Origin of the sequence: Amphritea sp. (genome assembly GCF_048266285.1) — a bacterium.
Classification (GTDB): Bacteria; Pseudomonadota; Gammaproteobacteria; order Pseudomonadales; family Balneatricaceae; genus Amphritea.
This window is the reverse complement of the sequence record NZ_JBLWZV010000014.1, coordinates 1-57,671: the sequence shown is the minus strand read 5'-3', so window position 1 is coordinate 57,671 and position 57,671 is coordinate 1. Positions and strand designations below refer to the sequence as shown.

At 49.4% G+C, this 57,671-nt stretch carries 51 protein-coding genes and 1 riboswitch (1 of these 52 running past the window's edge); of the genes, 24 read left to right on the top strand and 27 right to left on the bottom strand.

Translation table 11 applies throughout. The features are described 5' to 3' along the window. Positions 1-1,317, bottom strand: the 5' portion of a protein-coding gene (locus tag ACN0T0_RS14355; RefSeq protein ID WP_417227231.1) for an NAD(P)H-dependent oxidoreductase subunit E. 525 nt of this gene lie to the left of the window's left edge; 1,317 of the gene's 1,842 nt are visible here — the first part of the coding sequence; its start codon is at positions 1,315-1,317; its stop codon lies off the left edge, out of view. A 422-nt stretch (positions 1,318-1,739) separates the two neighbouring features. Here ACN0T0_RS14355 and ACN0T0_RS14350 point away from each other — a divergent pair, with 422 nt between their 5' ends. After that, positions 1,740-3,215: a hypothetical protein gene (locus ACN0T0_RS14350; RefSeq protein WP_417227229.1), complete on the top strand. Its 1,476-nt coding sequence runs from the start codon at positions 1,740-1,742 to the stop codon at positions 3,213-3,215. 212 nt (positions 3,216-3,427) lie between these two features. Next, positions 3,428-4,525: a DUF6765 family protein gene (locus ACN0T0_RS14345; protein WP_417227227.1), complete on the top strand. Its 1,098-nt coding sequence runs from the start codon at positions 3,428-3,430 to the stop codon at positions 4,523-4,525. A 58-nt stretch (positions 4,526-4,583) separates the two neighbouring features. Here ACN0T0_RS14345 and ACN0T0_RS14340 read toward each other — a convergent pair whose 3' ends face one another. From ACN0T0_RS14340 to ACN0T0_RS14325, 4 genes are all read right to left on the bottom strand, one after another. Beyond that, positions 4,584-5,483, bottom strand: a complete 900-nt coding sequence (locus ACN0T0_RS14340) for a D-hexose-6-phosphate mutarotase (RefSeq protein WP_417227225.1) — start codon at positions 5,481-5,483, stop codon at positions 4,584-4,586. Positions 5,484-5,741: 258 nt separating this feature from the next. Then, complete coding sequence (locus tag ACN0T0_RS14335) at positions 5,742-6,677, bottom strand: DMT family transporter (protein WP_417227224.1); 936 nt, start codon at positions 6,675-6,677, stop codon at positions 5,742-5,744. Between the two features lie 126 nt (positions 6,678-6,803). Continuing rightward, a riboswitch (FMN riboswitch) is annotated at positions 6,804-6,970 on the bottom strand. A 147-nt stretch (positions 6,971-7,117) separates the two neighbouring features. Further along, positions 7,118-8,671, bottom strand: a complete 1,554-nt coding sequence (locus ACN0T0_RS14330; protein ID WP_417227222.1) for an alanine/glycine:cation symporter family protein — start codon at positions 8,669-8,671, stop codon at positions 7,118-7,120. Between the two features lie 9 nt (positions 8,672-8,680). Then, on the bottom strand, positions 8,681-9,118 hold the full coding sequence (locus tag ACN0T0_RS14325) for a universal stress protein (protein WP_417227220.1): 438 nt from the start codon (positions 9,116-9,118) through the stop codon (positions 8,681-8,683). A gap of 286 nt (positions 9,119-9,404) precedes the next feature. Here ACN0T0_RS14325 and ACN0T0_RS14320 point away from each other — a divergent pair, with 286 nt between their 5' ends. Next, the gene (locus tag ACN0T0_RS14320) at positions 9,405-10,298 is read left to right on the top strand and encodes a patatin-like phospholipase family protein (RefSeq protein WP_417227218.1); all 894 of its coding nucleotides are present in this window, start codon (positions 9,405-9,407) and stop codon (positions 10,296-10,298) included. A 38-nt stretch (positions 10,299-10,336) separates the two neighbouring features. Here the strand turns inward: ACN0T0_RS14320 and ACN0T0_RS14315 are convergent, their stop codons facing one another. Continuing rightward, positions 10,337-10,513 carry a hypothetical protein gene (locus ACN0T0_RS14315; RefSeq protein WP_417227216.1) on the bottom strand — a complete coding sequence of 59 codons (177 nt, stop codon included), beginning with the start codon at positions 10,511-10,513 and terminating at the stop codon, positions 10,337-10,339. Between the two features lie 294 nt (positions 10,514-10,807). Here ACN0T0_RS14315 and ACN0T0_RS14310 point away from each other — a divergent pair, with 294 nt between their 5' ends. Then, positions 10,808-11,557 (top strand): helix-turn-helix transcriptional regulator, encoded by a 750-nt coding sequence (locus ACN0T0_RS14310; protein ID WP_417227214.1) that lies wholly within the window; start codon positions 10,808-10,810, stop codon positions 11,555-11,557. Between the two features lie 106 nt (positions 11,558-11,663). On the opposite strand, the gene ACN0T0_RS14305 is transcribed toward ACN0T0_RS14310, so the two are convergent. After that, positions 11,664-11,942, bottom strand: coding sequence for a hypothetical protein (locus ACN0T0_RS14305; protein ID WP_417227213.1), 279 nt, complete (start codon positions 11,940-11,942; stop codon positions 11,664-11,666). A 272-nt stretch (positions 11,943-12,214) separates the two neighbouring features. Between ACN0T0_RS14305 and ACN0T0_RS14300 the strand changes: the two genes are divergently transcribed. Continuing rightward, complete coding sequence (locus ACN0T0_RS14300) at positions 12,215-12,589, top strand: DUF3461 family protein (RefSeq protein WP_417227211.1); 375 nt, start codon at positions 12,215-12,217, stop codon at positions 12,587-12,589. A gap of 191 nt (positions 12,590-12,780) precedes the next feature. Here ACN0T0_RS14300 and ACN0T0_RS14295 read toward each other — a convergent pair whose 3' ends face one another. Beyond that, positions 12,781-14,145, bottom strand: a complete 1,365-nt coding sequence (locus ACN0T0_RS14295) for an NAD-dependent succinate-semialdehyde dehydrogenase (RefSeq protein WP_417227210.1) — start codon at positions 14,143-14,145, stop codon at positions 12,781-12,783. Between the two features lie 129 nt (positions 14,146-14,274). After that, a complete protein-coding gene (locus ACN0T0_RS14290) occupies positions 14,275-14,523 on the bottom strand; it encodes a hypothetical protein (RefSeq protein ID WP_417227209.1) in 249 nt (82 codons plus the stop codon). 109 nt (positions 14,524-14,632) lie between these two features. Between ACN0T0_RS14290 and ACN0T0_RS14285 the strand changes: the two genes are divergently transcribed. The 3 genes from ACN0T0_RS14285 (at position 14,633) to ACN0T0_RS14275 (ending at position 18,261) form a co-directional block, all read left to right on the top strand. After that, positions 14,633-15,379 (top strand): TSUP family transporter, encoded by a 747-nt coding sequence (locus tag ACN0T0_RS14285; protein ID WP_417227207.1) that lies wholly within the window; start codon positions 14,633-14,635, stop codon positions 15,377-15,379. A 123-nt stretch (positions 15,380-15,502) separates the two neighbouring features. Further along, positions 15,503-16,495: an AAA family ATPase gene (locus tag ACN0T0_RS14280; protein WP_417227205.1), complete on the top strand. Its 993-nt coding sequence runs from the start codon at positions 15,503-15,505 to the stop codon at positions 16,493-16,495. 2 nt (positions 16,496-16,497) lie between these two features. Then, entirely contained in the window at positions 16,498-18,261 is a 1,764-nt protein-coding gene (locus ACN0T0_RS14275; protein ID WP_417227203.1) for a cobaltochelatase CobT-related protein, read from the top strand. Between the two features lie 252 nt (positions 18,262-18,513). Here ACN0T0_RS14275 and ACN0T0_RS14270 read toward each other — a convergent pair whose 3' ends face one another. After that, positions 18,514-18,996, bottom strand: a complete 483-nt coding sequence (locus ACN0T0_RS14270) for a Crp/Fnr family transcriptional regulator (RefSeq protein ID WP_417227201.1) — start codon at positions 18,994-18,996, stop codon at positions 18,514-18,516. Positions 18,997-19,403: 407 nt separating this feature from the next. Here ACN0T0_RS14270 and ACN0T0_RS14265 point away from each other — a divergent pair, with 407 nt between their 5' ends. Continuing rightward, complete coding sequence (locus ACN0T0_RS14265) at positions 19,404-19,799, top strand: DUF3461 family protein (RefSeq protein WP_417227200.1); 396 nt, start codon at positions 19,404-19,406, stop codon at positions 19,797-19,799. Positions 19,800-19,862: 63 nt separating this feature from the next. On the opposite strand, the gene ACN0T0_RS14260 is transcribed toward ACN0T0_RS14265, so the two are convergent. The 4 genes from ACN0T0_RS14260 to ACN0T0_RS14245 all read right to left on the bottom strand — a co-directional run bounded on the left by ACN0T0_RS14260 (position 19,863) and on the right by ACN0T0_RS14245 (position 23,800). Then, the gene (locus ACN0T0_RS14260; protein WP_417227198.1) at positions 19,863-20,342 is read right to left on the bottom strand and encodes a universal stress protein; all 480 of its coding nucleotides are present in this window, start codon (positions 20,340-20,342) and stop codon (positions 19,863-19,865) included. 175 nt (positions 20,343-20,517) lie between these two features. Beyond that, positions 20,518-21,792: a TRAP transporter large permease gene (locus tag ACN0T0_RS14255; protein WP_417227196.1), complete on the bottom strand. Its 1,275-nt coding sequence runs from the start codon at positions 21,790-21,792 to the stop codon at positions 20,518-20,520. Positions 21,793-21,803: 11 nt separating this feature from the next. Then, complete coding sequence (locus ACN0T0_RS14250) at positions 21,804-22,328, bottom strand: TRAP transporter small permease (protein ID WP_417227194.1); 525 nt, start codon at positions 22,326-22,328, stop codon at positions 21,804-21,806. A 227-nt stretch (positions 22,329-22,555) separates the two neighbouring features. Beyond that, positions 22,556-23,800: a TRAP transporter substrate-binding protein gene (locus tag ACN0T0_RS14245; protein WP_417227192.1), complete on the bottom strand. Its 1,245-nt coding sequence runs from the start codon at positions 23,798-23,800 to the stop codon at positions 22,556-22,558. Positions 23,801-24,294: 494 nt separating this feature from the next. Between ACN0T0_RS14245 and ACN0T0_RS14240 the strand changes: the two genes are divergently transcribed. After that, the gene (locus ACN0T0_RS14240; RefSeq protein ID WP_417227190.1) at positions 24,295-25,110 is read left to right on the top strand and encodes an IclR family transcriptional regulator; all 816 of its coding nucleotides are present in this window, start codon (positions 24,295-24,297) and stop codon (positions 25,108-25,110) included. Between the two features lie 79 nt (positions 25,111-25,189). Here ACN0T0_RS14240 and ACN0T0_RS14235 read toward each other — a convergent pair whose 3' ends face one another. Then, positions 25,190-26,800, bottom strand: a complete 1,611-nt coding sequence (locus ACN0T0_RS14235) for a GMC family oxidoreductase (RefSeq protein ID WP_417227188.1) — start codon at positions 26,798-26,800, stop codon at positions 25,190-25,192. A gap of 332 nt (positions 26,801-27,132) precedes the next feature. Between ACN0T0_RS14235 and ACN0T0_RS14230 the strand changes: the two genes are divergently transcribed. Further along, the gene (locus tag ACN0T0_RS14230) at positions 27,133-28,632 is read left to right on the top strand and encodes a PLP-dependent aminotransferase family protein (protein WP_417227186.1); all 1,500 of its coding nucleotides are present in this window, start codon (positions 27,133-27,135) and stop codon (positions 28,630-28,632) included. A 127-nt stretch (positions 28,633-28,759) separates the two neighbouring features. Further along, positions 28,760-29,503, top strand: coding sequence for a TSUP family transporter (locus tag ACN0T0_RS14225; RefSeq protein WP_417227184.1), 744 nt, complete (start codon positions 28,760-28,762; stop codon positions 29,501-29,503). Positions 29,504-29,593: 90 nt separating this feature from the next. On the opposite strand, the gene ACN0T0_RS14220 is transcribed toward ACN0T0_RS14225, so the two are convergent. The 6 genes from ACN0T0_RS14220 to ACN0T0_RS14195 form a co-directional block, all read right to left on the bottom strand. Then, a complete protein-coding gene (locus tag ACN0T0_RS14220; protein WP_417227182.1) occupies positions 29,594-30,433 on the bottom strand; it encodes a tetrahydrofolate dehydrogenase/cyclohydrolase catalytic domain-containing protein in 840 nt (279 codons plus the stop codon). 198 nt (positions 30,434-30,631) lie between these two features. Beyond that, positions 30,632-33,082, bottom strand: a complete 2,451-nt coding sequence (locus tag ACN0T0_RS14215) for a GcvT family protein (RefSeq protein WP_417227180.1) — start codon at positions 33,080-33,082, stop codon at positions 30,632-30,634. A 108-nt stretch (positions 33,083-33,190) separates the two neighbouring features. Next, positions 33,191-34,048, bottom strand: coding sequence for a formyltetrahydrofolate deformylase (gene purU, locus ACN0T0_RS14210; RefSeq protein ID WP_417227178.1), 858 nt, complete (start codon positions 34,046-34,048; stop codon positions 33,191-33,193). A gap of 60 nt (positions 34,049-34,108) precedes the next feature. Further along, on the bottom strand, positions 34,109-35,059 hold the full coding sequence (locus ACN0T0_RS14205; protein WP_417227176.1) for an electron transfer flavoprotein subunit alpha/FixB family protein: 951 nt from the start codon (positions 35,057-35,059) through the stop codon (positions 34,109-34,111). After that, on the bottom strand, positions 35,059-35,808 hold the full coding sequence (locus ACN0T0_RS14200; RefSeq protein WP_417227174.1) for an electron transfer flavoprotein subunit beta/FixA family protein: 750 nt from the start codon (positions 35,806-35,808) through the stop codon (positions 35,059-35,061). Before ACN0T0_RS14200 ends, ACN0T0_RS14205 begins: the two co-directional genes overlap by 1 nt. A 271-nt stretch (positions 35,809-36,079) precedes the next feature. Next, positions 36,080-37,726 (bottom strand): electron transfer flavoprotein-ubiquinone oxidoreductase, encoded by a 1,647-nt coding sequence (locus tag ACN0T0_RS14195; protein WP_417227172.1) that lies wholly within the window; start codon positions 37,724-37,726, stop codon positions 36,080-36,082. 411 nt (positions 37,727-38,137) lie between these two features. Here ACN0T0_RS14195 and ACN0T0_RS14190 point away from each other — a divergent pair, with 411 nt between their 5' ends. From ACN0T0_RS14190 to ACN0T0_RS14160, 7 genes are all read left to right on the top strand, one after another. Further along, positions 38,138-39,271 (top strand): aminotransferase class V-fold PLP-dependent enzyme, encoded by a 1,134-nt coding sequence (locus ACN0T0_RS14190; RefSeq protein WP_417227170.1) that lies wholly within the window; start codon positions 38,138-38,140, stop codon positions 39,269-39,271. Positions 39,272-39,308: 37 nt separating this feature from the next. Next, positions 39,309-39,737 carry a GlcG/HbpS family heme-binding protein gene (locus tag ACN0T0_RS14185; protein ID WP_417227168.1) on the top strand — a complete coding sequence of 143 codons (429 nt, stop codon included), beginning with the start codon at positions 39,309-39,311 and terminating at the stop codon, positions 39,735-39,737. A gap of 120 nt (positions 39,738-39,857) precedes the next feature. Then, positions 39,858-41,120: a serine hydroxymethyltransferase gene (gene glyA, locus ACN0T0_RS14180; RefSeq protein WP_417227166.1), complete on the top strand. Its 1,263-nt coding sequence runs from the start codon at positions 39,858-39,860 to the stop codon at positions 41,118-41,120. A gap of 106 nt (positions 41,121-41,226) precedes the next feature. Next, complete coding sequence (locus ACN0T0_RS14175) at positions 41,227-42,609, top strand: L-serine ammonia-lyase (RefSeq protein WP_417227164.1); 1,383 nt, start codon at positions 41,227-41,229, stop codon at positions 42,607-42,609. Between the two features lie 494 nt (positions 42,610-43,103). After that, positions 43,104-44,105 (top strand): ABC transporter substrate-binding protein, encoded by a 1,002-nt coding sequence (locus tag ACN0T0_RS14170; RefSeq protein WP_417227162.1) that lies wholly within the window; start codon positions 43,104-43,106, stop codon positions 44,103-44,105. 85 nt (positions 44,106-44,190) lie between these two features. Then, positions 44,191-45,000: a taurine ABC transporter ATP-binding protein gene (locus tag ACN0T0_RS14165; RefSeq protein ID WP_417227160.1), complete on the top strand. Its 810-nt coding sequence runs from the start codon at positions 44,191-44,193 to the stop codon at positions 44,998-45,000. 2 nt (positions 45,001-45,002) lie between these two features. Beyond that, a complete protein-coding gene (locus ACN0T0_RS14160) occupies positions 45,003-45,860 on the top strand; it encodes an ABC transporter permease subunit (RefSeq protein ID WP_417227158.1) in 858 nt (285 codons plus the stop codon). Positions 45,861-46,094: 234 nt separating this feature from the next. Here ACN0T0_RS14160 and ACN0T0_RS14155 read toward each other — a convergent pair whose 3' ends face one another. Both ACN0T0_RS14155 and ACN0T0_RS14150 read right to left on the bottom strand, forming a co-directional pair. Further along, a complete protein-coding gene (locus ACN0T0_RS14155) occupies positions 46,095-47,003 on the bottom strand; it encodes a LysR substrate-binding domain-containing protein (RefSeq protein ID WP_417227156.1) in 909 nt (302 codons plus the stop codon). After that, positions 47,000-47,905 (bottom strand): LysR substrate-binding domain-containing protein, encoded by a 906-nt coding sequence (locus ACN0T0_RS14150; protein ID WP_417227154.1) that lies wholly within the window; start codon positions 47,903-47,905, stop codon positions 47,000-47,002. The genes ACN0T0_RS14155 and ACN0T0_RS14150 overlap by 4 nt, the downstream gene beginning before the upstream one ends. Before the next feature lie 149 nt (positions 47,906-48,054). Between ACN0T0_RS14150 and ACN0T0_RS14145 the strand changes: the two genes are divergently transcribed. Beyond that, on the top strand, positions 48,055-50,484 hold the full coding sequence (locus tag ACN0T0_RS14145; protein ID WP_417227152.1) for a GcvT family protein: 2,430 nt from the start codon (positions 48,055-48,057) through the stop codon (positions 50,482-50,484). Between the two features lie 183 nt (positions 50,485-50,667). Here ACN0T0_RS14145 and ACN0T0_RS14140 read toward each other — a convergent pair whose 3' ends face one another. Further along, positions 50,668-51,258: a helix-turn-helix domain-containing protein gene (locus ACN0T0_RS14140; RefSeq protein WP_417227150.1), complete on the bottom strand. Its 591-nt coding sequence runs from the start codon at positions 51,256-51,258 to the stop codon at positions 50,668-50,670. 490 nt (positions 51,259-51,748) lie between these two features. Between ACN0T0_RS14140 and ACN0T0_RS14135 the strand changes: the two genes are divergently transcribed. From ACN0T0_RS14135 to ACN0T0_RS14120, 4 genes are all read left to right on the top strand, one after another. Then, the gene (locus ACN0T0_RS14135) at positions 51,749-52,753 is read left to right on the top strand and encodes a TRAP transporter substrate-binding protein (protein WP_417227148.1); all 1,005 of its coding nucleotides are present in this window, start codon (positions 51,749-51,751) and stop codon (positions 52,751-52,753) included. An 85-nt stretch (positions 52,754-52,838) separates the two neighbouring features. After that, positions 52,839-53,417: a TRAP transporter small permease gene (locus ACN0T0_RS14130; RefSeq protein ID WP_417227146.1), complete on the top strand. Its 579-nt coding sequence runs from the start codon at positions 52,839-52,841 to the stop codon at positions 53,415-53,417. After that, the gene (locus ACN0T0_RS14125) at positions 53,410-54,753 is read left to right on the top strand and encodes a TRAP transporter large permease (RefSeq protein WP_417227144.1); all 1,344 of its coding nucleotides are present in this window, start codon (positions 53,410-53,412) and stop codon (positions 54,751-54,753) included. Before ACN0T0_RS14130 ends, ACN0T0_RS14125 begins: the two co-directional genes overlap by 8 nt. Positions 54,754-54,824: 71 nt before the next feature. Next, positions 54,825-55,322, top strand: a complete 498-nt coding sequence (locus ACN0T0_RS14120) for a universal stress protein (protein ID WP_417227142.1) — start codon at positions 54,825-54,827, stop codon at positions 55,320-55,322. Between the two features lie 250 nt (positions 55,323-55,572). Here the strand turns inward: ACN0T0_RS14120 and ACN0T0_RS14115 are convergent, their stop codons facing one another. From ACN0T0_RS14115 to ACN0T0_RS14105, 3 genes are all read right to left on the bottom strand, one after another. Beyond that, on the bottom strand, positions 55,573-55,794 hold the full coding sequence (locus ACN0T0_RS14115) for a DUF4357 domain-containing protein (RefSeq protein ID WP_417227140.1): 222 nt from the start codon (positions 55,792-55,794) through the stop codon (positions 55,573-55,575). Positions 55,795-55,821: 27 nt separating this feature from the next. Then, a complete protein-coding gene (locus ACN0T0_RS14110) occupies positions 55,822-56,460 on the bottom strand; it encodes a GIY-YIG nuclease family protein (protein ID WP_417227138.1) in 639 nt (212 codons plus the stop codon). A gap of 94 nt (positions 56,461-56,554) precedes the next feature. Then, complete coding sequence (locus ACN0T0_RS14105; protein ID WP_417227136.1) at positions 56,555-57,514, bottom strand: hypothetical protein; 960 nt, start codon at positions 57,512-57,514, stop codon at positions 56,555-56,557. Positions 57,515-57,671 lie beyond the last annotated feature (157 nt).

Sequence of the window (57,671 nt, the reverse complement as noted above, 5' to 3'; positions counted from 1 at the left end):
AGGATCCGTCGCCCCCACTCTTTCAAGCAGTTGCTTCAGACTCATGCCCCATTCAACCTCATAAATACCCGGTCGATCACAATCCCCCGAGACGCTGAATAACCGAGTACCACAGGAACCATCAGTGCCAAGCTCTGCATACCAATCAGACCCCTCTTCAATTAACCGAGTTACCGCCGCTAAAGTTTCAACATTATTCACCGTGGTCGGCATCCCCAGATACCCCTGCTGAATGGGAAAAGGCGGTTTTATCCGTGGGGTGCCTCGCTTGCCTTCACAGGATTCAATCAAGGCGGATTCATCCCCACAGACATAAGATCCTGCTCCCATTTGAATGCGAATATCAAAATGAAAGTCCTGACCGAGAATCGTATCGCCCAATAAACCTTTGGCTCGAAGCTGCGCTAATTGCGCCTCAAGAAAGGCCCTAAGATAGCTATATTCGGCCCGCAGATAGAGAATGCCTTGGCTCGCACCGATGGCCCAAGCAGCGATAATCATGCCCAGCAACACCACCTTCGGAGAACGGGTCAGCAACACCCGATCTTTAAAGGTTCCCGGTTCCCCTTCATCCGCATTACAGATCACATACTTCGTTTCACCAACAGCTTGGCGACACAAACGAAACTTCTCACCAGTGCCAAAACCCGCCCCGCCTAACCCCTGCAATCGCGCATCGATAACCGTTTGAATCACCTGATCCGGGTGCTGCGCCAAACAACGCTTTAACAGCGCGCTATAATCACTCGGTTCCTGAAAGAACACAGGCCCCGCCTGACAGATAGTGCTTTCAACGAGCTGATCGATATAAGCGATACTGTCTTCCGGCAGCTTATGAGGGTTTGCAATCTCAGCCGCTGTTAAGCCCTGCTTTAACTGCTCGATAATCCTCACAACTTTGTCGGCGGTCAGTCGGGTAAACACAACCTCATCAATCAGCATCGCCGGTTCCTGATCACTCAGACCAATACAGGCAGTTTCATAGAGACCAAAGGTTCCCGAGGGGTCCAGCGAACCGATCTTCGCACCGGTAGCCTGCTCCAAGGCGGCCAAAACCGTTTCGTAGCCCTTCAGTCTCGCAATCACTGTATGACTCAGATAGAGGGTATGCTTACCGCTGGGTTGGCTATGAAAATAGTGATAAAAAGAGTGGGTTTCCCGCACATCGTTTGCCGACATATTCAAGCCGTGGGCAAGTGCGGCTGTCGCGGCATCAGGAAGATAGTGATAAAGGCGCTGTATATCCAAAAGCATATCCAGCAAGCGGGTTTTATCCCCTTGATAACGTTCAATAATCGTCTGGATATTATTATTCATATTATAAATCCTAGTAAGGTACAGCCACGCCAGCCGCCTAAACTTAAGCCGATAGTTAAACCGAAACACATTAATGCCGATTCCTGTGAACCGAATCGCAGACGCGGTTCAACTTCGCCACTACTAAAATTGTAGTCTAGCGGCGACGCTAACGCCCTGTTAAAACATCACTTTTGTTCCCCTAGCCGACCGCTGCTTTTTGCTCAAGAAAAACCGCGCCAAGAAATAACAACCGCGACTAAAACAGCTGTATGAATTAAGCTCATATCCCTGCCGGGGGTTTTATTGGCTAACGACCTTGCCATTGCCTACATTAAGGTATGACATAGCACCATCCATATAACGAATCATTCCTAACGGCGCCACCCTAGGGCGTAAAGCTGATTAAGAGAACGGACATAGGTCTGCGAGGGAGTTGCAACATGAGCGATAAGATTATTACCAGTACCGGCCAATGGTCACTAGTCGTGCTGCGAGCGACTCAGCACAGCGTCAAGGTGTGGGCAGGCACCCTGTTCTCCACCTTAACCATGCCCGAACAGGCCCGCATCGAGCTAATTGCCCCCGATAACAGCGTCAGCGTCCATAACATTGTCAAAACCGATTGGAACAGACCCTTCAGTCGTATCCGCAAACGCTTCTATATCACCGCCAATTTTTCACAACTACTGCCCGGCAGTCATTATAAAGTGCGTTTTCTGCGACGCATTGAGGCAGTCAACGGGGTCCGTGAGGCATCTTGGCAACTATTACGCACCGCTCAATTTGATACCCTGCCAGCGCAGCTACCTAAATCCCATCAAAAACCCTTTACCATCGGCTTTGGCAGTTGCTTCTATAATCACCGCGATGGTGGCCAAGCGGCGGGGGCTTATAAGGCCCTCTATGATCGTGGCGATGAAGCCGTGAAACCGGATATCACCTTTCTCACCGGCGATCAGGTCTATCTGGATATAGGCTTTGATTCGCTCTCCTTTATCGACAGCGAAATCAGACAACGCGTAGCCGATGACTATGCCCTGCATTGGCAAGCACTGGGGAGCATACTCAACCGTGGTGCCACCTGGATGTTGCCGGATGATCATGAATACTGGAACGATTACCCATTTCACGATTCACTGATCCCGACATTACTGGCATTAAAGATCAAATCCGTTAGAAAGACCTGGTCTCGAGCCTCTTTAGATGGTGTGCAACGGGTGCAACAAAGTCCTAAAATTGAAATCTTTAACCTTGGTAGCGATCTCTCATTTTGTCTCGCCGATCTGCGCTCTTTTCGTGACGAAAACGGTTTTATGCCGGCAGCTGAATTCAAACGCCTAACCGACTGGGCCAGCTCGCTACAATCACCCGGCGTGTTGGTATTACCACAACCCTTAATCGTTGAGAAAAATCCAACCGAACGCAACCTGCTTAGTTTCAAAACCCAATATCAACAACTGCTGCAGGCGCTCGGCACAACGGGGCACGATATTGTGCTGCTCAGCGGTGATGTGCATTTTGGCCGGATCGCCACCGCCACCTTAGGGCCACAAGGCGGGCGACTGGTTGAAGTTATATCTTCCCCGCTGTCGAACCTCACCGGCCTTAACGGTATCGCCACCGCCAGTCCCAGTTTCAAACCCAGCCATTTTCCAGATCCTTCAGTTGTCGAGGTCCCCGGCTGGACCGCCAAGGCCGTCCACTATGATCAATCATTTGCCGTTAGCACTAAAAAAGGTTGGTTATTATCCGCCTATCCTAAGACCCGTACCCGGGAACACTTCATGACCGCCAGTTTTAACCAAAGCGACAACAACCGTATTCAATTAAAAGTGAATGCTTGGCGTGTTCGTGAACGGGATGACGATAACTTACCTGCACGTGATTTCGATGAGTATACGATTGAGCTGCAATAGCATAGCGTTAAACCTGCCGTGCGGGCTCGCACGGCGAATACGGCGGATCAAAAGCAATACTTGACCTAACGCAACATCCGCCGGAATAACGCCCGCCTTTTGTCAGCCAGACGTTAAATGACGGTTTATCTGAACTATATTTTTAATCATCGAACCGATGCTTATGAAAACAGCGACAGCTTAGGCATTCACTCAGGCACAGGAGCATTCTTATGCAGATCGACTTTCACCATGCCGTCACTTACGTGGTTGCCCGACTTTCAGGCTTTGCGCATGCTAAAGCGGAGATTATCGCCCATTCGGCTCAATATGTAGATGATGCCACCAATGCAGGAGTGATCTACTTCGAGAATCAGGCGATGTATCAGCGTATCGCTTCGGCCCACAAAATGATCGACTACAAAAATATTCAAAAACTCGCCAACCATCAGGTATGGATTCCGTTTCACTTCCTCCCCGGTAATGAAGGCTTAGCGGCGGGACGAAATCCAGATGCTGATTTTCGTCATAAAATTGTCTGCCGGCCGAATAGTTTTATTGCGCAGGAGATGGTACGTGCTTGCATCGATGATCACCAGAAACCCAACGCCCTGCACCGCCTCGGGATCACCATGCATGTGTTTGCCGATACATGGGCGCATCAGGGATTTGCAGGTATCAACGATAGAATCAATCTGGTTCGTGATGTGCTCGATGAAAATAACCAGCCTGATCCAAGCCTGTTAGAGCAGGTGAAAAACTACTTCCTTGATCGCTTCGATGAAGCTCAATCACAGTTTGTCGGCGGTCTATTGCCCCTTGGCCACGGTGCCGCGTTGAGCTACCCCGACCGCCCCTACCTTAAATGGCACTACACCAATGGCGAAGGGGCCCATGTTGAACGAGATAACCCCAAAGACTTTATCACTGCCGCCGATGAGATGTGCAAAGCGATGCGACGTTTTCAACTGGGTGATGCCGATGCCAAGGTTGCCGGACTGCCATCGGCGAGTCGAGATCAATTAGACGCCATGATGCGCAACACCGTTGAGGAAAACGGTGATAAACGTCATCAAATATGGCTCAAGGCTATCGCCGACGGCGTCTTTGGTTTTCCTGCAGTACAACTACGCTATGCAGCTAAAGGCGTTGGCTCGTGGAAATATCAGGCGATTAAAGATACCCGCTCAAAACAATTAAAAAATCAGCTATTTAAATACCATCCCTCATTTTTAGACAGTGATTGGAAACACTTTCATGACGCCCTACAGGCTCACCGCTTTACCGTCATCCATGAAATTTTACCTCGCTACGGCATCAGTGCCGCTTAGCCTGTCATAGGAGTTATTCCGAACTAAGCTATCACTGGCTAAGCGATTCCGGGCTAAATTATTGCGAATAAGGCAACAGCCGAAATGCGGTCGTTAGGGTTTGTGACTCACCGGCGTCCAGCCACGGGTGATCATAAAAACGGGTGCGGGCCGCTTCAACACAGACAAATCGAGATACTTGATCAAGCCCGACATCCGGCATCGCGACGGCTGCATCACCGGGATTCCAGACCACGGTAGAATTGCCTCCCTGCTTACGAATAGCAATCACCCGCTGCCATCCATGATCGACCAGCATCACTTCGCTATCACCCTCATGCTGGAAAATAACATCAGTTTCCACCGGAAACTCAACCACACCGCTATGCTGCCGCTCCTGCATGCCTTGTAACTTATCTCGAAGGCGTAGGCCATCGACACCCTGCAGCGCCACCCCCGCACGATCCGACACGGCAAAATAGCTATGCAGCGCCGCAGTCAACGCCATCCGCTGATCCGTATAGTTATGACTGATTAATGACAGACGAAGCTCCCCCTGATCAACGTCAACATCAAGCGTAAGATCCAGTCCTGACCAGAGGGATGCTGGCGGAGACAACTGCCAATGACCACCTTGCGCATTAACCTCAGCCCGATCTAGGGTCCAATGTGCTGTTCGCGCTACGCCGTGTTTGGGTTGAGAGGCATTATCAACATGCTCAGCAAACCAAGGCCAACACACCGGCACACCCCCTCGTATCGCGCCTGCCTTAGCCGGTTTATCACTCAACCACAACAGTGGCTGCTCACCGGTCGGACGAAACAACAGCACCTGACCACCCGCCAATGAGATCACCAACTCGCCCCAAGCATACTTAAACACACAGAGGTCATACCCCAGCCACGATAGATCAGTCCGTCCCTGCTCAAAACCTAAGATCAACTGTTGCAGATCACCCTGCCATTGCTGCTCACCCATTAACACCTTCCTCGCCTTCTATTATGTTCGCTGTATTCTTTTTATGGCGCAGGGTTAATAACAATTCAACCTCCCGTAAAGCGAAAGACGCCGCTCAAACACAGAGCATAGTAACGCCTCAATCGAGGCCGGTGCAGAGAACGCCTAAAAAGAACCGCAATTGAACGTATAAATAAAACCCAGATATATAAACCAATATACCTGACAAAAAATGTGCGAAACAGCCTAACAATGGTTGTTAAGCTGTCAAAGCCACGCTTAAGACTGATAAACCACAGGGCTTGAATCACTGCGCTGCAACGCTTTCAGCCGCAAACCAAAATTTCCTAAAATCAGCATCAATCCGCCGATAATCTGATAATGCGTTAACCCCATTCCAAGCACAAACCAGTTGATCCCCGCGGCAAACACGGGAAAGGAGAGCTCTGCCAAGGTGGCCATCTGTGCCGGTATTGTTTTTAACCCTTGATAATAAAAACCCATACCAATCAAGCCGCTCAATAACGCCATAGCGATCGCTAAGCTTAGATCGACCGGTGGCATCGGCATCAAACTATCCTGCTGTAGCAGAGCTAAAGGTAACAAAACCCACAACCCCGCCATAAAACGTCCTGACATAATGGCATTAGGATGCATCTGCTGCTGAGAAAGGTACTTGCCACACACCGTAGCCGCCCCCCACGCCAACACCGCCAATAACGTATAACCATAGCCGGTTAGAACACTCAAACTATCGTTACCATAGTGCCACTGCGCCTCACCCAACGACTGAATATCGGGCCATAACATTACTAGACTGCCGAATACAATCACTATCGCCCAACGAATAAACGCGCCTTCGATGCGCTCATTTAGACAAGCATAGGCCAGCACAATAGCCACCAACGGCTGTAGCTTTTGCAATAAAATCACCACCGTTGGATTCAGATAATGAAACGCTTCCGTAAAAGCCAAGGTGCCGAGTGCAGAGCCAACCCCGCCAATAAAAAACAGACACAGAAAGCTATTCAGTGATAGTTGACGAAAGACATGACGATAGCGCCACAGCATCGGGCTGACAAACAGCACCAACGTGAGGTGTTCGATTAAAACGATTTGCAGTGTGGCATAACCCGCCGCCAATAAGGGATAGCGAATTAATGTATCAAGTGCCCAGGTAAAACACGCGATCATGATAAAACATGTGCCTGCCATCTTTGGTTTCTCCCAAAATAAGATGCCAGGGGTGATGAAAACGAATGTACCAGCCGTTGCCATTAGCTAAACGCAGCCAAACACAACAAAGCCATCTCTGAATATTTCAGAGACAGCTGCTGACTGGTCGATCTTCTATCATCCGGACTATGACCGTCGGCTCTGGTATCTCACCAGATCTGCTGACCTTAATGTGGTTGAGTCAATCGCATTAAGCGCTCGCGGGCTGTTTGACGGGATAGCCCATCAAAATCACCGCCGGTGGGGAATTTCGCCCCGCCCCGAAGTTCGATTTATGTAAAATTACGGTGTAACTCTAACCCTCCGCGATTATTTTTTAAAGCCTCATGCGTAACGTTGACATTGGCCCATAAAAAACGGGGTAAAAGAAGAACCTCTTTTACCCCGTTGATGTTAAAGCAGTGAGACTGCGTTAATAATCAGTTTTTGAATTTCTTAATTTCACCCGACTTCAAACGTGCCATATATGATTTAAGATCAACTTTAACCAAGCTCATCAAGAAGTACAGGCCGATGATATTGACCACCGCCATAGCAAAGATGGAGGCATCGGAGAAATCGATAACCGGACCAAGATTGGCTGCTGCACCAATAATGACGAACAAACAGAAGATGACTTTAAAGACTAACTCGGTCGTTTTTCCTTCACCAAAGAGATAGGTCCAAGCCTTCAGGCCATAGTAAGACCAGCTAATCATGGTTGAGAATGCGAACAATACCACCGCAACCGCCAGCACATAAGGGAACCAACTGAAAGCCGAGCCAAAAGCAGCTGACGTCAAGGCGACACCCGAAGAGCCATCGGCAGTAATAATGCGGCCGCTTTCACCCACCAAATAAAGCCCTGTGGTTGGATCCGTGGTCAACTGACCCGTAATAATGATCACCAACGCCGTCATCGTACAGATCACCACCGTATCGATAAATGGCTCAAGCAGCGAGACGAACCCTTCCGTAATCGGCTCTTTCGTCCGCACCGCCGAGTGAGCAATTGCCGCCGAACCAACACCAGCCTCGTTTGAGAACGCCGCTCGTTTGAAACCTTGAATCAACGCTCCGACAAAACCACCCGCAATCCCGAGCCCAGTAAAAGCACCTTCAAAAATCTGACCAAAGGCCCAACCGACTTTATCGAGATTCATTAGGATAATAACCAGAGAAGCCAACACATAAAGAATGCCCATGAATGGCACCACTTTTTCAGTCACATTGGCGATCGACTTAATACCTCCGACAATCACAGCGAACACAATCAACGCAAAAATCACACCAGTAATCCAACCGGGATAGTCACCGACAATACTACTAATCTGCGCATGCGCCTGATTGGCCTGAAACATGTTGCCGCCGCCAAGGGCGCCCAGAATACAAAAGATCGAGAACAACACCGCCAGTATGCCACCGCCCGGAAGTCCCTTCTCTTTAAAGCCTTTCGAGATGTAATACATGGGACCACCCGAGACGGTACCATCAGCATATTCATTTCGATATTTTACACCCAAGGTACACTCGGTGAACTTGGAGGCCATCCCCATCAAACCCGCTAATATCATCCAGAAGGTTGCACCGGGCCCCCCAATACTCACGGCCACAGCAACACCCGCGATATTACCTAAACCAACCGTACCGGAAAGCGCCGTAGCTAATGCTTGAAAGTGAGACACCTCACCCGCATCATCAGGATCAGAGTAATCCCCTTTAACCAACGAAATAGAATGACGTATCGCTTTAAATTGGATAAAACCAAAGTAGACGGTGAACACCGTTGCCCCAGTGACCAACCACAGAACGATCCATGGGAACGTCGTGCCCGGTAAAGGCGCAAAAATTAGATTAACAAACCAGCCGGTCGCCGAAGCAAAAACTTCATTAACTGTCTGATCAATACTCCCCTCTTCGGCCATAGCCGAAGCGCTAGCAAAGCATAGAAATAGAGAGACAAATGCGCTGCTTATTATTTTTTTAATATGCATAAGACAACCTCAGTTAACGACAGTGACAGGAACGTTAGCGCTCATCACCAACTTAGCGGTGACACTACCAAACAGTTTTGCCGCTAATCCGCTCTCGGTCGAGCGTGCCACAATAATCTGTTGCGCCTTCTCTTTGACTGCCACTGAGTTCAATAACTCGGCAGCATCACCGTGTAATACCCGTCCCCCGGCGCTAAAACCTTCGGTTTTCATGGTTTCTAATGCAGGTGTGATAACCCGTTCTGAAGCAAGCTTTATCTCTTGCTCGCGACGCTTATGTCGCATGGCGTTTTCTTCGGCGGTTTGAAAACTATAAGGTGACCATTCGATGACGTAAACCAACTCAATCACACAGTCGCCTATCAACTTTGACAGATGCTTGGCGTACGTGAGTGCACGTTCCCCTGGCTCACTCCCATCTAAACCAACAATCAATTTTGTTGACATATTTTGTGTTCCTCTATCATTTTATTATTATTTGCGCTTTTCATAGAGTCTTCAGTATAGACACAATTCGCTTGCTCCGTGGCTAAACTTTAAATTAACGTGCCACAAACGATGAATGACTCACTTAATGCGGCGCTAGATATCTTATAAGTCGATAAGTATTCCCCCCTGAGCCATCTGTCCGTAAAATTAAACCACTCGAATCATACCTAAACAGCACAGCATCGGCGTTGCGCTAGTCGCATTGAAGGATTAACACCGCCACTGCAAGGAGTCCAACCAGCCTATGAGCACACAACAGACAACCGTATCACTGGTATTAGGTAGTGGCGGTGCCCGTGGTTTTGCCCATATCGGCGTGATTCATTGGTTGGAAGAGAATGGCTTTAAAATCGAATCCATTTCCGGCAGCTCCATGGGGGCGCTTATCGGTGGCGTTTATGCGGCAGGCAAACTAGAAGACTTCTCTGCTTGGGTGCAGGCAATACGCAAAGTGGATATTGTCACCTTTATGGATATCTCATGGAAAAGAAGTGGCTTGGTTAAAGGCGACAAAGTCATCAGCATACTCACCGAACTCGTCGGTGATGTGATGATTGAGGATCTGCCTATCCGCTACACCGCAGTGGCCACCGATATCCTCAATGAGAAAGAGGTATGGATCAATTCTGGTAAGCTGTTTGACGGCATTCGCGCCTCCATTTCATTGCCACTATTATTAACGCCGTTCCGCTACAAAGGCATAGACCTAATCGATGGAGGGGTTTTAAATCCGGTGCCGATTGCGCCGACCTTTAATGACAAGACCGATCTCACCATCGCCGTTAACCTCAGCGGCAAAGCCAATGGTAAGGGCAAAAGTAAAACTCCCTTAAACAACGCCGCTAATGGTGCCAAAAAAGATCTATTCTCGGCGAAGATCACCGCCTTTCTCGACAGTTTTAAAGACTCCGATAGCGCCCTAGAAACGCCAGACAACGGCGTCTACGATATTGCCCATCAAGCATTCGATGCCATGCAGAGCACCATTGCACGGCAGAAACTGGCGGCCTACCCACCGGACCAATTTGTCGAGATCCCCCGCAACGCCTGCCGAATGTTGGAGTTTGACCGCGCGACACAGATGATCGAATTAGGTTATCAGGCAGCGCAAAAAAGCCTACAGCACCTCACCCGATAAGTTACATCATAATCAGCACCAGCCTATGTGCCCCAAGGTTAGCCTGTCATCATTGCAGCACTGACTCTGGCCAACTCAGCCTCTTCTAGTAGCCAAGCTCGAAAGGTCTCAGCATGGGGGTGCTCATACTGATGCACAGGGCTGGCGAGATAAAATGCTTCAGAGGTCGGAATACTTTGCGGGAAAGGGGCAACCAAGCACCCCGTATGAATCATATTAGCCACCACTGAAAAGTGGCCTCCTGTACTGCGGGCCACTCCCTAGGTAGTGAGAAAATCAGCAACTTGCGGTTTTGAGCGGGCTTTTTGATTGGGCGCCGCACAATACCATTTACAGAGGATACGACGGTTACCCAACATAACTAAAGGCCCCTGATCTACCTCTTTGGCACACAAACATCCCTTTCCTAACAGCAAAAGCATTAAGCTATTTTTAAGTTGTTTAAATGGGGACAAAATCCATCGACACAAGCGGTATACTTAACCCTCATTAATATCGTTGGCACAACCATGTACAGTCGAGTACTCAACCAAGCGGTATCAGATCAACTTGCCGGCTGTATTGATAGCCTCGGCAGTGGTATCTTTTATCCACGTTTCTTTCAAATGATGCGTCTGCTCGCCCCCATTGATCAATATATGGTGTTTGAATTTTCACCCAACGGCGATTACGCCACCTGCCGTTTAGCCCACAATATTGAACGGCCGGACCTAGGGCTAGAACTGGCATCACTCTATCTCGATGGGGCCTATTTAGATGATCCAATGTTAGAAGAACTTAAAGCCTCGGTACTCAATTCACCGGATGATGCCCCCTGCCAGCTATTAGAAAAAAGGCATCTTCCGCCGATCTACCGGCGACGGTTTTTCAATGTGCCTAATTTCGATACCAAGTTCTCATTTGTGGTATTAGACCCACAAAGCCAGCATCTTTTTTATATCAACTTCTACAGTAAAAAAGAGGCCGCCTTTGCCGATACTCAACTCAATGCGCTGAAACAGAGTTCATCCCTGATGGGATCATTATTGTTAAAGCACTTTAGGGATGAGCGCAAACGCAGAGGGGTTGTTAAATCACTGCTCGCCTCGGGTCTATCGGAACGGGAAGCCCAGATCTGTAATATGATCCTTAAAGGTCATACCGCCAAATCGATCGGTAACGATCTGGCGTTATCAGAATCCACCGTGATCACCTATAAAAAACGCGCCTTCGACAAACTCAAAATCAACCGCAAATCGGAACTGGTAAAGTTTGTCTAACCTGGGTGTTGATTGAGAACCTTAATTAAGGGCTCTCAGTAAGCGCTCTAGACATTAACCAAATAGCCGCTAGACCAAGTTGCAATACCAACGTACTTCCCGAATCCTAGTTAACGATCAGAGGATTCGCCTTCGCCGCCTCTTTTTGCGCCAAGGCCGCTTCAGCCATTTTCTTCCCAAATAACGCCATCACATCAATATTGTCATCCGGCTTTTCACTGGCTTCATCCATTGCCGCGACCATCGCCTCGACCGTCGGCAACGTCTTTTCAACCAACTGCTGAATATACGCCTCTGGGGATGTACCCGTATATTTATGGTATCGATCAAACAGCTCAACCGCTTCCGGTTGCAACTCAACATTCACAAAGGACTTAGTCGCCATCATTATCTCCTAATCTTATTATTGTGCTTTACCGATAGCCGAGCACTGCTGGCGTGGGCTATTAGCACCGATGCAAAACCGGCTATCCGCGATGGTTTCAATATAAGAGGTAGCCGGAGTCGGCATTAGGACCAGAAAATAACAGTTTTTGGGGCCAGTCGGTCCAACTGGACATATTAGCGATGCACAACTGGGCCTAGTTATTGCCAATATAAAACATAAAAATAACGCTGGGATACAACTATAAATAACTCCAAGAAATAGGCAGCGTAATGGCAGACTATACAACTTTGCAGGCGATGGGGCTTATCGATATAAACAGCATCAGCCACTATAAACTGAGCCAGAAAGATAACGTCGAAGAACTTAAGATCTATTTTGAACGAGCGCAAGGCTCTACCCTACCAGGCAGTAGCAGCTTCGACTTTGCTATCAATAATGCGATTGCCGCCGATAACCAAGCGTTAACGCACAACGCAAAAGGAAGTGACCCGATGTTGCTTGCTGCCATTGCCGAGCTTAATCAGCTATCCAAACAGCAGCAAAAATCTGACCGTCGCAGTATCCTAGAACAAGAGATTGATCGAATGGAACAGGTGATGAGTGCAAAAATCCAAGAGCTACGAGACGACCTAGCCCGCCTTTAAAAACAGCCTATAACCGCTCCAAAACAATTCCACTTAAAAGCAAGGAGGCATTAACCTCCTTGCTTCATGCTGCGCACCGGAAAACACAGCCCTCCATCTCGATAAATGTAAACAGAGGACTGAGTGGCTTACTCCTCTGGGTGCGACTGGTTCAAGAGACACCCATTCAGAACAAGCCTTAGTCAGGCTCCTTAGTTAATCCAGATGGATTTCGTATTACAGAATTCGCGAATACCGGCTTCTCCCAGTTCGCGGCCCAACCCTGATGCTTTAACCCCTCCGAACGGCAGACGAATATCACTGGCGACCTGCGCATTAAGGAAAGCGTTGCCCACATCCAACTGGCGCAATATCGCCTCACCCTTTTCAAGATCCGCAGTCCAGACGCTCGCACCTAAACCGAAACGAGTTGCATTGGCCTGAGCCACGGCATCCGCTTGATCACGCACCGCCACAATCGCGGCCACCGGGCCAAAGATCTCTTCGTTATACGCGGTCATACCAAGCTTAACGTTACCCAATACGGTCGGAGCAAAGAAGAAACCATCGCCGGGTAACGCCTCACCGCCGGTCAAAACTTCAACCCCCTCCTCGATGGAAGCTTGAACCTGGCGCTGAACCTGCTCGCGCAGATCGGCTCGGGCCATCGGCGCAATGGTCGTCTCTGGCGAAAGTGGATCACCAGGCTGCAGCGCTTTCGCCTGAGCCACCATTTTTTCAGTGAACTCTTTAATTCGTGAAGGCACCACCAGAAAACGTTTCGCCGCAATACAGATCTGTCCCGCATTACCAAAACGCGCCCGCATCGCGACTTCAACGGCAGCATCGATATCGGCATCATCCAAGATAATGAAAGGGTCCGATCCCCCCAGCTCCAACACCACTTTTTTCAGATGCTGACCGGCCAACGCAGCGATCTTACGCCCGGCGGTTTCACTGCCGGTAAATGAGACACCTTGCACACGATGATCGGCAATCACCTTGGCACTCTGTTCCACCGAAATCGTTAGGTCCGTTACCAAACCTTCCGGCGCACCAGCATCGCGTAGAACCTGCTCAATCGCTTTGGCGCAACGAGGCACATTCGGTGCATGCTTGAGCAACAAACCATTACCGGCCATTAAAGCTGGAATCAAGCAACGAAACACCTGCCACAAAGGGAAATTCCACGGCATAATAGCCAGCACAATACCCAATGGCTCATAGGTAATAAGACTTTTACGAGCGGGTGTTTCGACCAGTTGATCCTGCAGCATTCCCGCCGCATTTTCTGCATAGTAACGACAAGCTGAAACACATTTATCCACTTCACCCAACGCTTCGACTAACCGTTTACCCATCTCCACCGAGACAACATGTGCCAACGCTTCTCGCTGTTGCTGCAATGCATCGGCAACCGCATTCATTAACGTTGTCCGCTCGGCGAAGCTGCTAGCCGCCCAATTCTGAGTGGTTGTTTCAGCCAGCGTAAGCTTCTGTTCCAACTGCTCATCGGTCAGGCAATCGAATTGCTCAAGCAGCTCACCCGTTGCAGGGTTGCGTGTTTCAAATTTCATACTCTAACTCTCCATTAAACAATCGGGTTTAACTATTGATACTCAGGTGTGGATCAAGCTCGCTGCCGATAACGAATACTGCCGATACCTGTAGTTTAAGCGTCACGGGGCCTATTGTTTATGCCATCGTCACGACATCGCAGGTTGTGCAACCATCCGTTTAAATACCGTCACTACACCTAAAATCGATCCCTGCTGGTCTAGCGACAGAGATGCACTTCTGACATTCATGCTATGAACAGAACAGGATGAAGACAACGACCAAACACGCATCGCCAATGGAGCCAGCCGTAGCCCTGAGCAGGCAATATTCATCCAAGGGTTGGCAACCACCCAAAAGATCTCCAACTCAATCGGAGACCTTGCAACTGGACTCACTCAAAGGTCTAATCTGGCCAACCAACAAAGTGACTGGCTCACTTATAATAACCCTCAGTATCTTGGTGCGACGTGTTGCACTACTTAACCTGACTGAGACTCCCGTTTAATGGACCTAACCACCCTTATCTCGTTCCTCGTTATCATTGCCTTCGCCACCTATGTGCAAACCGTCACCGGCTTCGCGCTAGGCATGATCGTGATGGGCGCGGTAACCACCTTTGATCTCGTTCCCGTCGCCTTCACCTCGGTGGTGATCAGTGTGGTGAGTCTTATCAATGGTGCCGTCGCCTTGAAAGGCAACTTCAAATCCGTCGACCTGAAGCGGGTCATCATTACTTCTAGTGCGATGTTGCCAGCGATCCTGGGTGGGCTGATTCTGCTCGATTATATGAGTAGCGACCTCAATAACCTGCTGCAAATCTGTTTGGGGGCGACGATCATCGCCGCCGGATTAATGATTATGCTGAAACCCGCACCGCTCCCCAAAGTATCAAACACATTGATCTTTGCGGGTTCAGGTATCATTGCGGGCTTTATGGCCGGACTATTCAGCATGGCCGGCCCGCCCTTGGTCTATCTGTTTTATCGCCAACCGTTTGAGCTCAAAACAATCCGTCTGTGCCTGATCAGTATCTTCTTACTCAGCGCCGTAGGCCGGACAACGCTGGTCGGCGCACAGGGCGGGTTAACGCTAGAAATGGGTATCTTCTCACTGATCTGCCTGCCGATTGTTAGTCTGTTTACTCTGTGCGGCAAAAAGTATCCGCCAAAGGTTAGCCCAACCACATTGCGGCGGATGGCTTTTTTCCTCTTGATTATTATCGGTATGAGTCTAGTGGTGAAGAATATTTAACACTGAAGCAGTCGCGCTAAACGGCGCCTCTGGCAGCATACAAAAACAACAACTGGCCCACGCCCATCGCTGAGCGATTCCCTAAACTGGTTGTTATTCTCTATTGCTTAAGGTGCCGTTCGAATGTCCGATATAAAAGTTGATCAACCCGATATTATGATCTCTGTACGAGATGTGTTTGGTATCGATACTGACCTTAAAGTACCGGCATTCAGTCATCGAGATGATCATGTGCCAGAGATCGATCCCGCTTACCAGTTCAATACTGAAGTGACGCTGGCGATATTGGCCGGTTTCAGTCGTGATCGGCGCGTGATGGTGCAAGGACTGCACGGCACCGGTAAATCGACTCATATCGAACAGGTAGCCGCACACCTGAACTGGCCTTGTGTCCGTATCAACCTCGATGGCCATATCAGCCGTTTAGATCTTGTCGGTAAAGACACCATCATTCTGAAAGACGGCAAGCAAGTTACCGAGTTTCAAGAAGGTATCGTACCTTGGGCGCTGCGCCGTCCTACAGCGTTGATTTTTGATGAGTTCGATGCCGGCCGCCCCGATGTGATGTTTGTTATTCAGCGGATTCTCGAACGCGATGGCAAGTTCACCCTGCTGGATCAGAACGAAGTGATCCGCCCGCACAGCCAGTTTAGACTCTTTGCCACCTCAAATACCATTGGTTTGGGGAATAGCACCGGTCTCTATCACGGTACGCAGATGATCAATCAGGCACAGATGGACCGTTGGAATATCGTCACCACACTTAACTATCTACCTACCGATGATGAGGTCAAAATCGTGCAGGCGCGGGTCAGCAGCATGGCGAATGAAGCCGGGGCGACACTGGCTCGTGCCATGATCGCCGTGGCCGATATGACCCGCAACAGTTTTGCCGCAGGGGATATTTCCACCTTGATGTCACCACGCACAGTTATCTCATGGGCAGAAAATATCGAAATCTTCCGCGACCCCGGCATCGCCTTCAAACTGTCCTTCCTCAATAAGTGTGATGAAGCCGAACGCCCCATGATTGCCGAATTTTTCCAACGCTGCTTTGATCAAGAGCTGAACGAATCCTGGGCCCACCACGCGGCTCAGGTGATGAATAAGGACTGAGCATGGCTAGCCAACCGGTCAGAAATACCGGCTTCGAGCCGGTCATTGTTGCGCCCCGCAAAGAGAAACTGCAACAAAAGATCGAAGAGGTTTGCGCCGCTACCGTACGCGCCTGGTCCGGTGAAAAAGGCTTTGAATACCGAGGCCGCCAACCAGAGGTCAATGGCCGGCCCGCCGGGATCCGTGCGCCTCATCTGCGCACCGACCCTAACGAAGATGACTTCACCTCCTGTCGCGGAGCTGCCGATGGTATCGCACTGCGCCTGAAACACAGTGACGTACATTTGCACCGTCGCCTAATGCCGGAATCCCCCGTCGGTCAGATGATCTTTGAATTACTGGAACAGCTGCGGGTCGAAAAGCTGGTTGAGCAGTGCTATCCCGGTATGGCGAAAAACCTAGACCATCGCTATAAGCAGTGGTGTGCCCAGTTCTGCGCCTCGGATATGATTGAAAGCCATGTGGGCCTATTGGTTTACACCATCGCTCAGGTAGCCTGGTCACGCTTATCCGGCCAACCGGTTAACGAAGCCACCGAAGGCCTGATCGAACCACAGAGAATGATGCTCGCCCCCCATATTGGCACCTTTCTGGTGGGTCTTAAGCGTAATGTACATCATCAGCCGAGCTATGCTGAACATGCGCTGGGCATTGTCCAGGTGATCGATGAAATCGCCACCAAACTTGATAAGCCAGAGGATGACAACAAAGATCGGGATCAAAAAACGATCAATAGCTTTGGCCTCTACTTCGATGAGGATTTTGAGGGTCACGGCGACACCCCAGCACTGCCCGGCCGACGCAACAATCGGATTGAATACCGTGAGCTCGTGGCACAATTAGCGGGTTACAAAGTCTACTCACGGGCTAATGATCGGGTGATCTCAGCGGAAAAATTAGTTGCCTCCTTTCAACGTCAAAAACTGCGCCTGAAGCTCGATCAGCGGATCAAAGGTCAAGGGGTTAATGTGCACCGCTTGGCGCGGGAACTCCAACAGATTCTCTCGGCCCCAGAACGGGATGGCTGGAACTTCGGTGAAGAGGAAGGCTATATCGATGCACGTCGTTTGAGTCGTTTGGTAACCTCTCCCGATTACCGACAGCTGTTTCGTCAAGAGCGCTATCAACCCCGTAGCCACTGCTTGGTTACTTTCTTAGTCGATAACTCCGGTTCAATGAAAGAGCATATAGCATCCATCGCCACGCTGATCGAAATCATGACTCGGGCGTTAGAACAAGCCGGTGCCCGCAGCGAAATACTCGGATTTACCACCCGTAGCTGGCAAGGCGGCAAACTGTTCAAACAGTGGCGCGGCAGAGCCGGTCATGAAGCGCCGGGCCGTCTAGCCGAACTTCAGCATATTATCTATAAAGATGCCGACACGCCGATGAAACGCGCCCGTAACCATATTGCGGCGATGCTAAAACAGGATATTTTTAAAGAAGGTATCGACGGTGAAGCGCTGCTCTGGGCGACGGAACGGATGAACAACCGTACCGAAGAGCGACGCATTCTGATCGTGCTCTCGGACGGCTGTCCAATGGAAGCCGCCACTGCACAAAGCAATGATGATGACTTTCTCGATAACCATCTACGACAAGTCGCCCGCATGATTGAAGCCCGGGGTGATATCGAACTCTATGCGCTGGGCTTTGGCCTAGACCTGTCGACCTACTATCGCAACAGTCTAGAGCTAGATCTGCCTGAAGTGCTGGAAAATAGAGTGTTTAAAGAGATCATTCAGATGCTAAGAAAAAGGCGCTAACCGGTCTTGCTCTCCCGCTACAACCGCCATGCTGACAATCAATAGACCGACGGCGATATCGTTTAGTCCAATAGATAATTGGCGTATCCGTATCGCAGTCTGCTATTTGATAGGTCAGTACCGCTCTACCAGCTACCGCCGTTTTTTAACACCCGAAGTGCTTTAAACGAGACGTTATTTAAGATGCAAAATCATTTAAAACAATATCTTAGCTAAAAAATAGCGTCAAATACGCCATGCAGCCTCAACCCATTACTCAAGCTCGGCCAAGCGAATATCTGCTTCCCTTAATCGCCGTGACATCTCTCGCGCTAAGTTTAATAGCAGAATACCGAAGTCATTCGGTATCTGTTGCTGCAGATCGCTGAACAACCCGGTGCTGACCCGTAATAGATAGGTCGGCTGCGGCCCGGCATCCGCATCTCCTGCCCGACCATGCAGGCCGATCATGGCAACAAAGCCGATCTCCATGCCGCGGTGATATTGGCGAATCAAGGTCCGGCCGTTGCGGCAGGGTTTATAAAAATCGATCTGACCATCTAACACCACATAAAAACAATCGACAGGGTCTTCATAACTAAACAGCCGCTCACCTGCGGCGGGCTGTAGAATATCCCCTTGTTCGAGTAAAAACATTAACGCATCATCGGACAATGCCCCTAATGTAGAGACATTTTTCAAATAGTCTTTATCATAAAGACCCAGTAACGCTTGCGCAGAGATGGTTGTCATCATGTTATTATCCTGGCCAATACCCTAGTCTTGTTATTATGTTGGCGAAACACCGACCCGAGCTACCTCAAGGCACCTCTTTACCCTAGCAGCAAACAAGCATTGCTGTACTGGCCCCAGCCTGTTTGAACCTTTGGCTCTATTGGGAGCCAAGGTATAGCGTTAGTATCCACACGGCAGCAAGTGCTAAATGCTCCGCACCTAGGCCAGAGCCAGCCCGATAACCGCAACGACTGTTTCCATCTATTCAGCACCGCCCCAAGAGGCCCGGTGCAGGCGTCTGCGGCTCACTCTTGGATAAGAGAACGTCCTGAAAAGACGAACCAAGCATTTGTCATTAACAAGTGCCGTCACTACTGTTTGAGTCTGGTCTGCCTGAGATAGCAGCCCACTAATTGAGAATACTGAGAATGTCTGATTATCCAACCCTAAACAAAATGGGTATCACATCGGTAGAGAGTGTCGACAAGTACACTTTACGTCATCAGGGCGATACTGATGTGTTAAAAATTTACTATAAGCGTAACAAAGGCTCACTACTGTCTCGCAGTAAAAAGTTCTCTTTTGTACGTGGACGTAACGCGATCCCTCTTGAAGCCCGCAACTCGAAAGCCTTCGATACGGTGGAACGCATCAGCCCACAACTGCTACTGGCGTTGGAAGAGCTGAAGAGCTTAGCGGCAACCCGTAAAGAAGAACCACCAAAAGATCCAAAAGATAAATTCTTAACGGACCTCGACCACCTTGAAAAGGTGATGACCTCGAAAATCGATGAGATTCGTCGCCAAATCAAAGCGCTTGATTGATAATTCAGCCTGTTAAGTGCACACCTAACAGGCTGGTTTTTTAGTACTAACACCACTCAATCATTAAAGCGGCACAACCAACACGGGCACTGTAGCTGCCTGTAATACCTTCTGCGCAGTAGAACCCATCAGTAACTTGCCGATCGACGAGTGTGTGCGGGTTCCCATCACAATCATATCCGCATTCAATTGCTCCGCCACTTTAATAATAACGTCTGAGGGTTTACCGGCTTCAAGATGATGCTCAATCAGGCCGGCAGGAATCTCCGCTGATTTAAGCTCCTCCTGAATGGCGGCATTCACCCGTTCAGTCATTTTATGCTTTAGGGATTGTGCCCCCTTATCTCGCAACGCTTCCAAAACGTCTTCCGATAAGTAGCTTTCGATCATCGTCTCAGTGGAACGGTTCATCGGTTCCATAACATGAAGATATGTGATCTTGGCATCATGCTTTATGGCTTCGCTAACCGCTCTAAAAAAGGCCGGACGGGACGCTTTGCCCATATCGGATGCGTATAAAATATGTTTCGTTTTTGGCAACATAATCTCACCTTGTTTTGTGTTCAGCAGATGCTGAAAGATAATCCGGCGCCCATTAACGCAGCGGATTAATCATCGTAAGCGGTCGATAAATGACCTTTTCCATACCCATACAGCGCGGCGGTAAATGGCGGGTGTCGACCTAGGCCAACACCCGCATTCCCCCCCTGTAAGTACGTTAGAAAGACAGCATCCATAGACTGATTTGTGGAAACAACGCAACAATCACCCAGGTGACCGACAGTGCGTACAGGTATGGCAACACCGACCTGACAATCTGTAGATAGGGTATGCCGGTCATACTACTGGCAACATACAGGTTCAAGCCGTATGGCGGTGTAATAAAGCCGATGGCATCACCGATCAAGAACAGTACCGCGAAGTGAATCGGATCAACCCCGATGTTCATCGCAATAGGTGCCAGAATAGGCGCCAAGATAATCGTATTCGGCAAGCTCTCCAGCACCGTACCGGCAAGCAGCACCATAAACAGGCAAGCAAACAGAATCGGGTAGTAACCGCCCAGCATACCAATCACATCGGTCAAAAATGCTTTTGCGCCCAGCAGTGACAACACCTGTTGCATCACCACCGAAACCGCGATTAACGGCGCTAACATACCGGTGATCTGACCGGAACGCATCATGATGGTTGGTAACTGCGACAATTTAAGTTCGCGGGTCACCAGCACCCCAGCCAGTAAGCAGAATCCGGTGGTCATACCCGCCGCTTCTGTCGGTGAAAAGGCACCGGAATAGATCCCCCAAAGGACAATACCAATCGCCAGAAAACCTAACCAGGCGCGCAGACCCGTCTTGAGGGCAGTCTTCATACGGAAAGGTGTCAGTACACCCCAGCCGTGTTTCTTGGCCATATACCAGCAGACCAGCTGCATCGCGATAACCATCAGGATACCGGGGATAAGACCGGCCATAAACAGATCACCGATCGGCAGGTTCATCATGAAGCCATACACGATAAAAATAATACTCGGTGGAATAATGATACCAACGGTGCCGCCGGCCGCGACAGTCGCTGCGGCAAACGTGGAGTCGTACTTACCTTTGGTCATTTCGGGGTGCATAATGCCCCCGATCGTCGCCGTAGTAGCCGAGTTCGACCCGGATATCGCGGCAAACATACCGCAGGCGCCCAACGAAGCCATCCCCAAACCGCCCCGTAACCAGCCCAAACAAGCATAGGCAAAGTCAGATAAGCGTTTTGCGATACCGGCGGCATTAATCAAGTCGCCGGTGAGAATAAACAGTGGTAAGGCCAATAAGCCGTAGAAATTAAGCCCTTCATAGAGGGTCACGCCGACGTTCGCCAAGGTAAAATCAATCACTAAGCTGACACCCACCACCCACAGTGAAATGACCAAAAAAATAGGGATACCCAGAATAAACAGACCGGTGACACCAAGGCTGATCAGGGTTATTAGTAATCCATCCATCTCAGTTCTCCTTAGTCAAACATTGCAGTCTGAGCGGTTAACGGACGCCCAGCTTTGTAAGTACGAATATCCTGGCGCAGATTCTGAATCACCCGTACCAGCAATAGACTCCAGGCTAACGGTGTTGCGGTGTAAAACCACCACTGCATCACATCATCGGTGCCTTGTACGATGGCAAAGTTATCGTAGGCGATATAGACCTGTTCAACGGAAAAGAAAATGACCACCGCACCCATGATGAACCAGCACAGCGCATCAATCAGTAAGCAGATAAACTGCCCCTTGTAAGGAAGTCGCTCACGTACTTCGGTGAAGCGCAGATGCGAACGACGCATCGTGTTATAAGAAGCGCCCATCCAGGCCAGCCAGAGGAACATATAAATCGGGATTGTGGTGCTCCAAGGTGCCTGTTCATTGAAGAAGAACCGACGGAGAACCTCGACAAAAATAATACCTGCCATCGAAGCATAAGACGCGAGAATCACGCTTTTCTCGATGTTGCGTTCAAACGCGCTAAACATAGACCCAAATGTCATGTTGTTAGCCCTCCGGACGAATTGGCCAGCATAGTCCGACCTTTTTTAGTTGAAGTATTTCCACCCAAAATCACGGTGACTCTCCATTTATTATTGATCTAGTACGAAGATGCTTCCCCACATACAAATCAGGACTACCAACAGTGATGACAGCCAGAAAAATTGATCTGATGATGGGAAGGTAACACCAACCGGGCAACGCCAGCCGGTGCTTATAAGCGCTAGGGTTAGCTTTTCCACCAACGCTGAGGCTCAACATTCTCCGCCAGCATATCGCGAGGTAGCTCACGGGCGATGCGATGAATAGAACCATAGGTATCCTGGCCACCTGACCACTTATCAAGACGGTCACGCCATTTAGCCCAAGGCTCAGGATTGAACTCAGGGGCACAGATGCGTTCAGCTTTAGCACGTTCGGCATCCGACAGCGCCGCCATACGAATATTGTGCTTATCGAATAGCGTACCCGGCAGTGATGGCGTGGTCGCCCCCACGGTGTTAACCAGCGCGGCTTCCTGAGCGGCTTGAATCTTAACCTGTGTTAGGTAAGAGGATTCCATTACCGCATCCTGTAACTCGCCACTGAAACTATCGAACATGCTGGCACTCATCATGGTCGCTTCGGTGCCGCAGAAGAACCGCAGATCAACCGACTGAGAGATCACTGGCGACATATTGGCATACGCCACCGCACCGGCCCAGGTTTCAGCCCCGTCGATCAAACCCTGCTTCAAACCATCAAGGGTTTCAGACCAAGCGATAGGAACCGGGTTGAGTTCCAACAGCTGCATAGCAATGCGACCGAGCTGCGTACCGGTTACCCGGTTCTTAGTGCCACGTAACTGCTCAATGCTGGTAATCAACGGCTTATCCGCCCAACCAAGACCCATCTGCAAACCGCGCAGCTCACAATGAGAGAAGAGGAATTGTAGGCCGTGTTTCGTCCGTAATGGGTCACGCAGTAGTTTTTGGCTGTCTTTGTGATAGAGGAAGTGATATTGGGACGCCCGGGTTGGGAACATGTAAGCATAGTCCAACACGTTTAGGTAAGGCGCACCACCCGCCGAGTTCTGGGTTGAGGCGGTGAACATATCAACAATACCCTGCTGGGTTTTCTTGACACAGTTCAACTGTCCACAGATCTGATTGTCACCCACAAACTCAACGCGAATTTCACCATCAGTACGGTCTTCTATGTCTTTCAAGAAATCCAGACAACCAGCACGCTCGATAAGAAGGTTTCGTTCGTTAAAGCCCGAGGCACCAAACGTCAACGTATGTTTCGCTGGTTTTTTAAAGCGTCGTTTTGAATTTGCATCAGCGGCTTGAGCAAGCTGCGGTAGAGAGAAACTCCCCAAAGCAGTTGCAGCCAGCATAGTCGAACTCATGCCATAGGCAGAGGCAATACGGAAAAAATCACGGCGGGAAACAGTGTTCTGTTTCTGAGCAGAGGAGTTTCTTTGCTTCTCCATTGTAAACACCCTTATTTATTTTTATGCGATTTAGGGATAACTCAACCAGACAACTCGTCAACGGCGCTGGCTGCCCATTTAATAAAACACATCATTAATGTTATTTCAAACATTTATTGATAACAAAAGTCTCATTAAATATAAATTATGTAATATTATTTGGCTTAAATTTGCTCACTCTTAAGTATTACAACCCTGCAGCCTTGAGAATTCGGGGGCTACCGGCAAGCATTTGAGGAGCGACAGGCTAATAGGTGGTGAAAAATAAATTCACTTATCTGCTAAAAAAAACCCCCTTAGCCTGTATTAATTAAGACTAAAGTCTCGTTTTTCATTAAAAACGTAATAAACCGAGTGGAAAGCAAATACGCTAGGAATCCAATAAAGCGATCAATATCGCAGATAAAAATATGCACAATACTGTTATAATGAGACTCGCTTATGATTAAGCAGCATAATATGGCACTTATTGTAAACAGAAGGATATATCGTTCATGGCCAGTTCCGCCGGCAAAGAAAAAAGCTCGTCCATCCTCAGAGTTCTACAAATTCTACAAGTTGTTGCCAACGCCACCCGCCCGATCACACCGACCGAGATCAACCAGACCCTAAAGCTGCCAAAACCCACCATTCATCGTCTCTGTAGTCAGCTCGAAGAAGAAGGCTTCCTGCAGGCCCGTATGGATGGCCGAGGACTGTTACCCGGCCCAGCCCTCAACAAAGTGGCGCAAGGCGTCTTAAGCAATAACGACTTCCTGCGCACGGAGCGACATCGAATCCTGCAGCGACTGTCGGAAAAACTTGGCGAGACCTGCAACATTTCTATTCCAGACGGTGGTGAGATGATCTACTTCGATCGGGTCGAAACCCACTGGCCACTGCGTGTGCAGTTACAGATAAATGACCGAGTGCCGCTGCATTGCACCGCCAGTGGAAAGCTGTTTCTCAGTGAGTTAAGCAGTATTAAGCGCTCTAGATTGCTAGAGAAGTTATCACTCGACGCCCATACACCGAATACTCTCACCAGTGTTGAACAGCTAAAACCTGCCCTGCGAAAAATCCGCAAAGAGGAAGTCGGCGTAGATAACGAAGAGTTTCTGCTGGGAATGGTGGCCGTAGCCGTACCGATCAGAGACAATCAAGGCAGAATGTATGCCGCCCTTGCGATGCATGCACCGACCGCTCGATTCTCACTCGAAGACGCATTGAAGAATATCCCACATATGCGCGCATCCGCCGCAGAACTGGCGTCACTAATGAATGATAACGATGGCGATAATGGTGACGATGACGACACCGACGAGCGATAAGCCGCGGATAAAAAGCCGCCCTGTCACAACAGGGCGGAAAATCCACAAATAGTCAGGGTAGCGGCTAAGTCATAGCGGACTAAGCACGACGATCTTGCTTGATCATATCAGCAGCCTTTTCAGCGATCATAATGGCTGGCGCATTGGTATTACCCGACACGATAACCGGCATAATGGAACAATCGACCACTCGCAAGCCGTCAATACCATGTACCCGTAAGCGCTCATCAACTACCGACATCTCATCCTGGCCCATTTTACAGGTGCCCGTCGGATGATAGATGGTGGTCGCTCGGTTGCGGGCGTATTCCAGCAGTTCGGCATCCGTCTGGTGCTGCACACCCGGTTCATGCTCCTCTTTAATCAACGGTGCCAGCGCCGGAGCATTGATAATATTACGTGTTACCTTGATCGATTCGATCGCAGTTTTTTGGTCTTCTTCAGTCGCCAGATAGTTCGGATGGATCGCCGGATAATCGGTTGGGTTTGCACTTTTCAGCTCAATCCGTCCAGTACTCGTCGGCCGTAACTGACATACGGAAGCGGTAAAGGCTGAAAACCGATGGGTACCGTCAGCAGGCTTATCCGCGCTCAACGGCTGCAGGTGATACTGAATATCCGGCCGCACCATCGTTTTGTCAGTCTTAGTGAAGATACATACCTGACTGGCCGCCATGGTTAACGGCCCGGTTCTGAACATGGCATACTCTAGCCCCATCATCACCTTACGCAGAGGATTATTGACCTCATCGTTCAGGGTAATCGGCTTATTCACCTTATAGATGGTTCTGATTTGCAAATGATCCTGAAGGTTCTTGCCAACACCCGGCAACGCTTTCACCAGCGGAATATTATGCTTATCCAACTCTTCTTTCGCGCCAATACCCGAGAGCATTAACACCTGCGGCGAGTTGATCGCTCCAGCAGAGAGTATGACCTCCTGATTACAGCGCACCGTATGCTGGATACCCTTAATGGTAAAGGTTACGCCAACGGCTCGGTTGCCTTCAAATTCGATCCGATCAACCTGCGCTTTGGTTTTAGCGGTCAGATTAGTCCGTTTTAATGCTGGCCGCAGAAAGCCAACCGCCGTGCTACAACGGGTTCCATTACGATTGATAGTCAGTTGGAAATAGCCGACACCTTCCTGAGTCTCGCCGTTGCTGTCTTCGTTGCGTGGAATACCAACTTGCTCTGCGGCAGCAATAAATTTATCGCAGATTTCACGCTTAATACGAATATTCGATACGGCTAACGGGCCATCAACACCATGATACTGATTAGCACCACGTTCCTGATTTTCCGACTTTTTGAAGTACGGCAATACCTCATCATAAGACCAGCCCTGATTGCCCAACGCGGCCCAGTTATCGTAGTCTTCTCGCTGACCACGTACATAGAGCAAACCATTGAGTGAACTAGAGCCCCCTAATACTTTACCCCGAGGCCACTGTAATTGACGGTTATTGATACCCGGGTCTGGTTCGGTCATATAGCACCAATCCGTTTTCGGATTGTGCATTGTTTTGAAATAACCGATCGGAACATGAATCCAAGGATTTGTATCCTTACCGCCCGCCTCTAATAACAACACCGTTTTATCAGAATCTTCGGATAAGCGGTTCGCCATTACACAGCCGGAAGAACCCGCACCTATCACGATATAGTCGTAGGCCTTTTCTAAAGACATCACAAGTACCATCTCATTTTATTTTTATTCACCAGACCCGCTCCACCAGCGCTTAACAGCCCAAAAAACGGGCCATTGAAACCAGTTAAATAGCGGTCGCACCGTCAAAAAAACAACAATATTGTTGAGATTTGATACTCGCAGTATCGTTTCCACAAAACATTAAATCAACACTTTTTTGTATTTTTGAAATATTTTGTCTCATTTATTATTGTAATTGTTATTTTTATGACTATCATTGACCCATACTGTTTCCTAGAGCAGGTCTCAGTGATTAACCAAATACGCATCCCGACAGGCCGAACTAAAAATATAAAAAGGTGGAAAGGATCATGTCAGCACTGTTTCATCTCGACCGCGACAATAATGCAGCAACACTGCAAAAACAGATTCGTGAACAGCTCGTCACCGCCATTCTGGGTGGGTTTCTCCCCCTCGATGAAGCGCTTCCCTCTAGCCGACGGTTAGCCAAAAGCCTCAATGTTGCGCGCAACACCATCGTCTTGGTTTACGATGAACTGGCCGCGGATGGCTATCTCATTACCCGCGAACGCAGCGGCTACTTTATTGACCCCCGTTTTTTACCGGACATGGCCAAAAACGAAACCAGCGATGCTGCAGAAGATAAAAGCGATAAAGTCGACTGGGGTACCCGGCTTAAAATCAAACCCGCGACACCTCCCAATCCAACCGAGGTACATGCTTGGCAGTCCTATCCCTACCCCTTTGTATACGGTCAACTGGATAGCAACCTATTTCCCATCGACAACTGGCGTAAATGCTGGCGTGATGCGGTGAGTGTTCAGGCCATCAGGGATTGGACCTCTGACCGCTATGACAGCGATGACCCACTACTGATCGAGCAGATCCAGAAACGGATCTTGCCAAGCCGTGGCATTAATGCGGAAAAAGATGAAATATTGGTCACCATCGGTTCGCAACAGGCGATCTATCTGCTGACCCAACTGCTGGTGAATGAAACCTCAAAATTTGGCATTGAAGACCCCGGTTATACCAGTGCCGCCCATGTCGCTTCGGTACAGGGTGCCGAGGTTGTTAGCCTCGCGGTCGATAAAGATGGTTTGGTGGTCGATCACCATTTAGACGCGTGCGATGCGCTCTATACCACGCCGAGTTATCAATGCCCGACCACGGTAACCATGCCGTTATCGCGCCGCCAACAACTGCTGGAAAAAGCCCATCAGCAAGATATCATTATCATTGAAGATGACTACGAGATGGAGATGAATTTTGATTGCAAACCAACGCCTGCACTAAAAAGCCTCGATCATGATGACCGAGTACTCTATATCGGCAGCCTCTCCAAAACCCTAGCGCCAGGGTTACGCATGGGCTTTATGGTCGGCCCTAAGGCACTGATTCAGGAAGCCAGAAATCTGCGCCAACTGATGCTTCGTCATCCGCCTTTGAATAATCAACGAGCTGTGGCGCTATTTCTATCGCAAGGCTATCATGACGCCCTATTACGCCGTCTGGCCCGCAACTTTCAAAAACGTAGTGATGTGCTCGCCAGTGCGTTAGATGTTCATCTACCCGGCAGCTATACCCGCCCGAGCGGCGGCTCATCCTTCTGGTGCAAACTCCCCAAAGGCGTAAGCGGCAATAGCGTCAAACAGGCAGCAGCCCGCCGTGGACTCTTAATCATCGCCGGTGACAGTTATCACTTTGGTTCACACCTGCCGGATAACTTTATCAAACTGGGTTTTTCCGCCATTCCGCCGGAGGCCATTGAACCGGGCATCGCTATGCTTGCCGAAATCATTGCTGAACTATCGGCCCAACTGCGTCCAACCCTGTTACGGGTCAGTTAGGCGCCAGAGAAACCCGCCGACTGGATCTATCCCGATAAAACCCCGTTTATTTATACTCTAAACGCAACCGGGATCGATCCAATTCAGCGCCCCTGCGACCAACCGAAACTCTGCTACTGAGGCCAATATGCCATTAGATCAGCTCGCCGCTTTTATGCTTTTCGTCGCCCTGGGCACCTATGTGCAAACAGTCACCGGCTTTGCGATGGGTATGATCATACTCGGCTGTGTAGCGCAGTTTGAATTGGCGTCGGTGACCTTTACCTCGGTCATTATCAGCTTATTGATGCTGGCAAATGGGCCGATCGCATTACGAGGAAACCTACGCCACCTCGATCTCAAGATAATGCTATGGTCCCTCGCCGGATTATTCCCGGCACTGCTGCTTGGTGTATTTCTATTAAACTATCTCAGCAGTGACTTTACCCAGGTGCTGCAAGGGTTGTTAGGCATCACCATCATCTTCGGTGGGCTATTCATCATGCTCAAACCTGATCCTTTACCCAGCCCAAGTTCAAATTTAAACTTCTCGATCGCCGGTGCAGCGGCCGGCATTTTTGGTGGACTGTTCAGCATTGCCGGCCCCCCCTTGGTCTACCAACTTTACCGCCAACCCTTACCTTTACAGACCATTCGACTCTGTTTGCTAGCCATGTTTCTGGTGATGAATATGATTCGCTTATGTGTCTTAGGCCTGCAGGGCCAACTCAGCCTCGATATGCTTTGGAACGGCTTAATCTGCATCCCGGTAGTGGCAGCATTCACCTTAATAGGGAAATATTATCCGCCACCGTTCAGTGATACCACCATGCGCCGTTTAGCGTTCGGGCTACTGATCATTATCGGTATCAGCTTGGTTATTAGTGCTTAAATCGAGCACATATCCCTCGACACATGCACAAAAAAAGGCCGATACATTAAGAGCATCGGCCTTTTCTAAAATGATCGTTAACGCGTTGCTCTAACCTCTTCGCTCCGCGGACGCCAATGTTTGGCTAATCAAGGCATTGATAGTCATCGGGCCTACGCCGCCGGGCACAGGGGTCAATGCAGCCACGCGCTGCTCTAAACCGATTTTTTCGATATCACCAATACCACCGGGGTGATAACCGGCATCGACCACCACTGCGCCATCTTTAATCCAAGCCGCTTTGATCAACTCTGGCTGCCCGACGGCACCAACAACAATATCAGCCTGTGAGATCAGTGTGGCCAGGTCTTTTGTCCGCGAGTGACAAATAGTCACGGTCGCATTCGCATTCAACAACATCGCTGCCATCGGTTTACCCAATATGGGACTGCGTCCCACCACCACCGCATGTTTACCCGATAGGTCAATATCATAGTGCTCTAGCAGCGTCATGATGCCCGCTGGGGTTGCCGAACCAAATGCGTCTTCTCCCATCGACATCAAACCGAAACCTTGGGTGGTTACACCATCCACATCTTTTTCAATGGCGATCGCATCAAAGCACGCCCGCTCATCGATCTGCTCGGGCACCGGATGCTGTAATAAAATACCGCAGACATCTGCATCGTTATTCAAACGATCGATGACCTCCAACAGCCCTTCGGTTGTGGTGGACTGCGGCATATCAACTCTCATCGAGCCAATGCCGACACGACCACAGGCGTTTACTTTCATCTGTACATAGGTGGCTGAAGCGGGGTCATTGCCAACAAGAATTGTTGCCAAAACCGGTTTTCGACTGCCATTAGCCGTTAACATTTCGACCGCCGTATGCAATTTTTGCTCTCGGCTTTTCGCCAACGCTTTACCATCCAAAATCAATGCAGACATCGATTGAACCTCATTATTTTAAATCATCAGCCCGCTTCACTGCGTGAAAGGCGTGCCTAAAACCAGTCGTTATTCGTATGAAGCCGCCATACAGCCCTAGGCTCAGAAGCGATTCCGAAGCCTGGGCAACCAACCCGTGTTTAATATAGGGCTGCATGGCACTCCACCTGTGGCTAATTACTCCGTTTTACCGTGTTATTAGCACTTAATTTTTGCCATTTCGGGATCGAAGATGGAACGTAACGAAGGCTTAACCCGGTAGCGTTCACACTCAACCTCAATTTCGAATACAGTATTATCCAGCCACTCTTTAGTGACCCCTGCCTCGTTTTCCACATAGCCCATGGCGATCGTGGCGCCCATCGTATGGGCAAACATACCCGCCGTGGTTCGTCCGACAATTTTACCGTTCGCCCAGATAGGCTCTTCGTGATAACACAGCGGCTCTGATTCTTCGAACAGAAACGCAACGAAACGTTTAGCCAGTGGCCCTGCGGCTTTCTGCGCCAGCAAAGCTTCTTTACCAATAAAGCCGCCCTCTTTATTAAAGTCAGACGCAAAGCTTAAGCCCGCCTCCAGCGCCGTATCTTCATCGGTAATATCATGTCCCCAATGGCGGTAACACTTTTCCATCCGCAGAGAGTTCATGGTGTGATAACCGTAAGGCCGAATACCAAACTCTTCACCGGCCTCCATAATGGCGTCATAAACACTCGGCGCATATTCAGTCGGGATATAGAGCTCCCAACCTAGCTCACCCACATAGGTAATACGCGAAGCTCTAACAATGGCATAGTGCATCTCGATCTCGCGGGAAGTGGCGAAAGGAAACCCTTCATGGCTGAGATCATCCCGGGTAAGCTTACTCAACGTAGCACGTGAATGCGGTCCCATGACCGTGACCACCGCATAGGCGGAAGTCATATCGGTGAAGAACACCACCGCGTCCTCGGGCTTATTGCGGCGCAGCCAATCCATATCTCGGTTTTGGCAGGCAACACCGGAGACCACTAAATAGCGGTCCTGCGCTAGGCGAGTAACGGTAACATCGGCTTCGATCCCCCCGCGCTCATTGAGCCACTGGGTATAGACCATCTTGCCCAACGGAACAGAGACATTGTTTGAACAGATACGGTTGAGATAGCGTTCTGCATCCGGCCCCTCGACCTGATATTTCGAGAAGGAACTCTGATCGATAACCCCCACCGAATTACGCACCGTTTCATGTTCTTCCCGGTTATTTTCAAACCAGTTTTGTCTCCCGAAGGAATACTCATACTCAGCAGTCTGGCCCGGTTTGGCAAACCAGTTGGGCCGCTCCCAACCGCTTTCACTGCCAAACACCGCTCCCTGTGCTTTCAACTGTTCATGCAATACCGAGCGACGCACACCTCGAGAAGTTTTGAACTGTTTGAACGGGAAATGCGTTTCATACAACAGGCCCAGTGTCTCGGTGGTTCGTTCTTGCAAGTAACGTTGAGTTCCTTGGAACGGCATATTACGACGGATATCAACATCCCATAGATCTTGAGGGGCATGCCCCTTTTTGATCCATTCAGCCAGCATCTTTCCTGCGCCACCTGCCGATTGAATACCTACAGAGTTAAAGCCTGCGGCGACAAAATAGTTACGCAACTCAGGCGCTTCACCGAGGTGATAACGATCATCCGGGGTAAAGGATTCCGGGCCATTGAAGAATACCTGCAAGCCAGTTTCCATTAGTTTAGGAATGCGGTGCATCGCGGATTCGAGGTAAGGCTCTAAATGGTCGAAATCATCCGGTAACTGGTCGAAGAAAAAGTCTTCTGGAATACCCTCCATTCCCCACGGTTTCGCGTGCGGCTCAAACATGCCCACCAACAATTTACCGGCATCTTCTTTGTAGTAGCAATAACCATCCATATCTCGCAACGTGGGCAAGCCATGCTGCAGATCCGGCATATTTTCGGTCACCACATAAAAGTGCTCTGCGCCATGCAGCGGCACATTAACCCCGGCTTTTTTACCAAACTCCCGCGCCCACATACCGGCACAGTTAACCACGTACTCGGCATCGATATCGCCCTGCTCGGTAATCACACCGGCGGCCTTGCCATCACGCACTTTCATATCCAGAACTTTAACGCCCTCGATAATCTGCGCGCCGCCCATCCGCGCCCCTTTAGCCAACGCCTGGGTTACATCTACCGGGCTGGCCATGCCATCCATCGGCAGATGAATCGCGCCACAAATATCATCTATATTCAGCAGCGGCCAAAGCTCTTTCGCCTGATCGGGATCAACCACATCGCAGGGGAAGCCGGCGACTTTTGCCATCGAAGCCCCACGCTTTAGTTCCGCCATCCGCTCTTGATTGGTGGCAATGGTCAAAGAGCCATTACGCACAAAACCGGTTGCCTGACCCGTTTCCGCTTCTAACTGTTCATATAAAGTGGCACTGTAATTAGCCAGCATCGACATGTTGTAGGTTGCCCGCAGCGTTGGCACGAGCCCTGCCGCATGCCAAGTCGTACCGCAGGTCAACTGCCGCCGTTCCAGCAGAACGACATCGGTAAAGCCTAGTTTCGTTAAGTGGTAGGCCACACTGCAGCCGATGACGCCGCCGCCAACAATGACAACCTGTGCCGAAGTAGGTAGTGTTTTTGTCATGATTACTCTCCTCACCTCCGCACGCGGGGATGGTGTATTTATTTTTGTGTTGGCTACCGAGCGCCAGTAGCCAAGGCTGACATATTGAGTTAACTCAACTGAATCGAGTTACTTAAAAACAACCGTCTTATTGCCATGCACCAACACCCGGTCTTCAAGGTGGGCACGTAAACCGCGAGCCAATACCGATTTCTCGACGTCTTTCCCCAAACGAACCAGATCTTCCACTTTATCGCTGTGGCTGACCCGTACCACGTCTTGATCAATAATGGGGCCTTCATCCAGCTGCTCAGTCACATAGTGACAGGTAGCACCGATCAGCTTAACCCCTCGCCGTGAGGCTTGATGGTAAGGTCGCGCGCCAATAAATGAAGGCAAGAAACTGTGGTGTATATTGATGACCTTATGACGTAACTTCTCGCATAGCGCCTGTGGGAGGATCTGCATATAACGTGCAAGCACAACGCAATCCGCTTGGCACTCTTCGACAATCGACTCAACGCGGGCAAAACCCGGTGCTTTATTGTCTTTCTCAATCACCACATGATGGAAGGGTATGCCATACCACTCCACCAGCCCGCGCATATCTTCGTGGTTGGAAATCACACAGGGAATTTCACAGTTCAGATCGCCGCTTTTCCAGCGATCCAGCAGATCAGACAGACAATGGCTACCCTTACTCGCCATCACTACAACCCGCTTAGGCTTAGCCGTATCTTCAACCCGCAGGTTCATCTTCAGCTCTTGTTTTAACGCCGCAAACCGTTCTTCCAACGCTTCACAACCAAACGGCAAAGAATCCGCCAGAACATCAAAGCGGGAAAAGAACCAGTTACTTTCTTCATCAGAGTGATGCGCCGCTTCACAGATCCAGCCACCTGCCGAGGTAATAACATCGCCCACCCGGGTGACGATACCGACCTGATCAGGACAATCCAGCACTATGCGATACGTTTGTTTAGTCATCGAAATCAATCCTCGTTGCCGGCTAACTTTCTTGAGATAGCCGGTAATTAGCAAGGCTCGTTAGCTCAGTTGAGCGTCGAGCTCCGGCAGGGCATCAAATAAATCGGCATGCAGACCATAGTCGGCAACCCCAAAAATAGGTGCTTCATCATCTTTGTTGATCGCCACAATCACGCGAGAATCTTTCATCCCAGCGAGATGCTGAATTGCACCGGAAATACCGACCGCAATATAAAGCTCTGGGGCGACGATCTTACCGGTCTGGCCCACTTGCATATCATTAGCAACAAAACCTGAATCAACCGCCGCGCGGGATGCACCAACGGCGGCCCCTACCTTATCAGCGACATTTTCGAGCAGCACAAAGTTATCGCCATTTTGCATGCCTCGACCACCGGAGATGATGATCTTCGCAGAGGTCAGTTCAGGACGATCCGACTGGCTAACCTCTTCTAGGATAAAGCGAGACAAACCGCTATCGGCGACAGCTTCTAGTGCCGTAATAGTGGCATTGCCACCCTCACTCGCCGCTGCCTCGAATGCAGTGCCGCGTACAGTAACCACCTGAATCGGATCACTGCTCTGTACGGTAGCCAGCGCATTGCCTGCATAGATAGGACGCACAAAGGTTGTCGCATCGATGATCGCGGTTACTTCGGAAATCTGCGCCACATCCAACATTGCCGCAGCACGGGGCAGTACATTTTTTCCCTGAGTAGTCGCCGGTGCGAGTACATGGGTTACCGATAACGCTTTGACTAGATTCACCAGCAGCGGGGCTAGATTTTCCGGCATCTGACTCGCAAGAGCATCGCAATCCGCCACTAACACCTGAGCGACACCGGCCATTGCCGCCGCCTGCTTAGCAACCGGCTCACAGTCTTTGCCTGCCACCAAAAGGCTTACCGCCGCACCGGTTTTCTCTGCCAGTTGCAGTGCCGCTGTTACGGTATTTGCTGTCGCAGCTTTCAACTGTTGATTATCGTGTTCAGCAATCACCAAAATAGTCATTAGAGTACTCCCGCTTCGGTTTTCAATTTCTCAACAAGTTCGGCTACATTGGCAACCATCTGGCCAGCAGCCCGGGCCGGCGGGCTATTCACTTCGAGTGTTGTTAACCGCGGAGCCACATCCACACCGAGATCTTCAGGGGTGATGTTATCGAGTGGCTTGCGCTTAGCTTTCATAATATTGGGTAGTGAAGGATAACGCGGCTCATTCAAGCGTAAATCGCTCGTAATAACCGCCGGTAGCGTTAAGGCAACCTGCTGCAAGCCACCATCGACCTCACGGGTGACCAATACTTCACCCCCTTCAACAACGACCTTCGATGCGAAGGTTCCCTGTGGCATACCCGCTAACGCAGCCAACATCTGACCGGTTTGATTGTTATCACTATCGATCGACTGTTTGCCTAAGATAACCAAACCGACCTGTTCTTTTTCCACGACGGCTTTAAGCAACTTGGCGATAGCCAGAGGCTGAAGTTCGGCATCTGTCGTGACCTGAATAGCTCGATCAGCGCCGAGAGCCAAAGCTGTCCGCAGCTGTTCTTGGCAAGCAGAATCGCCCGCACTTACAGCAATCACCTCAGAGGCAACACCCGCCTCTTTCAGACGAACCGCTTCTTCAATAGCTATTTCACAAAAGGGATTAAGTGCCATCTTTACGTTGGCCAGTTCTACGCCAGAGTTATCGGCTTTAACACGCACCTGCACGTTGGCATCGACAACCCGTTTTACCGCGACCAGTACTTTCATCTAGACCTCGATTAAAAACATCACGAAAAACACATTCGTGAAATTATTGAATTTATTTTCATAAACATATTCGTTAAAGACTCTTTTTATGTCAATAGTTTTGTTTAAAAATAAATTTATATTAATGGAAAAATATTTAACCATAACTTCATCGACACCACTTTAGGTGCCGAAAGAGTGCCGCCTACACCCTTCTGATCAAGCATCTAGCCTGTACACGTTCAACATCTCCGGACAAAAAAATGGAGCCTCACGCTCCATTTTTTTGTATTTACATATTCGGGTAGTTCGGGCCACCACCGCCTTCCGGTGGCACCCAGGTGATATTCTGAGCCGGGTCTTTGATATCACAGGTTTTACAGTGCAAGCAGTTCTGGCTATTGATCTGGAACGTTGGTGCCGACTCAGTGACAACAATTTCATATACGCCCGCCGGACAGTAACGCTGTGCGGGTTCGTGAAAACGTTGCAGGTTTTGCCCCAACGGTATCGAGGGGTCATCGAGCTTCAAATGACAGGGCTGGCTCTCTTCATGGTTGGTATTGGAGAGAAATACCGATGAGGGCTTATCGAAACTCAGCATGCCATCGGGTTTGGGGTAGTTAACCGGCTGACACTCACTGGCCAATGACATACTGGCGTAATCGGGGATATTATCGTGCAGCGTAAACGGCAGGCAGAAAATATTCTGATCAATATAATTCAGCGCCCCACCCACTAAAGTGCCGTATTTATGAAGTGCCGGGCCAAAGTTACGACTTCGATACAACTCATCATAAACCCAAGATTCTTTAAAGCCACGATCAAAGCTCGACAACACTTTACCGCCTTCATCACCATCAAGCAGCGCCGCAAACACCGCTTCAGCGGCGACCATGCCGGACTTCATCGCCGTATGGGTGCCCTTGATTTTAGCAAAGTTGAGTGTGCCGGCATCACAACCCAGCAGTAATGCCCCCGGCATACTCATCTTCGGCAACGCATTAAAGCCCCCCTTAGTAATCGCCCGTGCACCATAGGAGACACGACGTCCGCCCGCTAATACATCGGCGATCAGCGGATGATGTTTCATACGCTGAAACTCATCATACGGACTGAGATAAGGATTAGCGTAATTAAGGTCGGTAATTAGCCCTACCACGATTTGACATGGCTCGGCATGGTAAAGAAAAAAGCCGCCACTGGCGCCGCCTTCTGTCAGGGGCCAGCCAGCCCCATGGATCACCCGTCCTGGTTGATGCTTATCAGGGCTAATATCCCATAACTCTTTTATGCCAAGACCGTAGTGCTGGGCATCGGATTCTTTATCCAAAGCATATTTGGCCTGCAACTCTTTGCCTAAATGGCCACGGCAGCCTTCGCAAAAGAGAGTGTATTTGGCCAGCAGATCCATCCCCGGCATATAGCTATCTTTCTGTTCACCCTGCTCATCCAGCCCCATATCACCGGTGCCCACACCCGCCACCTGACCATCATCACCATAGATAATATGGGCAGCAGCGAAGCCCGGAAAGATCTCAACCCCTAACTGTTCCGCTTGCTCAGCCAACCAGCGACAGAGATTGCCGACACTGGCGATATAGTTACCCTGGTTATGCATGGTCTTAGGCACAAAGGCATGGGGGATTTTGCGAGCCGACTGCGCATCTTTTAACAGATAGATCTGATCTTCAGTTACCTCGGTCTTGAGTGGCGCGCCTTGCGCTTTCCAGTCCGGGAATAATTCGTTCAATGCCCTCGGCTCAACCACCGCGCCCGAGAGAATATGCCCGCCGACCTCGGCGGCCTTTTCGACGACACAGATCATCAATTCGGTATCATTTTCTTGCGCCTGTTGTGCCAAACGGCAGGCCGCGGACAAACCGGCAGGGCCGGCCCCGACAATGACCACATCAAACTCCATCGATTCCCGTTGCATCGACTATTCCTCTTGGTTGACTCGCATTAGCTACAGAGATGCTCCTGTATCAGGAGCATGTAGTGCAGACCCAGATAGCGTTACTTTAAAACAACTGAATCTGAACAATTTCAGCGAATCTACACATGCAAAAATGAAAATTCAATATATTTTTTCACGTAAAATATTAACTAGACGAGTCTTTACCGCTATTGAGATAATCAGCTTAAAACCAGAAATTTATACAACAAAACATATTTAAAACAATAAATTAGCCATCAAAAGCATCATCAACAAGCCGCTAGTTTTGCCGATTAAAGTCACCGTTCACTGAGTGATTTTTATACATTTTTTAATCTTCAGGCTTGCCAAGCAAATTTTATTGATGCATCCTCGTGAAAAAATAACAAATAATTTCATGGAGATTTATTTATGTCCGTTATTTTCCCTCAGATAGACCCACAGGGCCTGATTGAATACTCAGTTGTCTATACCGACCGCTCGTTAAACCATATGTCTAAAGCCTTTTGTCAGGTGATGCAGGATATTTCGACCACCCTAAAGGAGGTTTATCAAGCGGATGCCGCCATTGTGGTTCCCGGTAGTGGCACCTTTGCTATGGAAGCCGTTGCCCGCCAGTTTGCCAACGACAAGAAATGCTTGGTTATTCGTAACGGTTGGTTCAGCTATCGCTGGAGCCAAATATTGGATACCGGCTCGATCCCCGCTGAATGCACCGTGATGAAAGCCCGTCAGATCACCAATGAGAGCCAAGCCCCTTTTGCACCGGCGCCTATCGAGCAGGTGGTAGCCACCATTTTAGAGCAACAGCCCGATCTGGTATTTGCCCCACACGTCGAAACCGCATCCGGCATGATGCTACCCGATGACTATATCCGTCAGGTTGCCGATGCTGTGCATCAGGTTGGCGGTATGCTGGTCTTGGATTGCATTGCCTCGGGTACGGTCTGGGTTGATATGCAAGCCAGCGGCGTTGATATTCTGATTAGCGCGCCACAAAAAGGCTGGAGTGGCTCACCCGCATTTGGCCTAGCGATGCTGTCCCCTACCGCGTTAGCCCGTATTGAAGACACCACAAGTACCAGCTTTGCCTGCGACTTAAAGAAGTGGATGCAAATCATGAACGCCTATGAGCAAGGTGGCCACGCTTACCATGCCACCCTGCCCACCGATGCTCTCAATCGCTTTCATCAGGTAATGCAAGAAACCGCCGAGATCGGTTTTGAAAAGCTCAAGCACCGCCAGCTAGAGATGGGCCGTAAAATGCGCGAACAACTCACGCAGCGGGGTTTTAATAGTGTCGCTGCACCAGGCTTTGAGGCTCCCGGCGTGGTGGTTTGCTATACCGACACCGCCGATATTCACAACGGTAAACGCTTCGTTGCCCAGGGCGTTCAAATTGCCGCCGGCGTGCCGCTGCAGTGCGATGAACCCGAGGATTACTGCACCTTCAGGATCGGTCTATTTGGCCTTGATAAATTGCTGCATGTCGATCGTACCGTCAATACCTTTATAGCCACCCTCGATGACGTCATGCAAGCCTGATAATCACTTTAAAAATAACAACAAGAAGGTATCCACTATGCGAATGGTTCCGAAATTAACATTAGATGACGCTGAACTGATCATGCAGGCCTGTCGTGACAAAGCCCGTGAGATCGATATTGATATGGATATTGCTATCACCGATGACAGTGGCAATTTGGTGCTTTTTAAGCGAATGGACAATGCCCGCATCACCAGTATCGATATTGCCATGAGTAAATCTTATACCGCCTCGGCAGCACGAAAATCGACCCGGGCCTACGGTGAGATCAGCGTACCGGGCAAACCCGCTTTCGGTATCAATACCAGTAACCAAGGCAAATTTTCTATTGTCGCCGGCGGCCTGCCACTGTTTGCCGAAGATCATATTATCGGCGGGGTTGGCTGCAGTTCAGGCACCCCCGATCAGGATGAAGTGGTCGCTCAAGCGGGTGTGGACTGTTTCCTGAATCAGATAATGCGCTAATCCTCTAGCACTCTTTTACCGATGCCAAGCCGGTCGAGCGGTTATCGATTAACCGCCAAACCGGCTATCGCTCATTTCTAACGGCCGTGGAAGCGATCGTTAATACCGGAGAAATCTTTGATGTTTAGTCAAGATGACAATATACAAAACTATGATGCAGCGCTTTGGGCTGCGATGGAAAAAGAAGAAGTCCGTCAGCAGGAGCATATCGAACTCATCGCTTCAGAAAACTACACCAGCCGGCGGGTCATGCAGGCACAAGGCTCGGCCCTCACCAACAAATACGCCGAAGGTTATCCCGACAAGCGTTATTACGGTGGCTGTGAATATGTCGATGTTGTCGAACAGCTGGCACTCGACCGGGCGAAAAAATTGTTTGGCGCAAGCTATGCCAATGTGCAGCCACACTCGGGCTCTCAGGCAAATGCCGCGGTTTATATGGCCCTTTGTGCGCCCGGCGATACCGTATTAGGCATGAGTCTAGCCCACGGCGGCCATCTAACCCACGGCTCCCATGTAAACTTTTCCGGTAAGCTCTACCACGCGGTGCAATACGGTCTGAACGAAGCCACCGGCGAGATTGATTACGATGCAGTTGAACGCCTAGCGCTAGAGCACAAACCGAAAATGATCGTCGCGGGCTTCTCTGCGTATTCCCAAATTGTCGACTGGGCTCGCTTTCGTGAGATTGCTGACAAAGTCGATGCTTATCTGTTTGTCGATATGGCTCATGTTGCCGGTTTGGTGGCAGCCGATCTATACCCCAATCCGGTTCCGTTTGCCGATGTGGTCACGACCACAACTCATAAAACCTTACGCGGTCCACGGGGAGGTCTGATCCTCGCCCGCGATAATAGCTTAGAGAAACAACTCAATTCGGCGGTATTTCCGGGCAGTCAGGGTGGCCCATTAATGCATGTTATCGCGGCAAAAGCGGTCGCCTTCAAAGAAGCACTCACCCCAGAGTTCAAAGCCTATCAAGCACAGGTGATTAAAAACGCTAACGCGATGGCTGAAGTCTTGCTGGAACGCGGCTTTGAAATTGTCTCCGGTGGCACCAAAAACCACCTGTTTCTCCTAAGCCTTATCAAACAAGGGTTAACCGGCAAAGAGGCCGATGCTGCCCTTGGGCGGGCCAATATCACTGTCAACAAAAATGCCGTTCCCGGTGACCCTCAGTCGCCGTTCGTTACCTCCGGTCTGCGGATCGGCTCTCCGGTAATCACCACACGAGGCTTTAAAGAGCCACAATGCCGCATGCTCGCCGGTTGGATTGCAGATTTGCTGGATGTGTTAAACCAACCCGCGGCATTAGATAGCAAGATCACTGAGGTACAGCAACAGGTCATTGCGCTGTGCGCGGATTACCCCGTGTATAAATAAGCCCTTAGGGCTAAAGATAACCAACCGCTAATACTAGCCAGTCAGAACCTAAGTGCGCTCTCTGACTGGCTCAACAACAATAAAAATAATGATGAGGTAAGCAGAGATGAGTATCAGTCTGTTTGATCTATTGAAAGTGGGTATTGGTCCGTCCAGTTCACATACCGTTGGCCCGATGAAAGCGGCACTTGCTTTTGTCGAAGAGATGCATGGCTTCGGCAAAACCCGGCAGATCGCGCGCCTACGCTGCCGTCTATTTGGTTCCCTCGGTGCCACCGGTATCGGGCATGGAACAGCACCAGCAATCATTGCCGGGCTGGAAGGTCAGCAACCTGAAACCATCGACCCTGATCAAATTAAACCGCGGCTGCAAGCGGTGATCAAAACTCAGCGTCTAAAACTGCTAGGACGTCAGGAGATCTACTTTGACGTTGCCAGAGACCTACTCTATCAGCCGGAAACCGTGCTGCCCTACCACCCTAACGGCATGGATTTTACCGTCTGGGATGCCGATGGCGTGCAACTCTGCCACCGGGTGTATTACTCCGTCGGCGGAGGTTTCATACAGAGCGAGGCGGATATCAAACAGGCTGCGGAACAGCCGACAGACACACCGCTGCCCCACCCGTTTCATACCGCCAAAGCCTTATTAGCCGTTTGTGAAACCCAGCAACTCAGCATTAGTCAGGTTATGCTCGAAAATGAAAAAACCTGGCGATCGGAACAACAGATTCGAGCAGATTTATTAACCCTATGGACGGCGATGCAACACTGCGTCAATAAAGGCCTGACACAGACAGGTGTGCTACCAGGCGGGCTGAATGTCAAACGCCGCGCCCCCGACCTGTACCGGGATCTGAAAAACAAAACCCGTATGGATATGATCACCCCCTCGCTGGGTGCTATGGACTGGGTGAACCTCTATGCCCTTGCGGTGAGTGAAGAAAATGCCGGCGGCGGACGCATGGTGACAGCCCCAACCAATGGGGCTGCCGGTATTATTCCTGCGGTGATGCATTACTACGATAAGTTTTGCCCCAATTCTGATGAAGATGGCATCATCGATTTCCTACTAGCGGCCAGCGCAATCGGTTTGCTGTGTAAACGTAATGCCTCTATCTCGGGAGCAGAGGTTGGCTGCCAAGGTGAAGTCGGTTCGGCCTGTGCGATGGCAGCAGCAGGCCTCGCACAAGCGATCGGTGCGACGCCGGAACAGGTCGAAAATGCCGCCGAAATCGCCATTGAACACAATCTAGGACTAACCTGCGATCCGGTGGGTGGGCTGGTACAGGTGCCCTGTATCGAGCGCAACGCAATGGCGGCGATGAAGGCAATTAACGCCGCATCGATGGCGTTACGCGGCGATGGTAGCCACTTTGTCTGCCTCGATGATGCCCTTAAAACCATGCGTGATACAGGCTTTGATATGCACGATAAATACAAAGAAACCTCATTAGGCGGCCTCGCGGTCAACGTGATTGAATGTTAATGATCAGCGGCCTTTAAGTTAATCCCAAGCCCCTATTGGCCACCCGGACAAACATCTGGGTGGTTTTTTTTAGCACCGCTACGGTCGTTGCTGATGAGTCCGATCACCACATGAGGTGCAGCCCGATAATAAACGGCCCGTTGTCGTGCCATAAAAAACCGAGCAGCAAAGATTCGTGCCGATAAAGCAGCGCTAAAAAGTCTAACAACATTTAGCCAACAGTCTAAAAACACACTAAACCAACAACAGAAATCACATATAAGACATTGATTTTAAATTGTTTTATTTAAATTCAATAGAGAAAAACAACCTGTTAGTTTTTCTAACATCTAAACAATTATTCTCAATTGTCGTGACGGCGGTTTCACGGCAGTATCGAGAAACGGTCATTTAACCGAGTGACGTTGTTCTCCCATGTACTCAATATTCGGTCACATAACAATAAAAAAGTAGAAGCCCGCCATAGGCAATCTTTCTAAAAAGACGAGGATTATATGAAAAAATCTATCCCTACAGTTCTACAGTCGATCGCAATAACGACCCTAACCCTTAGCGCTAGCTTGACTCAAGCTGCAGACCTACCTGACAAGGTATCAGTCGGTTACTTTCTTGAGTGGCCAACCGCTAACCAAGCCGCCCAAGTGAATAAAACCTACGACAAAGAGATGGGGGTCGAAGTCGAATGGCGGGCCTTCGATTCCGGTGCTGCGATGTCTGCCGCGATGGCCTCCGGCGATGTTGATATGGCTTACTCTCAAGGACTCGTGCCATTCACCGTTGCGGTTTCTCAGGGGTTGCCAATCACGATGGTTGGCATCGCCGTATCCTATGCCGAAAATGATAACTGCGTGGTCAGTAAAGCCAGCGGCATCAGCCAAAGCAACGCGGCTGATTTAGTCGGCAAAAACGTTGCCGTCCCCTTTGGCACCGTTGCCCATTACAAGATGCTACGGATTATTAACCACCTAAAGGTTGATGCGACCAAGATCCGCTTACTGGATATGGCACCGGCTGATGGTGCTGCCGCACTGGCCCGTGGTGATGTTGCTATGGCCTGTGGTTGGGGTGGCGCCCTGCGCCGTATGAAGGAATACGGCGAAGTACTGATGAGTGCCAAGGATCAAGAAGCACTCGGCATCCGCGTTTTTGATGTCATCTCTGCCAGTAACAAGTTCGCCAAAAACCATCCCGAGCTGGTGACTCAATTCCTCTCCGTCACCGATGATGCCAACCGCACCTTTAAGCAATCACCTAAATCAGTCGAACAAGTGATCGCTAAGGCATCCGGGCTGTCTGTTGCCGATTCCAATCAGGTGCTCGCCCTATTTGATTTCCCTCTCAAAGAGCAGCAGGTATCGCAGCAATGGATGGGCGGCACAGTACAGGCGTTTACCAAAGAGGTGGCTGATTTCTTTGTCCAGCAAAAGCAGATTCCGCAAGCACTGGATGATTACAGCGCAACCATCGACGCCAGCTTTTACCAACAAGTGAAATAGCCAACAGACCAGGGCAACCAACCCAAAGGAACGCACAGCCTTCGCGGCTGTTGCGTCTAAGATTCATAACAATAAGGGTATAACCATGTCTGAGCTAATCGTTAATAACGTATCAATGATGTTTGATACTCCCGACGGAGGTCAGGTGGAAGCGTTGCAGGACGTTAATTTCTGTCTGCAACAAGGTGAGCTGCTTTCTATTTTAGGGCCTTCCGGTTGCGGCAAGAGCACTTTGCTGAATATCATCGCAGGCTTTTTAGCACCGACCACGGGCACCATATCCAACGGTACAACCGAACTACATTCACCCGGCCCCGACCGGGGCATGGTATTTCAGCAAGGCGCCCTATTTGAATGGCTAAGCGTTGCTGAAAATATCGGCTTCGGCCCCGCCATGCAGGGCACCCCTAAGCACGAAATTAAACAGACGGTCGACCATCTACTGGAAACCGTCGGTTTGCAAGATTTCGGCAAGAAATCCATTTATGAACTCTCCGGTGGAATGCAACAACGGGTTGCACTAGCGCGTTGCCTTGCCAATGATCCCGATATCATTCTTATGGATGAACCTCTCGGCGCACTGGACGCACTCACCCGAGAAAAAATGCAGAGCCTAGTATTAAAGCTTTGGAAAGAGACTGGCAAGACCATCATCCTCATTACCCACAGCGTTGAAGAAGCCCTGTTTCTCGGTGAGAAAATGTTTGTCATGGCACCCCGACCTGGGCGGATTAAACAGGAATACCTACTGCCTTTCGCCGAGGCGGGTTTAGATCACGACCCACGTGAAATAAAGGCATCACAAGACTTTATCGGCAAACGGGAAGAGGTCCTCTCCATGATCTGGGAGATGGAAGAAGAAATAATGGGACGCACTGAAGTAGCAGGAGCTTGAGCATGTCTATCTATCAAAACTTCAAACAACGTTGTGGCCTGAGTGAAACCGGCATCGCCAAACGAAAGACCGTCACCTTCGGCGATACCTCTGCCGTTACCGAGGGCCGCTTCTGGAGTGTGCTGTCAGTATTCACCCTAGCCTTTGTCTGGTATATCGGTAGTGCTCTCGGGTTAGTCAACCCGATATTCTGGCCCTCGCCTGCCGGAGTATGGCATCAATTTATCAGCATCTCCTCAGACGGCTACCGTAACTTCTCTCTATGGGAACATATCTGGGCAAGCTTATACCGAATTTTGGTCGGCTTTGGCTTAGGTTGTCTGGTGGGTATCCCGCTCGGCTTTGCCATGGGACTGTCAAAGGTGATCCGAGGCTGGTTCGACCCGATGGTGGAGTTCTTCCGTCCGATTCCACCACTGGCATTTATTCCGCTGGTGATTATCTGGTCCGGTATCGGTGAACGCTCCAAGATCTTACTGCTGTTCTTTGCCGCGCTATGGATCATGGTCATTGCCGCCAGAGCCGGTGTGGGTAGCGTTAAACTCTCCAAAATTCATGCGGCATACTCACTCGGTGCCAGCAAAAAGCAGATCCTTCTACATGTTATTTTGCCGAACTCACTGCCGGAGATTTTCACCGGAATGCGGGTTGCAATGGGGGTCTGTTGGGGTACCGTCGTCGCCGCCGAACTGGTGGCCGCGGAATCGGGAGTCGGTTTTATGATCATGGTCGCCAGTAAGTTTCTCGCGACGGATATTGTGGTGCTCGGGGTCATCATCGTTGGCCTGATTGGCTACAGTATCGACATACTCATGCGGCAAATCGAATCTCGACTGATCCCCTGGAAAGGGAAAGCCTAACGATTAAGATAATCAATGCTCAGCAGCCCGGCTAATTAGCCGGGCTGTCATCTGAATATCACCGCTCTACATCGGCCATAGCCAATCAATCACCGTCCCCAAGCCCACAGGGTATTCCTGAGTGTTTGCAAGGCTAGCGACGTCAATTAGTCAGGCTTATGCTTTTGACACGCAAACAGCTGAACTAGCACCCGTTCAACATTGCTCAAAACAGTGTTGCCAGATAAAGCCTCGCTACAGATATTGCTGTAAAACAGCATCCTGAGATAACTCCCGCAGCAACCAGTTGCTAAAGCAGATGGCGCGTGAATTCGCCACATTGGCATTTTGCTGCACCAGATACCAATCCCCTATCTCGGGCACCGGCAACGGCTGAGGCACAATCAGTTTTCCGCTGGCAATATCACTACAACAAAAAAACACCGGCATCACTGCGACCCCGGCTCCGGTAATCGCCGCTTCTAATGCCAGTAGGTGATTATCATGTTCACTCGCAATGGTAATGCTATCGTCCGGTCGTTGATGAGCGGTCAGCCAATGGGGAAGATTATTCGGCGATTCAGTGATATTGAGAAAAGGCTGGGCCAATAATTGGTCTAACGATTGGCAGCCCTCAGCGGCAAAAAGATCAGGGCTACAGACCGGTATCAAATTGCCTTTAAATAAACGCTGGTAAGACAAACTGTTATCAACTTGCTCGGCATAAATAATGCCGACATCCACTGCATCGCGATCGATCCCCCAACCGAGATATGAGTTATTCAACTGTATCTGAATACCGGGGTATTGTTGTCTAAAGCCCCCGACCCGCGGTACTAGCCAACGTGACGCCACCCCCATATAGGCCTGAACAATGAGATCACCTTTATCCGGTTCGCCAAACAGTTCTAAGGTACTGTGCTCAATTTGTAGCAAAGCAGCATGGATTTCCACATAGTACAGTTCCCCCACCGGGGTCAACGCGATACTGCGCCCCAACCGAGAGAACAATGAGGTACCCAAATCCTGTTCTAACTTCTTTATTTGATGGCTAACCGCCGAATGAGTGACATTAAGTTCTGTAGCGGCTTGCTGAAAACTTAACAGCCGTGCGGTGGCCTCAAAAGAGCGTAAGGCATTTAAAGGCGGGAAGTGACGTTTCATCGGTTTTCCGGCTCCCGATAGCTGGTTTTATCAAGCAACCAATCACGAAATACCGTGGCTGCTTGCGACAGTTCACGATCGCTCGAATAACACAGGTAATAGTTTCCCTCTGTTGGAATACGATCAATAAAAGGGGCAACCAGCTGTTTTGCCAACACCCCATCCTGCACCATATCATCATAAATCAGACAGATGCCGAAGCCACTCGCGGCCATTGCCACCGCACAAGCATGGCTATCCGTCACATGGCGCGGCTGCTCTTTTAGACCGGGCAGTTGCATCTGTTCCAACCAGCTGCTCCAACCTTCGGGGGTGCCTATAACATCCAGCAGCGGCAGGCCTTCAAGGTCGGCAGGAGTGCGCAAACGCTTAGCATTTTGCGGCGTACAATAGGGCCTTAAATGGGGGGTAATTAACGGATAAACGTCGTAACCGGGCCAGTTTCCATTGCCATAACGGATCTCCAGTTCGGCCGTGGAAATATTGAAATCGGTTGCCCAGTTAGTGCCTAGCTGACGCACGGTTATTTGTGGATAGATCGCGCTAAAACTGGCCAAATTAGGCGCCAACCAGAGCACTCCAAAGGCCGTATTAACATTCACTTCAACCACCGAAGCATTCAACGGCGTGAAAATTTGTGCCGCCCCCTCGTTCAGTTGCCGCATCGAATCTTGCACTAAAGGTAGAAATGCCCGTCCAGCATCAGACAACTGAATCGCCCGGTTGGCCCTGACAAACAGTTGCTGATCCAGATGATGCTCCAATAGCTGAATCTGCTGACTCACCGCCGACTGGCTCATATTCAACTCATCGGCGGCCAGCGTAAAGCTCAGCTGCCGTGCTGCCGCTTCAAACGTTCGTAGCCAGTTCAACTGGATATTACTGGTAAGCCTTTTATTCATGGAGCCTCCACACTAAAACCCCTATTCATTAGCAAAGCTTATCTATTTAACAATAATTAATCGTTTGCGGTGATCTATAACGATTTATACCATCCCTAGGTATCGACAGACAAGACCTCCCTCGGTCATATAACATGAGAACAATAACCATGAAAAATAAAACAGACGTGCTGATCATTGGTGGCGGTATCGCCGGCGTAAGTACCCTTTACCATCTGACCAAGATGGGCTGGACTGATGTCATGCTGACGGAAAAACTGGAACTAACCTCCGGTTCTACTTGGCATGCGGCAGGCAACCTGCCACATTTCAGCAATAGCTATAACGTGATGAAGCTTCAGCAGTACAGTATTGCGTTATATAGCCGTCTACAGGAAGAAACTGGCCAGCCCGTTGATCACCATATGACCGGGGCGGTTCGACTGGCCCATACACAAGACCGTATGGATGAGTTCAAACGTGTCGCCGCGATGTCTGATTTAGCCGGGCTGGATCTGGAAATCATCGATAATCAGCGATTGGAAGAGCTTTACCCCTACCTAGATACTACCGGGCTGATCGGCGGTTTATGGGACCCTGCAGATGGTCATATCGATCCGACCAGTGTCACCAACGCAATGGCGGCCGGTGCCCGCGCGGCCGGAGCGACTATCGTGCGTAACAACCCGGTTGATGCCATCGAGCAGCAAGCGAATGGCCGTTGGAAAGTCACCACCGCCAAAGGGGTGATTGATGCCGGTATTATCGTTAACGCCGCCGGTTTCCGCTGTAATGAAGTCGCTGCAATGGTAGGCCACCAGCTACCCGTCTGTTCGATGGAGCATCAGTTTGTTGTCACCGATAATGTCCCAGAACTGGAAGAACGAGACAGTATGCTACCGATGCTACGTGATCCAGATGTGTCTTACTATCTGCGTCAGGAAGGCAAAGGTCTCATTCTTGGGCCATACGAGAAAGGCGGTATTCCATGGGCGACCGACGGTGTACCGGCCGCCTTCGGCCAAGAATTGCTGCAACCGTCACTGGACCGCATCGAAGATATTATGTGTACCGCGATGGAGCAGGTAAACATTATCGGCAACGCGGGCATTAAAACCGTCGTTAACGGGCCAATCACCTATACCCCAGATGGTCATCCGCTTATCGGCCCAGTACATGGTTACACTAACTACTTCGTCTGCACCGGCTTCAATTTCGGTATCGTACAGGGCGGCGGCGCAGGTCACTTCATGGCTCAATGGATTGTCGATGGCCATCCCGAACTGGATCTATTTGAACTGGATCCACGTCGATTCGGCGATTACGCCAACCATGCGTTCTCCGTTGCTAAGGGTACTGAAGTCTATGCCAACGAATATCAGTTAGGCTTCCCCAACGAATATGCCATGCGTCCCGCTCAGCGAGGCCAGAAGAAATCCCCAATCTACCAACGCCAAGCCGAGCAGAATGCTGTATTCGGTGCCTATTTTGGCTGGGAGCGGCCTAGCTGGTATGCCCCTAAAGGTACGCAACCGGTTGAGCAGCATAGCTTCCGCCGCGGTAACTGGTTTGAAGCAGTTGCCGGCGAATGCCTTAATGTAAAAAACCACGTCGGTTTACTGGACCTGACACCATTCACTAAGTTTTCGATCAGCGGTGACAACGCCCATCAATGGTTGGAATCCATCTCACCTAACCGGATCCCAGACCACACCGGCGGTATTGCTTTAGCGCACCCGCTGACCCAAGAAGGCGGCATCGCGTGGGAATATTCCATCACTAAACTCGCGGATGGTAGCTATTACATGATGGCCCCGGCGGTCGGTGAACTGCTTGAAGAAGATTGGTTACGCAATCGTCTACCCGAGGATGGCTCGGTCACCCTGCAGAACATTACCGAAACCTATGGTTGCCTAGTGATTGCCGGCCCTGATGCTCGTAAGGTGCTATCGCAATTAACCAGCGCGGACCTCAGCAATGAAGGTTTCCCTTGGTTTACCGGCCAAGAGATCGACGTGGCCGGTGTGCCGCTACGGGCATTACGGATGAACTTTGTGGGTGAACTCGGCTGGGAACTGCACCATCCTATCGAACATCAAATTGAACTCTACGATGCGTTGATGGAAGCGGGTCGGGCTTACAATATTTGCAACTTCGGTCTACGTGCGATGGATTCCATGCGCTTAGAAAAAGGCTATCCAATGTGGGGCCATGACCTAACCACCGAATTTACTCTGCTGGAAGCCAATATGGGATTCTTTGCTAAATTTGATAAGGGTGAATTTGAGGGTAAACCAGCACTGTTAGCACAGCAAGAGGCGGGCGTACCTAAGAAACTGGTTACCTTAGAACTTCACGGCACGGATGTTGATGCCGCGGTGGGTATGGAGCCGATTTACTGTGACGGTAAAGTGGTTGGTCAGGTCACTTCCGGTGGTTATGGCTTTCGCTGTGAAAAGAGTCTCGCCTTAGCTTACATCGATAGCGATATGCTCAATGCTGAGCTAACGGTGCAAGTATTGGGTCAACACTACCCCGCCAGCCGCATAAAAGGGGTGGCTTACGATGCCAAGGGAGAACGACTCAAATCTAACGCTTAATGTTAACCCACCGGTTAGATCGGCGCCCCGCAACAGTTTAACAGGCGAGCCCAATCAATAGACCGAATAGGTAGCTCTGCTCTTTAAGGCAGAGCTACCAATCATGCCAACCAATCCCCCGTCATCCCATCCAACAACCCGCAAGGCCTAACGTTCTCAGCTCGACACTACCTCAAACCGCGATCAGTACCCTCCGGTAATCGCCCAGATCACAATTGCATCTTCCGTTTCCGATGGATTATACGCGCGATAAGTATCTTCACCCGTCAAGGTAAAGCTGTCACCGCTATTGAGCATAAAAACTTTATCGCCGATCTGTAATTCAAGCCGCCCCGATTGGATCAAGCCACCCTCTTCCCCTTTCAACTGCCGTGACGCACCGCTTTGTGCCCCCGGCGCAAAACTGGTGAGAATCATTTTTAGCTGACCGGATAAACGTGGCGATAGCAGCTCTTCACGAATACCCGTGCCTGCAAAATTAAGACTACGCCGAGATTCCCGGCGCACGATATGATTCAGCTCCTCAATCGGCGCCTCGTTTTCCGCATGGAAAAACCAACTAATTTGCACGCCGAGCACTTCACTAATCGACTGTAAAACAGGCACCGGCAAGGCAGAAACACCCCGCTCCACCTGACTGATATAACCGACCGACCGCTGAATCCTTTCAGCCATCTCAACCAGCGTTACCCCTTTGGCTTTACGGAGATCTCTAATCTGACGGCCGATGCGCAAATTCTCTCGGTCAGCACTGTCTTTTCTCTGTTTACTCATATATCCCTACACTCATATGCGCTGTTCATTGCCATCTCATATCATAACGATGAATTTCAAATAACAATTTTCACAATATTATTGGTAATTTATCGTAATTATTCATCACTTTCAGCCTATTTTAGCAATCTGGCGCGGTATGAAAGCCTAAGTTTCAGCTAATTACGCTACAATCTGCCGCCCAAATAAACGCAACATAGGCTCAAAAGGCCGATTCAAGCGGCTTTCAAGCTGGCTCCAATGGACTGCAGTGGCTGGTTCTAAAAATCGAAGGCCGGCGGGCAGAGTATGTATGGCTATTATCACGCACACGTTAGGCCCCTGAGATTCACGCATGAATCAAGGCAGTTTTAACGGCATAACGTGGCTGATGATAGTGTTGGCATAACGAAACGGGCCCATCAATGGGTAACGCAATTATCGCCTCGAGCAGATAAAAAAATAAAGCAATCTTGCAAATGGGTTGCGCAAAAACACTCAGGAGTTACTGATGAAACATAAGAATAAGATCTATAAGGTAATTTCGCTAGCCGCAGGCTTGGCCTTTTCAGCCAGCACCCTAGCCGCTAGTTGGAATATTGCGGTCGGCGATGGTGGAGGCAGTGCGCAGGAAGCTCTCGGACTGGAATTTATTAAGCAGCTGGAACAAAAAACCGGCAATAAACACTCCGCTAAGCTATTCCTCAATGGTCAATTGGGCTCAGAGCAAGACACCGTCAATGACGCCGCCCTTGGCACCCTCGACTTCTCAATCTTAGCCAGTAATAACCTCGCCCCCTTCTCGCCTTCGTTGGGTATTCTTTCACTACCCTATATCTTTGAAAACCTCGATCAGGTGACTCAAACCGTCGAAGGCCCAATCGCGGCTGAACTGATTAATAACACTGTGCGTGACACCGGCGTGCGCATTGTCGGCTGGACCTATTCAGGCTTTCGGGTGTTGAGTAACTCGAAACAGCCGATTAAAAAACTAGCCGACCTAGACGGCGTGATTGTGCGGGTTCCGAAAAACGAGATCATGATCGATACCTATAAATCATGGGGCAATAACCCAACCCCGATGGCTTGGTCTGAAACCTTCACCGCCTTGCAGCAAGGTGTCGTCGATGGTCAAGACACGCCCTATGCCACCATCTACGCGATGAAGTTCGGTGAGGTACAAAAGTACATCGCTGACCTGCACTATCTATTCCTGCTTGAACCGCTAATCATGTCTGAATCCCTGTTCCAAGATCAGGATGAAGCCACCCAGAAAGCCATTTTAGACGCTGGCACCGCCGCTACCGCCCACAGTTTGAAGTGGCTGACAGATCAAGAAGCCATTATCAAAGATGAGCTGGTAAACAAATACAATATGCAGATTGATAGTCTGGAAGACGAACCACTCTGGGCGAAAAAAGCGCAAGAAAGTGTTTGGCCTAAATTCTATGAATCCATTGGCGGCAAAGAGAAGGTTAACGAACTGCTACGGGCACTCGGACGTGATGAAGTTTAAGGGTTAAATCTTTCAAACTTTATCCAGTAACCCGCCAATCCTCCGCGTTTTAATCGGTGGATTGGCGTTCAACGGAGACCGAATAATGGGCAGTAAAATTATCCATTTCCTCGACAACATAGAAAGCTACATCTGCCGCACCTTGTTAGCGTTATTTGTCACCCTACTCTTTGCACAGATAGTCTCGCGTCAGCTATTTGGCTACTCCTTTTCGTGGAGTGAAGAGCTTTCTGTGTATATGTTTGTCTGGTTTGTATTCTTCGGTGCAAGCTATGCTGCCAAACTTGCAGCACATAACCGAGTCACTTTTCAGTACAAACTAATGCCATCTTGGCTTCCACCAATTCTGGAGTTTCTCTCCGACATCATCTGGATCGCCTTTAATTCATATTTTGTTTATCTGTCATACAACTTTGTCTTCCACAAGATGAATATATTCTGGAAATCCCAGACCCTCGGCATCCCGATGAAGTACTTCTATCTCATCCTGCCGATAGCCTTCACCCTGATGACCATCCGAATTATTCAGGTGAACTACTACAAACTGGTTAAAGGCATCGATATTCGCGACCCCGACTCTCAAGAATTGGATGAGTTGATCGAACTGGATCTCGACGAAAATAATAACAAACCCGCCGCACGATCAGGAGCAGAACATGGCTGAATCATCCATCGCAATAATACTGTTCGGGTCCTTTTTGGTCCTGTTAGTCATGGGCGCCCCCGTTACCGTCGCACTGGGTGTTGCGGCATTATCATCGTTTCTCTACCTCGATCAAAACCCGATTAAATTCGTGCAGATCGCCTTTACCTCCGTGGGATCATTTCCCCTTATGGCACTGCCAGCCTTTATTCTGGCTGGCGCCTTGATGGAAGCCGCCGGGATATCCAAACGTTTGGTCACCCTCGCGGAAAGTTTTGCCGGACCGGTCACCGGTGGTATCTCTGCCGCAACCGTTTTAGCCTGTATGTTCTTCGGCGCAATTTCAGGCTCAGGCCCTGCCACCACCGCCGCCGTTGGCATGCTAATGATCCCGGCCATGGTTAAGCGTGGCTACGATAAGGGGTATGCCTCAGCCATTACCGCTTCATCCGGTGGGTTAGGGATTGTTATTCCACCGTCCATTCCGATGGTTATTTTTGGTATCTCTGCCATCGGCCTCAGCGTGCCACCGGAAGCGATTGCGGCCCATGGCGAATTCCAAAGTGTCTCCATCACTAAGATGTTTATCGCCGGCGTCTTGCCGGGCCTAGTCATCTCAATCAGCTTATTAACGCTGAACTATTTCCGCTGTAAACGACTCGGTTATGCCGGTACAGAAGAAGGCTGGGATATTAAACATATCGCTGAATCATTCCGCACCGGTTTCTGGTCGGTGATGGCTCCTCTAGTGATTCTCGGCGGCATCTACTCCGGCTTCTTCACCCCCACGGAATCGGCCATAGTCGCGATATTTTACACCCTGTTTGTAGGTGTCTTTATCCATCGAGAGCTTACTTGGAAAGATCTGTTTCGTTCCTTGGAAACCACCACCTGGTTATCCGGTCGGGTACTGCTGATCCTCTTCACCGCGACGGTATTCGGACGTCTACTGGTCGAAAATCAGATTCCCGCCGTTGTCGCCGAATCAATGCTGAGCATGACCGATAACATCTACCTGATCTGGTTCTTGATTATTATCTTCCTGCTGTTCGTCGGGATGTTTATGGAAACCCTAGCGGCCATCATGATTCTGACACCGGTGCTGCTACCTGTGACCTACAACCTCGGAATCGATCCGGTACATTTCGGCATCGTGATGGTGTGCAGTTTATCGATAGGCTTTGCCACCCCGCCGCTAGGGGAGAACCTCTTCGTGGCATCCGGTATATCCAATATATCCCTCGAAGAAGTAACCGTAAAAGCCCTGCCTTTTGCCCTTGTGTCGGCCATTGCCGTGTTCGTGATCGCCTTCTTTCCAGAGATTGCGCTCTTCCTGCCACGCCAATTTGGTTACTAGTTCCCTTAACCCCACTTAACAATGGGCCGGCGATCTTCCGGCCCTAATCACTTGATGACAGGAATTCGATTATGCTACCTGAAGTCCGCAAGATTCTTTACAGCACCGATCTTTCCAAAAGTTCTACCGCCGCCTTTGAACATGCAAGTTATATCGCCAAAAAAACCGGTGCCGAAATTCATATTCTCCATGTTGTAGAGAAGCTATCTAACGAAGCAAAAATCACACTGCAAACCTATGTGATGGATCGAAATGTACGGCACGATCTGCTGCAAGAGAGAGTCCACAACGCCGAAGCGAAACTGCACCTGCGACAGGAAAATTTCTGGGATAACCTACATGCCGATGAGTTACATGTGCGTCAGCAGATCAGCTCAATCAATGTCGTCGAAGGCTTTCCCGCCGAGACCATTCTTAAGTATGCAAAAGAGCTAGAAGTTGATTTAATCGTGATGGGAACCCATGAAAAAGGCCTCATGCATACCTTCCTCGGTAGCGTGGCGAAAAACGTACTCAACCGCGCCCATGTGCCGATGCTGATCATCCCTATCGCCGTTAAAGAAGGCTGATGTACAGGCAGAATCATTAACCCAAAAAGCCTCTACACTACTGAATAAGCTGACAGTATTGTAGAGGTGAGCATAAGACAAAAACCTGTCCCTGCACATCAACCAAGATATTTAATGGCAATGTTTATCAGCGTAAAAAGCCCACTTTCGACCTAGAGTGGTCATTAGCGTCGCACTAAGCGGACTAAAATAACTGGCTATACTTAGTGTGAAACGAAAAAAAAACTTTTTCGTCCTTTTTAATTTCTTGTTAGATTTTACTTACCAACCGTTCCTCAATAACTTTTAAATACTCACCTTCAGTTGTTTTCCAGCTTTGTGGACCACTGCGACTATTACCTGCAACTAATGCGGCTGCATATGAAGATGAACTCATAAGTTTATCTCTAACCAATAAGTAAAAACTACCTTTGTCTTCTAGAAGACCCTCTGAGATCATTTGCTCTTTAATGAGTAAATTTTTTCCGGGCATACTAGGTGAAGATTTGTGTGCTATTTGCTAGCCTTGTAAGAGTAAAAAACCGTCATCGGTGACGAGGCCTTGTGCAGTTAATTTATTGACTTTAAAGCTAAATTCATAATTTATTAGTGAGTCTTCTTTTGACTCTTCAATAGATCGAGCAACTCCTGAAGAAACAGACTCTAAAATTCTGTGGCTCAAGCTACCTAGAATAATACGAATATTATCGACAAATTCTTCCATCGCTGCAGCATCAGCGCGAGGAAGATTAGACTTAGTTGGGGTATTGCTATTTTCTAATTTATACCTATCGGCTGACTTACTAATTTCTACGAGCCTAGCCTCTAGATATTTGATATGACCTTTGGTTAAGTTTTCATCTTTACTTGTAAAGATTATTACCTCATTCCAAAATTCTTTTTTACGATCATGATCTGCCAGCCTTTTAAATACGTCTTCAGATTCACCAATGTATGCGACATTGTTATCACCCGCAGAGTTTTCAAATAGAAAATATACGCCTGGTCGTTTTGATTCATCCCATTTTCCTAATTCTGAAAATCGACTTCTAGGACAAGCTAAAGCTTGACCAGACCAATTAGCTATTTCAACATGACGTAATCCGCTCGGACTACCATCGGCTAAAAATATTCTTATACTTCGACCAAACTTAGACATATTCTCGAAACTTCCTATAAAAGACAATGCCGCGCTTTTCAGGCTGTTTTAAAGCGAAGCGGCAAAACAGTCCAACAACAGCGCTTTGTTATACCTAGCTCAGGTATTCTTCATCGTATTCCTCAGCAATTTTTACAAAATGACTGTGCTTTTCTTTAATATAGTAATGATAGACACGTGCATCACGTTCCGTCATGCCTTCGGCTTGATTATTGAAATACTTACGAAGTTTATCGATTGCATGAAAATATTGATCTAAATCATATTTCAAAGACTCATTACCTTGAAGTTCATTCCTATCCATTAGTTCCTTCTCAAACGAGCGATAAGTACGCTCGATAGATTCAAGCATTGAACCCCCAAAGCTAACGTTACCCTTTTCTGGGGAACAGATACCTTGAGCGACTTTTTGAAATGAATAACTCATTGATGATGGAAATATATCCACAACAAGTATCTCCTTATATTTTTCTTTATGCTCTTCGTCAGCCTTTTTAAGTACATCAGAAATGTACTTGTACTTCTCCAGCACTCCTAAAAGCTGAGCCTCCAGTATTTCTTCCACATTTACATCATGAAAAACATCTTCGCCATTTCCACTGGATCTCATATAAGAGAACCCATTTTTAGAGAGTGTATTTCGGGAAAGATAGGTGTAATACACATTTTTCTTCACAGGCTCATATGTAGGATGACCAATTGCAGAGTTACGTATATTTCTTATTTGTTTCAATTCATCACTAATTTCATAATCCTGACCAAAAGCTTTGGTTAGATTCTTTACGGCGTCTTGCTGTATGAACAGTGATTGAAGTAACCCATAGGTATAAATATATTGTAAACCCTTATCATTCGGATAGGTGCCAGTGCAGTAACTTAGAATAGCCATTGTGGTGTCAGAAATGACATCCAGAGAACTGCATATTTGATTCCAAACACTCAAGTCTCTAATTAGATCAGCCTGATATCGATTTGTATTTATATACTCGTAAATCGACTCTTGGAGTTCGAGAATTTCGTTAGCAATGTTTCTTATGTTCTGATTTTCTCTCATCCTTGGCATATTTCTCGAAGTTCAATTGGGTAGTCGTGGTAGGACGGCCAGTTACCCGTACCGCCCCCACACAGATCCGGACGTGCGGAACTACCGCATCCGGCTCCTCAGTTATATATTCGCCCGTGTAAATCAGGCCCCTTCTGCATGCGCTTAC

Excerpts from the sequence above, each read along its gene's own strand:
- ACN0T0_RS14350 (WP_417227229.1), top strand. The coding sequence starts at position 1,740 with ATGAGCGATAAGATTATTACCAGTACCGGCCAATGGTCACTAGTCGTG.
- ACN0T0_RS14345 (WP_417227227.1), top strand. The coding sequence starts at position 3,428 with ATGCAGATCGACTTTCACCATGCCGTCACTTACGTGGTTGCCCGACTT.
- ACN0T0_RS14340 (WP_417227225.1), bottom strand. The coding sequence starts at position 5,483 with ATGGGTGAGCAGCAATGGCAGGGTGATCTGCAACAGTTGATCTTAGGT.
- ACN0T0_RS14335 (WP_417227224.1), bottom strand. The coding sequence starts at position 6,677 with ATGGCAGGCACATGTTTTATCATGATCGCGTGTTTTACCTGGGCACTT.
- ACN0T0_RS14330 (WP_417227222.1), bottom strand. The coding sequence starts at position 8,671 with ATGCATATTAAAAAAATAATAAGCAGCGCATTTGTCTCTCTATTTCTA.
- ACN0T0_RS14325 (WP_417227220.1), bottom strand. The coding sequence starts at position 9,118 with ATGTCAACAAAATTGATTGTTGGTTTAGATGGGAGTGAGCCAGGGGAA.
- ACN0T0_RS14320 (WP_417227218.1), top strand. The coding sequence starts at position 9,405 with ATGAGCACACAACAGACAACCGTATCACTGGTATTAGGTAGTGGCGGT.
- ACN0T0_RS14315 (WP_417227216.1), bottom strand. The coding sequence starts at position 10,513 with ATGATTCATACGGGGTGCTTGGTTGCCCCTTTCCCGCAAAGTATTCCG.
- ACN0T0_RS14310 (WP_417227214.1), top strand. The coding sequence starts at position 10,808 with ATGTACAGTCGAGTACTCAACCAAGCGGTATCAGATCAACTTGCCGGC.
- ACN0T0_RS14305 (WP_417227213.1), bottom strand. The coding sequence starts at position 11,942 with ATGGCGACTAAGTCCTTTGTGAATGTTGAGTTGCAACCGGAAGCGGTT.
- ACN0T0_RS14300 (WP_417227211.1), top strand. The coding sequence starts at position 12,215 with ATGGCAGACTATACAACTTTGCAGGCGATGGGGCTTATCGATATAAAC.
- ACN0T0_RS14295 (WP_417227210.1), bottom strand. The coding sequence starts at position 14,145 with ATGAAATTTGAAACACGCAACCCTGCAACGGGTGAGCTGCTTGAGCAA.
- ACN0T0_RS14285 (WP_417227207.1), top strand. The coding sequence starts at position 14,633 with ATGGACCTAACCACCCTTATCTCGTTCCTCGTTATCATTGCCTTCGCC.
- ACN0T0_RS14280 (WP_417227205.1), top strand. The coding sequence starts at position 15,503 with ATGTCCGATATAAAAGTTGATCAACCCGATATTATGATCTCTGTACGA.
- ACN0T0_RS14275 (WP_417227203.1), top strand. The coding sequence starts at position 16,498 with ATGGCTAGCCAACCGGTCAGAAATACCGGCTTCGAGCCGGTCATTGTT.
- ACN0T0_RS14270 (WP_417227201.1), bottom strand. The coding sequence starts at position 18,996 with ATGATGACAACCATCTCTGCGCAAGCGTTACTGGGTCTTTATGATAAA.
- ACN0T0_RS14265 (WP_417227200.1), top strand. The coding sequence starts at position 19,404 with ATGTCTGATTATCCAACCCTAAACAAAATGGGTATCACATCGGTAGAG.
- ACN0T0_RS14260 (WP_417227198.1), bottom strand. The coding sequence starts at position 20,342 with ATGTTGCCAAAAACGAAACATATTTTATACGCATCCGATATGGGCAAA.
- ACN0T0_RS14255 (WP_417227196.1), bottom strand. The coding sequence starts at position 21,792 with ATGGATGGATTACTAATAACCCTGATCAGCCTTGGTGTCACCGGTCTG.
- ACN0T0_RS14250 (WP_417227194.1), bottom strand. The coding sequence starts at position 22,328 with ATGACATTTGGGTCTATGTTTAGCGCGTTTGAACGCAACATCGAGAAA.
- ACN0T0_RS14245 (WP_417227192.1), bottom strand. The coding sequence starts at position 23,800 with ATGGAGAAGCAAAGAAACTCCTCTGCTCAGAAACAGAACACTGTTTCC.
- ACN0T0_RS14240 (WP_417227190.1), top strand. The coding sequence starts at position 24,295 with ATGGCCAGTTCCGCCGGCAAAGAAAAAAGCTCGTCCATCCTCAGAGTT.
- ACN0T0_RS14235 (WP_417227188.1), bottom strand. The coding sequence starts at position 26,800 with ATGTCTTTAGAAAAGGCCTACGACTATATCGTGATAGGTGCGGGTTCT.
- ACN0T0_RS14230 (WP_417227186.1), top strand. The coding sequence starts at position 27,133 with ATGTCAGCACTGTTTCATCTCGACCGCGACAATAATGCAGCAACACTG.
- ACN0T0_RS14225 (WP_417227184.1), top strand. The coding sequence starts at position 28,760 with ATGCCATTAGATCAGCTCGCCGCTTTTATGCTTTTCGTCGCCCTGGGC.
- ACN0T0_RS14220 (WP_417227182.1), bottom strand. The coding sequence starts at position 30,433 with ATGTCTGCATTGATTTTGGATGGTAAAGCGTTGGCGAAAAGCCGAGAG.
- ACN0T0_RS14215 (WP_417227180.1), bottom strand. The coding sequence starts at position 33,082 with ATGACAAAAACACTACCTACTTCGGCACAGGTTGTCATTGTTGGCGGC.
- purU (WP_417227178.1), bottom strand. The coding sequence starts at position 34,048 with ATGACTAAACAAACGTATCGCATAGTGCTGGATTGTCCTGATCAGGTC.
- ACN0T0_RS14205 (WP_417227176.1), bottom strand. The coding sequence starts at position 35,059 with ATGACTATTTTGGTGATTGCTGAACACGATAATCAACAGTTGAAAGCT.
- ACN0T0_RS14200 (WP_417227174.1), bottom strand. The coding sequence starts at position 35,808 with ATGAAAGTACTGGTCGCGGTAAAACGGGTTGTCGATGCCAACGTGCAG.
- ACN0T0_RS14195 (WP_417227172.1), bottom strand. The coding sequence starts at position 37,726 with ATGCAACGGGAATCGATGGAGTTTGATGTGGTCATTGTCGGGGCCGGC.
- ACN0T0_RS14190 (WP_417227170.1), top strand. The coding sequence starts at position 38,138 with ATGTCCGTTATTTTCCCTCAGATAGACCCACAGGGCCTGATTGAATAC.
- ACN0T0_RS14185 (WP_417227168.1), top strand. The coding sequence starts at position 39,309 with ATGCGAATGGTTCCGAAATTAACATTAGATGACGCTGAACTGATCATG.
- glyA (WP_417227166.1), top strand. The coding sequence starts at position 39,858 with ATGTTTAGTCAAGATGACAATATACAAAACTATGATGCAGCGCTTTGG.
- ACN0T0_RS14175 (WP_417227164.1), top strand. The coding sequence starts at position 41,227 with ATGAGTATCAGTCTGTTTGATCTATTGAAAGTGGGTATTGGTCCGTCC.
- ACN0T0_RS14170 (WP_417227162.1), top strand. The coding sequence starts at position 43,104 with ATGAAAAAATCTATCCCTACAGTTCTACAGTCGATCGCAATAACGACC.
- ACN0T0_RS14165 (WP_417227160.1), top strand. The coding sequence starts at position 44,191 with ATGTCTGAGCTAATCGTTAATAACGTATCAATGATGTTTGATACTCCC.
- ACN0T0_RS14160 (WP_417227158.1), top strand. The coding sequence starts at position 45,003 with ATGTCTATCTATCAAAACTTCAAACAACGTTGTGGCCTGAGTGAAACC.
- ACN0T0_RS14155 (WP_417227156.1), bottom strand. The coding sequence starts at position 47,003 with ATGAAACGTCACTTCCCGCCTTTAAATGCCTTACGCTCTTTTGAGGCC.
- ACN0T0_RS14150 (WP_417227154.1), bottom strand. The coding sequence starts at position 47,905 with ATGAATAAAAGGCTTACCAGTAATATCCAGTTGAACTGGCTACGAACG.
- ACN0T0_RS14145 (WP_417227152.1), top strand. The coding sequence starts at position 48,055 with ATGAAAAATAAAACAGACGTGCTGATCATTGGTGGCGGTATCGCCGGC.
- ACN0T0_RS14140 (WP_417227150.1), bottom strand. The coding sequence starts at position 51,258 with ATGAGTAAACAGAGAAAAGACAGTGCTGACCGAGAGAATTTGCGCATC.
- ACN0T0_RS14135 (WP_417227148.1), top strand. The coding sequence starts at position 51,749 with ATGAAACATAAGAATAAGATCTATAAGGTAATTTCGCTAGCCGCAGGC.
- ACN0T0_RS14130 (WP_417227146.1), top strand. The coding sequence starts at position 52,839 with ATGGGCAGTAAAATTATCCATTTCCTCGACAACATAGAAAGCTACATC.
- ACN0T0_RS14125 (WP_417227144.1), top strand. The coding sequence starts at position 53,410 with ATGGCTGAATCATCCATCGCAATAATACTGTTCGGGTCCTTTTTGGTC.
- ACN0T0_RS14120 (WP_417227142.1), top strand. The coding sequence starts at position 54,825 with ATGCTACCTGAAGTCCGCAAGATTCTTTACAGCACCGATCTTTCCAAA.
- ACN0T0_RS14115 (WP_417227140.1), bottom strand. The coding sequence starts at position 55,794 with ATGCCCGGAAAAAATTTACTCATTAAAGAGCAAATGATCTCAGAGGGT.
- ACN0T0_RS14110 (WP_417227138.1), bottom strand. The coding sequence starts at position 56,460 with ATGTCTAAGTTTGGTCGAAGTATAAGAATATTTTTAGCCGATGGTAGT.
- ACN0T0_RS14105 (WP_417227136.1), bottom strand. The coding sequence starts at position 57,514 with ATGAGAGAAAATCAGAACATAAGAAACATTGCTAACGAAATTCTCGAA.